The 55756-nt window shown below is 71.7% G+C and carries 53 protein-coding genes, 2 tRNA genes and 1 riboswitch (1 of these 56 cut by a window edge); of the genes, 20 read left to right on the forward strand and 35 right to left on the reverse strand.

Annotation, left to right across the window (positions count from 1 at the left end; genetic code table 11):
• Positions 1-72: 72 nt before the first annotated feature.
• The 4 genes from ACFWBF_RS19085 to ACFWBF_RS19100 form a co-directional block, all read right to left on the reverse strand.
• Entirely contained in the window at positions 73-1554 is a 1482-nt protein-coding gene (locus ACFWBF_RS19085; RefSeq protein WP_385602863.1) for a glycoside hydrolase family 3 protein, read from the reverse strand.
• Between the two features lie 6 nt (positions 1555-1560).
• On the reverse strand, positions 1561-2352 hold the full coding sequence (locus tag ACFWBF_RS19090; protein ID WP_385603016.1) for a carbohydrate ABC transporter permease: 792 nt from the start codon (positions 2350-2352) through the stop codon (positions 1561-1563).
• A gap of 104 nt (positions 2353-2456) precedes the next feature.
• Positions 2457-3476, reverse strand: a complete 1020-nt coding sequence (locus ACFWBF_RS19095; protein ID WP_385602866.1) for a carbohydrate ABC transporter permease — start codon at positions 3474-3476, stop codon at positions 2457-2459.
• A gap of 127 nt (positions 3477-3603) precedes the next feature.
• Positions 3604-4887 carry an extracellular solute-binding protein gene (locus tag ACFWBF_RS19100; protein ID WP_385602869.1) on the reverse strand — a complete coding sequence of 428 codons (1284 nt, stop codon included), beginning with the start codon at positions 4885-4887 and terminating at the stop codon, positions 3604-3606.
• A 293-nt stretch (positions 4888-5180) separates the two neighbouring features.
• Between ACFWBF_RS19100 and ACFWBF_RS19105 the strand changes: the two genes are divergently transcribed.
• From ACFWBF_RS19105 to ACFWBF_RS19130, 6 genes are all read left to right on the forward strand, one after another.
• Complete coding sequence (locus tag ACFWBF_RS19105; protein WP_365918853.1) at positions 5181-5945, forward strand: GntR family transcriptional regulator; 765 nt, start codon at positions 5181-5183, stop codon at positions 5943-5945.
• Positions 5946-6080: 135 nt separating this feature from the next.
• A complete protein-coding gene (locus tag ACFWBF_RS19110) occupies positions 6081-8330 on the forward strand; it encodes a carbon starvation CstA family protein (protein WP_385602872.1) in 2250 nt (749 codons plus the stop codon).
• The gene (locus tag ACFWBF_RS19115; protein WP_385602875.1) at positions 8327-8521 is read left to right on the forward strand and encodes a CstA-like transporter-associated (seleno)protein; all 195 of its coding nucleotides are present in this window, start codon (positions 8327-8329) and stop codon (positions 8519-8521) included. The genes ACFWBF_RS19110 and ACFWBF_RS19115 overlap by 4 nt, the downstream gene beginning before the upstream one ends.
• Before the next feature lie 92 nt (positions 8522-8613).
• Entirely contained in the window at positions 8614-9111 is a 498-nt protein-coding gene (locus ACFWBF_RS19120; protein WP_385602878.1) for a GNAT family N-acetyltransferase, read from the forward strand.
• A 90-nt stretch (positions 9112-9201) separates the two neighbouring features.
• Positions 9202-9279: riboswitch (cobalamin riboswitch) on the forward strand.
• Positions 9280-9441: 162 nt separating this feature from the next.
• A complete protein-coding gene (locus ACFWBF_RS19125) occupies positions 9442-11829 on the forward strand; it encodes a ribonucleoside-diphosphate reductase subunit alpha (protein WP_385602881.1) in 2388 nt (795 codons plus the stop codon).
• Complete coding sequence (locus ACFWBF_RS19130; RefSeq protein WP_385230900.1) at positions 11829-12845, forward strand: ribonucleotide-diphosphate reductase subunit beta; 1017 nt, start codon at positions 11829-11831, stop codon at positions 12843-12845. The genes ACFWBF_RS19125 and ACFWBF_RS19130 overlap by 1 nt, the downstream gene beginning before the upstream one ends.
• A gap of 113 nt (positions 12846-12958) precedes the next feature.
• On the opposite strand, the gene ACFWBF_RS19135 is transcribed toward ACFWBF_RS19130, so the two are convergent.
• Positions 12959-13183, reverse strand: a complete 225-nt coding sequence (locus tag ACFWBF_RS19135) for a hypothetical protein (protein ID WP_385602884.1) — start codon at positions 13181-13183, stop codon at positions 12959-12961.
• An 82-nt stretch (positions 13184-13265) separates the two neighbouring features.
• Here ACFWBF_RS19135 and ACFWBF_RS19140 point away from each other — a divergent pair, with 82 nt between their 5' ends.
• On the forward strand, positions 13266-14243 hold the full coding sequence (locus tag ACFWBF_RS19140) for a helix-turn-helix domain-containing protein (protein ID WP_385602887.1): 978 nt from the start codon (positions 13266-13268) through the stop codon (positions 14241-14243).
• Here ACFWBF_RS19140 and def read toward each other — a convergent pair.
• From def to ACFWBF_RS19180, 8 genes are all read right to left on the reverse strand, one after another.
• Entirely contained in the window at positions 14231-14875 is a 645-nt protein-coding gene (gene def / locus ACFWBF_RS19145) for a peptide deformylase (protein WP_385602890.1), read from the reverse strand. The two genes, ACFWBF_RS19140 and def, sit on opposite strands and share 13 nt — an antisense overlap.
• Before the next feature lie 66 nt (positions 14876-14941).
• Positions 14942-15952, reverse strand: coding sequence for a tetratricopeptide repeat protein (locus ACFWBF_RS19150; RefSeq protein WP_385602893.1), 1011 nt, complete (start codon positions 15950-15952; stop codon positions 14942-14944).
• A 131-nt stretch (positions 15953-16083) separates the two neighbouring features.
• Complete coding sequence (locus ACFWBF_RS19155; protein ID WP_385602897.1) at positions 16084-17373, reverse strand: HD-GYP domain-containing protein; 1290 nt, start codon at positions 17371-17373, stop codon at positions 16084-16086.
• Positions 17370-18881, reverse strand: coding sequence for an HD-GYP domain-containing protein (locus ACFWBF_RS19160; RefSeq protein WP_385602900.1), 1512 nt, complete (start codon positions 18879-18881; stop codon positions 17370-17372). The genes ACFWBF_RS19155 and ACFWBF_RS19160 overlap by 4 nt, the downstream gene beginning before the upstream one ends.
• Before the next feature lie 181 nt (positions 18882-19062).
• Positions 19063-19380 carry a mycothiol system anti-sigma-R factor gene (gene rsrA, locus ACFWBF_RS19165; protein ID WP_385602903.1) on the reverse strand — a complete coding sequence of 106 codons (318 nt, stop codon included), beginning with the start codon at positions 19378-19380 and terminating at the stop codon, positions 19063-19065.
• Positions 19377-20021, reverse strand: a complete 645-nt coding sequence (locus tag ACFWBF_RS19170) for a sigma-70 family RNA polymerase sigma factor (RefSeq protein ID WP_008741505.1) — start codon at positions 20019-20021, stop codon at positions 19377-19379. Before ACFWBF_RS19170 ends, rsrA begins: the two co-directional genes overlap by 4 nt.
• Before the next feature lie 263 nt (positions 20022-20284).
• Positions 20285-20920 (reverse strand): alpha/beta family hydrolase, encoded by a 636-nt coding sequence (locus tag ACFWBF_RS19175; RefSeq protein ID WP_385602906.1) that lies wholly within the window; start codon positions 20918-20920, stop codon positions 20285-20287.
• Between the two features lie 101 nt (positions 20921-21021).
• On the reverse strand, positions 21022-21840 hold the full coding sequence (locus ACFWBF_RS19180; RefSeq protein ID WP_385602909.1) for an SOS response-associated peptidase: 819 nt from the start codon (positions 21838-21840) through the stop codon (positions 21022-21024).
• A gap of 53 nt (positions 21841-21893) precedes the next feature.
• On the opposite strand from ACFWBF_RS19180, the gene ACFWBF_RS19185 reads away from it, so the two are divergent.
• The 4 genes from ACFWBF_RS19185 (at position 21894) to ACFWBF_RS19200 (ending at position 25493) form a co-directional block, all read left to right on the forward strand.
• Entirely contained in the window at positions 21894-22607 is a 714-nt protein-coding gene (locus ACFWBF_RS19185) for a M50 family metallopeptidase (RefSeq protein WP_385602912.1), read from the forward strand.
• A gap of 64 nt (positions 22608-22671) precedes the next feature.
• Positions 22672-24018, forward strand: a complete 1347-nt coding sequence (gene aroA, locus ACFWBF_RS19190) for a 3-phosphoshikimate 1-carboxyvinyltransferase (RefSeq protein ID WP_385602915.1) — start codon at positions 22672-22674, stop codon at positions 24016-24018.
• Between the two features lie 8 nt (positions 24019-24026).
• Positions 24027-25037, forward strand: a complete 1011-nt coding sequence (gene rsgA, locus ACFWBF_RS19195; RefSeq protein ID WP_385602918.1) for a ribosome small subunit-dependent GTPase A — start codon at positions 24027-24029, stop codon at positions 25035-25037.
• A gap of 132 nt (positions 25038-25169) precedes the next feature.
• Positions 25170-25493: a DMT family transporter gene (locus ACFWBF_RS19200; protein WP_385230941.1), complete on the forward strand. Its 324-nt coding sequence runs from the start codon at positions 25170-25172 to the stop codon at positions 25491-25493.
• On the opposite strand, the gene ACFWBF_RS19205 is transcribed toward ACFWBF_RS19200, so the two are convergent.
• Positions 25459-26022, reverse strand: a complete 564-nt coding sequence (locus ACFWBF_RS19205; RefSeq protein WP_385602921.1) for a TetR/AcrR family transcriptional regulator — start codon at positions 26020-26022, stop codon at positions 25459-25461. The two genes, ACFWBF_RS19200 and ACFWBF_RS19205, sit on opposite strands and share 35 nt — an antisense overlap.
• A 123-nt stretch (positions 26023-26145) precedes the next feature.
• Here ACFWBF_RS19205 and hisN point away from each other — a divergent pair, with 123 nt between their 5' ends.
• Positions 26146-26979 carry a histidinol-phosphatase gene (gene hisN, locus ACFWBF_RS19210; RefSeq protein WP_385602924.1) on the forward strand — a complete coding sequence of 278 codons (834 nt, stop codon included), beginning with the start codon at positions 26146-26148 and terminating at the stop codon, positions 26977-26979.
• A 165-nt stretch (positions 26980-27144) separates the two neighbouring features.
• Positions 27145-27540 carry a cyclic nucleotide-binding/CBS domain-containing protein gene (locus ACFWBF_RS19215; RefSeq protein WP_385230950.1) on the forward strand — a complete coding sequence of 132 codons (396 nt, stop codon included), beginning with the start codon at positions 27145-27147 and terminating at the stop codon, positions 27538-27540.
• 70 nt (positions 27541-27610) lie between these two features.
• On the opposite strand, the gene ACFWBF_RS19220 is transcribed toward ACFWBF_RS19215, so the two are convergent.
• Positions 27611-29080, reverse strand: coding sequence for a catalase (locus tag ACFWBF_RS19220; RefSeq protein WP_385602927.1), 1470 nt, complete (start codon positions 29078-29080; stop codon positions 27611-27613).
• A 131-nt stretch (positions 29081-29211) separates the two neighbouring features.
• Between ACFWBF_RS19220 and ACFWBF_RS19225 the strand changes: the two genes are divergently transcribed.
• Entirely contained in the window at positions 29212-29628 is a 417-nt protein-coding gene (locus tag ACFWBF_RS19225; RefSeq protein ID WP_365918611.1) for a Fur family transcriptional regulator, read from the forward strand.
• Between the two features lie 124 nt (positions 29629-29752).
• On the opposite strand, the gene ACFWBF_RS19230 is transcribed toward ACFWBF_RS19225, so the two are convergent.
• From ACFWBF_RS19230 to ACFWBF_RS19245, 4 genes are all read right to left on the reverse strand, one after another.
• A tRNA-Met gene (locus ACFWBF_RS19230) sits at positions 29753-29826 on the reverse strand.
• 53 nt (positions 29827-29879) lie between these two features.
• Complete coding sequence (locus tag ACFWBF_RS19235; protein ID WP_385602930.1) at positions 29880-31736, reverse strand: sel1 repeat family protein; 1857 nt, start codon at positions 31734-31736, stop codon at positions 29880-29882.
• A gap of 192 nt (positions 31737-31928) precedes the next feature.
• Positions 31929-32002 (reverse strand) — tRNA-Met (locus ACFWBF_RS19240).
• A 69-nt stretch (positions 32003-32071) separates the two neighbouring features.
• Positions 32072-34966 carry a UPF0182 family protein gene (locus ACFWBF_RS19245; RefSeq protein WP_385603018.1) on the reverse strand — a complete coding sequence of 965 codons (2895 nt, stop codon included), beginning with the start codon at positions 34964-34966 and terminating at the stop codon, positions 32072-32074.
• 135 nt (positions 34967-35101) lie between these two features.
• Here ACFWBF_RS19245 and ACFWBF_RS19250 point away from each other — a divergent pair, with 135 nt between their 5' ends.
• The gene (locus ACFWBF_RS19250) at positions 35102-35671 is read left to right on the forward strand and encodes a PPA1309 family protein (protein ID WP_385602933.1); all 570 of its coding nucleotides are present in this window, start codon (positions 35102-35104) and stop codon (positions 35669-35671) included.
• Positions 35672-35707: 36 nt separating this feature from the next.
• Here the strand turns inward: ACFWBF_RS19250 and ACFWBF_RS19255 are convergent, their stop codons facing one another.
• From ACFWBF_RS19255 to ACFWBF_RS19270, 4 genes are all read right to left on the reverse strand, one after another.
• On the reverse strand, positions 35708-36796 hold the full coding sequence (locus ACFWBF_RS19255; protein WP_385602936.1) for a PDZ domain-containing protein: 1089 nt from the start codon (positions 36794-36796) through the stop codon (positions 35708-35710).
• Between the two features lie 69 nt (positions 36797-36865).
• Positions 36866-37063, reverse strand: a complete 198-nt coding sequence (locus tag ACFWBF_RS19260) for a hypothetical protein (protein ID WP_385602939.1) — start codon at positions 37061-37063, stop codon at positions 36866-36868.
• Positions 37064-37213: 150 nt separating this feature from the next.
• A complete protein-coding gene (locus tag ACFWBF_RS19265; protein ID WP_385230663.1) occupies positions 37214-37675 on the reverse strand; it encodes a molybdenum cofactor biosynthesis protein MoaE in 462 nt (153 codons plus the stop codon).
• Positions 37676-37802: 127 nt separating this feature from the next.
• A complete protein-coding gene (locus tag ACFWBF_RS19270; protein WP_385602942.1) occupies positions 37803-38957 on the reverse strand; it encodes an SDR family oxidoreductase in 1155 nt (384 codons plus the stop codon).
• A gap of 193 nt (positions 38958-39150) precedes the next feature.
• Between ACFWBF_RS19270 and ACFWBF_RS19275 the strand changes: the two genes are divergently transcribed.
• Both ACFWBF_RS19275 and ACFWBF_RS19280 read left to right on the forward strand, forming a co-directional pair.
• On the forward strand, positions 39151-40593 hold the full coding sequence (locus ACFWBF_RS19275) for a zinc-dependent metalloprotease (RefSeq protein WP_385602945.1): 1443 nt from the start codon (positions 39151-39153) through the stop codon (positions 40591-40593).
• The gene (locus ACFWBF_RS19280) at positions 40590-41120 is read left to right on the forward strand and encodes an NUDIX hydrolase (protein ID WP_385602948.1); all 531 of its coding nucleotides are present in this window, start codon (positions 40590-40592) and stop codon (positions 41118-41120) included. Before ACFWBF_RS19275 ends, ACFWBF_RS19280 begins: the two co-directional genes overlap by 4 nt.
• Positions 41121-41190: 70 nt before the next feature.
• On the opposite strand, the gene ACFWBF_RS19285 is transcribed toward ACFWBF_RS19280, so the two are convergent.
• The 4 genes from ACFWBF_RS19285 to ACFWBF_RS19300 form a co-directional block, all read right to left on the reverse strand.
• Positions 41191-41946, reverse strand: a complete 756-nt coding sequence (locus ACFWBF_RS19285; protein ID WP_385602951.1) for an AIM24 family protein — start codon at positions 41944-41946, stop codon at positions 41191-41193.
• Positions 41947-41963: 17 nt separating this feature from the next.
• Positions 41964-42644: an AIM24 family protein gene (locus tag ACFWBF_RS19290; RefSeq protein WP_385603021.1), complete on the reverse strand. Its 681-nt coding sequence runs from the start codon at positions 42642-42644 to the stop codon at positions 41964-41966.
• A gap of 20 nt (positions 42645-42664) precedes the next feature.
• Entirely contained in the window at positions 42665-44266 is a 1602-nt protein-coding gene (locus ACFWBF_RS19295) for a TerD family protein (RefSeq protein ID WP_385602954.1), read from the reverse strand.
• A gap of 140 nt (positions 44267-44406) precedes the next feature.
• Positions 44407-44946: a M48 family metallopeptidase gene (locus tag ACFWBF_RS19300; protein ID WP_385602957.1), complete on the reverse strand. Its 540-nt coding sequence runs from the start codon at positions 44944-44946 to the stop codon at positions 44407-44409.
• A 219-nt stretch (positions 44947-45165) separates the two neighbouring features.
• Between ACFWBF_RS19300 and ACFWBF_RS19305 the strand changes: the two genes are divergently transcribed.
• Together ACFWBF_RS19305 and ACFWBF_RS19310 are read left to right on the forward strand one after the other, a co-directional pair.
• Entirely contained in the window at positions 45166-46302 is a 1137-nt protein-coding gene (locus tag ACFWBF_RS19305) for a TOMM precursor leader peptide-binding protein (RefSeq protein WP_385602960.1), read from the forward strand.
• Between the two features lie 85 nt (positions 46303-46387).
• Positions 46388-47716 (forward strand): ABC1 kinase family protein, encoded by a 1329-nt coding sequence (locus tag ACFWBF_RS19310; RefSeq protein WP_385602963.1) that lies wholly within the window; start codon positions 46388-46390, stop codon positions 47714-47716.
• Between the two features lies 1 nt (position 47717).
• On the opposite strand, the gene ACFWBF_RS19315 is transcribed toward ACFWBF_RS19310, so the two are convergent.
• The 5 genes from ACFWBF_RS19315 to ACFWBF_RS19335 form a co-directional block, all read right to left on the reverse strand.
• Positions 47718-47924 (reverse strand): hypothetical protein, encoded by a 207-nt coding sequence (locus tag ACFWBF_RS19315; protein WP_385602966.1) that lies wholly within the window; start codon positions 47922-47924, stop codon positions 47718-47720.
• A gap of 109 nt (positions 47925-48033) precedes the next feature.
• Positions 48034-48366, reverse strand: a complete 333-nt coding sequence (locus tag ACFWBF_RS19320; RefSeq protein ID WP_385602969.1) for a hypothetical protein — start codon at positions 48364-48366, stop codon at positions 48034-48036.
• Entirely contained in the window at positions 48363-48731 is a 369-nt protein-coding gene (locus ACFWBF_RS19325; protein ID WP_385602972.1) for a WhiB family transcriptional regulator, read from the reverse strand. Before ACFWBF_RS19325 ends, ACFWBF_RS19320 begins: the two co-directional genes overlap by 4 nt.
• A 181-nt stretch (positions 48732-48912) precedes the next feature.
• On the reverse strand, positions 48913-49257 hold the full coding sequence (locus ACFWBF_RS19330) for a hypothetical protein (RefSeq protein ID WP_385602974.1): 345 nt from the start codon (positions 49255-49257) through the stop codon (positions 48913-48915).
• Positions 49258-49424: 167 nt separating this feature from the next.
• Positions 49425-51650 carry an ATP-dependent DNA helicase UvrD2 gene (locus ACFWBF_RS19335; RefSeq protein WP_385602977.1) on the reverse strand — a complete coding sequence of 742 codons (2226 nt, stop codon included), beginning with the start codon at positions 51648-51650 and terminating at the stop codon, positions 49425-49427.
• 87 nt (positions 51651-51737) lie between these two features.
• Between ACFWBF_RS19335 and ACFWBF_RS19340 the strand changes: the two genes are divergently transcribed.
• On the forward strand, positions 51738-51998 hold the full coding sequence (locus ACFWBF_RS19340; RefSeq protein ID WP_329379483.1) for a mycoredoxin: 261 nt from the start codon (positions 51738-51740) through the stop codon (positions 51996-51998).
• Between the two features lie 94 nt (positions 51999-52092).
• Here the strand turns inward: ACFWBF_RS19340 and nudC are convergent, their stop codons facing one another.
• The 3 genes from nudC to ACFWBF_RS19355 form a co-directional block, all read right to left on the reverse strand.
• On the reverse strand, positions 52093-53037 hold the full coding sequence (gene nudC / locus ACFWBF_RS19345) for an NAD(+) diphosphatase (RefSeq protein ID WP_385602980.1): 945 nt from the start codon (positions 53035-53037) through the stop codon (positions 52093-52095).
• 65 nt (positions 53038-53102) lie between these two features.
• A complete protein-coding gene (locus ACFWBF_RS19350) occupies positions 53103-54506 on the reverse strand; it encodes a dipeptidase (RefSeq protein ID WP_385602983.1) in 1404 nt (467 codons plus the stop codon).
• A 10-nt stretch (positions 54507-54516) separates the two neighbouring features.
• On the reverse strand, positions 54517-55756 hold the final stretch of the coding sequence (locus ACFWBF_RS19355) for a UvrD-helicase domain-containing protein (protein WP_385602985.1). The gene runs 2249 nt beyond the window's last position; the window shows 1240 of its 3489 coding nt (coding positions 2250-3489); its start codon lies off the right edge, out of view; its stop codon occupies positions 54517-54519.

The following is a 55756-nucleotide window of genomic DNA, read 5'->3' on the forward strand; positions in this document are numbered from 1 at the left end:
TGGGGGGGGCCCCCGGGGGGGGCGCCGGCCCCTCCCCGCGAAACCGGGCTCCGCCCCGGCGGGCCGGGCGGGCTACCGGCCTGCGATGACCTCCGCGGCCGCGCGGCCGCACACGCGGGACGCGCCGTGCGTCGCGACGTGGAACGCACCGCGGGGCTCCGCCCGGGGGAGGCCCATCTCCACGACCACCGTGTCCGGCCGCGCAGCGACGAGCGCGTTCACGGCCGCCACCATCCACGGGTGCCGGTGCGCGTCGCGCACCACCGCGACCACGGTCCGCTCCCCCGCGGCGGCGAGGATCTCCCCCGCCGAGGCACCCTGCGCGTACACGGCCGCCTCGGTGCCCGGCACCAGCGCCGCCAGTTCCCCGGCGACCCCCCACGGGGTCTCGTCCCCCACCGCGATGTTCGCCACGGGCGCGAGCGTGGCGACGTACGGCTCGGTCACCGGCGCGGCGGTGCCCGTCACCACCACCGCGCGGCGGGCCGCCTCCAGCCCGATGCCGGACGCGCCGCTCCCCTCCGGCTGCGCGTCAGGTCGGGACCCCCGGGTCCATTCGGCCAGCGCCCGCACCCGCGCAGCCGCCTCGGCGAGCCGCTCCTCGGGGAGCGCGCCCTCGCGTACGGCCGCGACCAGCGCATCGCGCAGCCGCAGCACGGTCGCCTCGTCGGCGAGTCCGCCGCCGACACAGATCGCGTCGGCCCCCGCGGCGATGGCCAGCACCGAGCCGCGCTCGATGCCGTACGTCCCGGCGATGGCGTTCATCTCCATGCCGTCGGTGACGATGAGGCCCTCGTAGCCGAGCTCCTTGCGCAGCAGACCCGTCAGGATCTGCGGGCTGAGCGTCGCCGGGCGGGTCGGGTCGAGGGCGGGCACCAGGATGTGCGCGCTCATGACGGCCTTGGTGCCCGCCTCGATCGCCGCCTTGAACGGGACGAGTTCGCGCGCCTGGAGCACGTCCAGGTCGACGTCGATGCGCGGCAGCGCGTGGTGCGAGTCGACGTTGGTGTCCCCGTGGCCCGGGAAGTGCTTGGTGCACGCGGCGACGCCGGCGGCCTGCAGGCCCTCGACGTAAGCGGCGGTGTGCCGGGCGGCGAGGTGGGTGTCGGCGCCGAAGGACCGTACGCCGATGACCGGGTTGTCCGGGTTGGAGTTGACGTCCGCGGACGGGGCCCAGTTGAGGTTGACCCCGCACTCGGCGAGCCGGCGGCCCAGCTCACGGGCGACGGCCCGGGTCAGGTCGGTGTCGTCGACGGCGCCGAGCGCCAGGTTGCCGGGGAAGGACGAGCCGCCCCGTACCTCCAGGCGCGTGACGTCGCCGCCCTCCTCGTCGATGGCGACGAGTACGTCCTCCCGCTCGGCCCGCAGCTGCGCGGTCAGCGCGGCGAGCTGCTCGGGCGAGGCGATGTTGCGGCCGAACAGGCCGACGGCGGTGAGGCCTTCGCGGACCTGGCGCAGCAGCCAGGCGGGGGCGGTGGTGCCCTCGAAGCCGGGCTGGAGGACCGCGAGGGCGTCCCTCGTCAAGGTGTCTGTGCGGTGCGCAAGGACAGTCATGGGCCGTTATCCCTTCACGGCGCCGGCGGTCATGCCGCCGACGGCCTTGCGCTGGAGGAAGACGAAGATGAGCAGGACCGGGAGCGCGAAGAGCGAGGACGCGGCCATGGTGGCGCCCCAGTCGTTGCCGAACGCGGTCTGGAACTGGGTCAGCCACAGCGGCAGGGTCTGTGCGGTCTTGTCCTTGTTCAGGATCAGGACCATCGCGAACTCGTTCCAGGCGGTGATGAAGCCGAAGAGCGAGGTGGACATCAGGCCGGGGGCCAGCAGCGGGAAGATCACCTTGCGGAAGGCCTGCCCGCGGGTGCAGCCGTCGATCTGGGCGGCCTCCTCCAGCGTCACCGGGACGGCGGCGATGAAGCCGCGCAGGGTCCAGATGGTGAAGGGGAGGACCATCACGAAGTAGATCGCGGTGAGCAGCGGGAGGCTGTTCAGGGTCTCGGCGTCGCGGGCGATCATGTACATCGCGATGACCATGACCTCCCAGGGGGCCATCTGCGCCATCATCACGGCGAGGACGAGGCCCTTGCGGCCCTTGAACTTCATCCGGGCGATGGCGAAGCTCGCGGCGAGGGCGACGATCAGGGCCAGCAGGACGGCGCCGACGGTGACCAGGACGCTGTTCGTGACGTACGTCCAGAACAGGTCGACCCCGGTGGCCTTGGTGAAGTTCTCCAGCGTCGGGGTGAAGACGAAGACGGGGTCCTTGGTGAGGATCTCGCTGGACGGCTTCAGGGCCGAGGAGAACATCCAGTAGACGGGGAAGACGAAGACGAGGGCCAGGAGGAGCGCGCCGATGTTCTTGGCGACGGCTGCGGGGCGGACCGGGCGGCGCTTGCGGAGCCGCTGCGGGGGCTTCGCGGACGGCGCGGACGGCGCGGGCTTCGGGGCGGTGGTCGTGCTCACTGCTCCTCCTCCTGCTTCAGGATCAGGCGGAAGTAGAAGGACATGACGATCACGAGGATCAGGATGGTCAGGACGGAGATCGCGGCGGCGAGGCCGTAGTGGGCCTGGCTCTGGCCCTCGACGTAGGCGAAGACCGGGAGGATCTCGGAGGCGCGGTCGGGGCCGCCCTTGTTCATCGCGTAGACCTGGGTAAAGGCCTTGAAGACCCAGATCACCTCGAGGAACGTGGTGATGAGGAAGAAGGGCTTGAGGCTCGGGAAGACGACCTTCCAGAAGGTCTGCCAGCCGTTGGCCCCGTCCATGCGGGCCGCCTCGTACAGCTCGGCGCTGACCGTGGTCAGGCCCGCGTACATGTTGAGCGCGACGAAGGGGATGGAGCCCCAGACCACCAGGACCGTGACGATCACCAGGGTGGACAGGCCGGTCTCGAACCAGTTGTGCTGGTCGTAGCCTTCGATGCCGGCGGTGCGCATCACCCAGTTCATGACGCCGAACTGCTCGTCGAACAGCCACTGGAAGACCTGCACGGAGGCGACGATCGGCATGGCCCAGGCCATGACGAGTGCCATCGACAGGACCAGGCGCATCCACTTGCCGAGCTTGTTCAGCAGGATGCCGACGAGGCTGCCGAGCACCATGATCAGCACGACGTTGCCCGCGGTGAAGGCGAAGCTTCGGACGACGACGGTCCAGAACCGGGAGTCGCCCAGCAGCTCGGTGTAGTTGTCGAATCCCGCGAACGGGTACTTCCGCTGGATGAACTCGATCTTGTTGATGTCCTGGAAGGACAGGATCACGTTCTTGATCAGCGGGTAGAGCAGCAGGGTGGCCAGGCTGAGCACGGCCGGCCCGACCAGCAGGTAGGGCAGCCACCCCGAGGGGAGCGACCTCCTGCCCCCGCGAGGAGACGCAGGACCGGGGCCGCTCTTGGTGGTGGGCACCTCGGGCCGTCCGGCGGACTTCGGTGGTGCGTCCTGTGGAGCGCTGGGCGCCGCTCCCTGGGAGTGCACGGTCATGGCTTGGCTTCCTCGCGGTTGACTGTGGAGTCAAATGCGCGACCGGGGGCGCGGCAGGCGTCTGGGCGCCTGCCGCACCCCCCGGTGCGTTCACACTGCTGGGTCGTGCGGGTACTGCGGGGTGGGACTACTTGTTGATGCGGCTCGCGATTTCCTTGTCCGCGTCCGCGCCCGCCTTGGCGGCGTCGTCACCCTTCAGGACCTTGGTCATGAACTCCTTGATCGGGTTGGGCTCGGTCTCGACGTTCGCCCAGCCCGGGGTGACCGGGGTGATCTTGCCGGAGGCGGCGCCCTTGGCCATCGACTCGGCGAAGGAGCCGGGGGCGGCGGCGAAGTTCGAGGCGGCCTGGTTCGGGAGCAGCGCGCCCTCGGTGGCGGCGGCGTACTTGGTCATCTGGTCCTTGCCTGCGGCGAGGGCCAGCCACTCCTTGGCGAGCGCCTTGTTCTTGGAGCGCTCGGCCACGGCGAGGTTCGAGCCGCCGAGGAAGACCGACCCGGGCTTGTCAGCGGTCTTGCCCGGGATCGGGAAGTAGCCGAAGTCGCCTTCCTTGCCCACTTCCTTCATGGCCTTCAGCGCGCCCTGGGCCTCCCAGCCGAGACCGATCCAGGAAGCGACGCCACCCTTGGGGATGATGTCGGTGGACTGCTGCGGGGTGGCCTCGTCCTTGTCCTTCGGGGCGGTGGAGTAGGACTGGAGCTTCTTGTAGAACTCCATGGCGGAGGCGGCCTGCGGGGTGCCGAGCTGGCCCTTCCACTTGCCGCCGTCCTTGACGGCGAGGTCGCCGCCCTCGTCCCAGACGAAGCCTGCGAGGACGTACCAGCTCTGGCCGGGGAGGTAGATCGGCTGCGAGGCGGGGTCCGAGGCCTTCAGCTTCTCCAGGCCCGCCACCCACTCGTCGCGGGTCTTCGGGGGCGTGACGCCGGCCTTCTCGTAGGCCTTCTTGTCGTAGACGACGACGCGGTTGGCGGCGTACCAGGGGGCGGAGTAGAGCTTGCCGTCGACCTCGGCCGAGGCGAGCATGCCCTTCTGCCAGGCGTCGGCACCGAACTTGGCCTTATCGCCGGTCAGGTCGGCGAGGCCGCCGGTGACGGCGTAGCCGGCGGTCTGGGTGTTGCCGAGCTCGATGACGTCGGGCGGGGTGTTCTCGGAGAGGGCCGTGGTGACCTTCTCCTGGATGCCCTTCCACTTCTGCTCTTCGACCTTGACCGTGACACCGGGGTGCTTGGCCGAGAACTCCTTGTTGACCTCGTCGAGCCAGGCCTTCGGCGCGGAACCGTCCATCACCCAGACGGTGATCTCCTTGGCGCCGCCCGCGTCGGTCTTGCCCTTGTCGTCGCCGCCGTTGCCGCACGCCGCGACTCCGACCATCATGCCCGCGACACTGACCGCCGCGATGAGCTTGCGCTTCACGCCACCCTCCTCAGGGAGCTGCCTGCAACTTCCCTCGCCCGCCGCGGTGACACAAGTACTCAAGTACTGCCCGTGGGGCCGGGATCCGATCCATATTGGTGTAGACCAGTAACGGGAGCTTGGCCTAGACCTTTAGGGGTGTCAAGGGTCTAATGAGCGGGTGATCGGTCCGTTATCGGACCGACACCTGGGGGAGGGAGGAGGCCTGTCCTCCCACCCGTGTCACGATGTGACCGCACGTATCGGAGGAGCCGGTGACGGCAGCGAAACTGGAGTCGGGAAGGCGGGCGGCGATGGCCACCGAAGGGGCGACCACGGAGCCGGAAGGCGGGGCAGCCACTCGCACGGCGCGTGTGCCCAAGTACTACCGACTCAAGCGGCACTTGCTCGACATGACCGAAACGCTCCCTCCCGGCACCCCGGTGCCGCCGGAGCGCACGCTCGCGGCCGAATTCGACACCTCCCGGACCACCGTCCGGCAGGCACTGCAGGAGCTCGTCGTCGAGGGCCGGCTGGAACGGATTCAGGGCAAGGGCACCTTCGTCGCCAAGCCCAAGGTCTCCCAGCCGCTCCAACTGTCCTCGTACACCGAGGACATGAGGGCCCAGGGACTGGAACCCACATCCCAGCTCCTGGACATCGGCTACGTGACGGCCGACGACACCCTCGCGGGACTCCTCAAGATCGCCACCGGCGGACGGGTCCTGCGCATCGAGCGGCTCCGGCTGGCCAGCGGCGAGCCGATGGCCATCGAGACCACGCACCTTTCGGCCAAGCGCTTCCCCGCGCTGCGCCGCTCGCTGGTCAAGTACACCTCCCTCTACACCGCACTCGCCGAGGTGTACGACGTCCGTCTCGCCGAGGCGGAGGAGACCATCGAGACCTCCCTGGCCACCCCGCGCGAGGCCGGACTGCTCGGCACCGACGTCGGCCTGCCGATGCTGATGCTCTCCCGCCACTCGCTGGACGCCGACGGGGAGCCAGTGGAGTGGGTCCGCTCGGTCTACCGCGGCGACCGCTACAAGTTCGTCGCCCGACTCCAGCGCCCCGCCGTCTGATTCACCGCGGCGCGACCAGCCGCGCCATCCGCCGCAGGTCCTCGTACCGATATACGGACGGGGTCTTACGTTCAGCGGGTGGGTCCCCCTAGATTCCCTCTGCTCACGCAGGTGATGGACGAGGGGACGAGGAACATGCCGGAACCGGGATCAACAGGTACAGAGCAGAACACGGCGAGTCCGGGCACCCTGCCGGGCTCGCCTTCTGCGTCTTCGACGCCGGGAGGCCCTTCGCCGAAGTCGGTGGCGGTCTGGGTGCTGGTCGCACTCATCGGGGCCGTCGGATGGGGCGTGCTGGCACTCTCGCGGGGCGAGGAGATCTCGGCCGCCTGGCTGCTCGCCGCCGCACTGGGCTCGTACGCGATCGGCTACCGCTTCTACGCGCGCTTCATCGCGAACCGCGTGCTCAAGGTGGACAAGACCAGGGCCACCCCCGCCGAACGCCTCGACAACGGTGTCGACTTCCACCCCACCGACCGGCGGGTGCTTTTCGGCCACCACTTCGCCGCCGTCGCCGGCGCGGGCCCGCTGGTCGGCCCGGTGCTGGCCTCCCAGATGGGCTACCTGCCGGGCACCATCTGGATCGTCACGGGCGTGATCTTCGCGGGCGCGGTCCAGGACATGGTCACCCTGTTCTTCTCCACCCGGCGCAACGGCCGTTCGCTCGGCCAGATGGCCCGTGACGAGATCGGCCCGGTCGGCGGCGCCGCCGCGCTGGTCGCCGTGTTCGTCATCATGATCATCCTGCTGGCGGTACTGGCGCTCGTCATCGTGGGCGCGCTGGCCGACTCCCCCTGGGGCGTCTTCTCCATCGGCATGACCATCCCGATCGCCCTCTTCATGGGCTTCTACCTGCGCGTCCTGCGGCCGGGCCGGATCACCGAGGTGTCGGTGATCGGCGTGGCGCTGCTGCTGCTCGCCATCATCGCGGGCGGCTGGGTCGCGGAGTCCTCCCTGGCCGACGTCTTCACGCTGGAGAAGGAGACCCTGGTCCTCTGGATGATCGGGTACGGCTTCCTGGCCTCGGTGCTGCCGGTGTGGATGCTGCTCGCGCCGCGCGACTACCTCTCCACCTTCATGAAGATCGGCACCATCGGCCTGCTCGCGGTGGGCGTGGTCATCGCCATGCCGACGCTGAAGATGCCAGCGGTCACCGACTTCGCCTCCGTCGGCAACGGCCCGGTCTTCGCCGGCTCGATGTTCCCGTTCGTCTTCATCACCATCGCCTGCGGCGCACTGTCCGGCTTCCACGCGCTGGTCTCCTCGGGCACCACCCCGAAGATGATCCAGAAGGAGAGTCAGGTCCAGGTCATCGGCTACGGCGCGATGCTGACCGAATCCTTCGTGGCCGTCATGGCGGTCATCGCGGCCTGCATCATCGAGCCGGGGCTCTTCTTCGCCGTCAACTCCCCCGCCGGGGTCGTCGGCACCACCGTCGAGGCCGCCTCGCAGGCGGTGGGCCACTTCGGCTTCGCCATCTCCCCGGAGACCCTCGCCCAGGCGGCCAAGGACGTGGAGGAGACCAGTCTGCTCTCCCGCACGGGTGGCGCCCCGACCTTCGCACTGGGGATGTCGCAGATCTTCTCGTCCGTGCTCGGCGGCGCCTCGCTGAAGGCGTTCTGGTACCACTTCGCGATCATGTTCGAGGCGCTCTTCATCCTGACCACCGTGGACGCGGGCACCCGCGTCGGCCGTTTCATGCTCCAGGACACCCTCGGCAACGTCCACAAGTCCTTCAAGGACGTCAGCTGGAAGCCAGGCGTCTGGTTCGCGAGCGCGATCGTCGTCGGCGGCTGGGGCTACTTCCTGTGGGTCGGCGTCAAGGACCCGCTGGGCGGCATCAACCAGCTCTTCCCGCTGTTCGGCATCGCCAACCAGCTCCTCGCGGCGGTCGCGCTGACCGTCTGCACCACGCTGCTGGTCAAGTCCGGACGGCTCAAGTGGGCCTGGGTGACGGCCGTCCCGCTGGCCTGGGACGTGGCCGTGACGCTCACCGCGAGCTGGCAGAAGATCTTCTCCTCGGACGTGGCCGTCGGCTTCTTCGCCCGGCGCGACCTCTACCAGGACGCCATCGACGCCGGCAAGGTCCTCAAGCCCGCCAAGAACATGGACGAGATGCACACCGTGGTCACCAACGCCACGGTGGACGGTGTCCTGTCGGTGCTCTTCGCGCTGCTGATCATCATCGTGCTGCTGGACGCCGCGCGCACCTGCCTGGCCGCCGCCCGCAACCCCGGGTCGGTCACGCTCTCCGAGGTCCCGTGGACGGAGTCGAAGATCATCGCCCCCGCCGGGCTGATCGCCACCGCCGAGGAGCGGGCGGAGCTCGCCGCCGCCGGACTCGACTCGGGCGGCGGCCGGGTCAAGGAGCCCGCGGCGTCATGAGCCTGCGCAGCGTGCTCGCGAGGGCCCGTTACTACGTACGGGAGTTCACGGGCGAGGCGGCGTACGACCGCCACGTCGCCCACGCCCGCTCCCACGACCCGCAGGCCCGGGTCCCGACCCGACGGGCCTTCGAACGCGCCCGTACGGACGCCCGCGAGGCCGACCCCCGCGAAGGGTTCCGCTGCTGCTGAGCCGCGCGCGAAGGGCCGCCGCACTTCCCCGGGGCGTGCGCCCGGCGGAAACACGGCGGCCCTTCGCGTACCCCCGGCGCACACTCGACCCCATGGACATCGAGATCAGGGCGGCGCTGCCCGCCGAGTACGAGGAGCTGGGCGCGATCATCGCGCAGGCGTACCTGGACGACGGACTGCTGGACTTCGAGTCGAACGAGGCGTACGCGCAGACGCTTCGCGACGTCGCGGGGCGCGCCGCCGAGGGCGAGGTGCTCGCCGCGACCGCCGGCGGCGAGCTCCTCGGCGGAGTGACCTTCGCCGCACCCGGCAGCCCGCTGGCCGACATCTCCGGCCCCGCGGAAGCCGAGTTCCGGATGCTGGCGGTGGCGCGCGGGGGCCGCGGGCGCGGCGCCGGCGAGGCGCTGGTGCGCGCCTGCGTCGCCCGCGCCCGGGCCCTGGAGGGGGTCACCCACGTGGTGCTGTCGACCCAGGCGTCCATGTACGGGGCGCAGCGGCTCTACGAGCGCCTCGGCTTCGTCCGCACCCCGGACCGGGACTGGGATCCGGTGCCGGGGCTGACTCTGCTCACCTACCGACTGGAGCTGTAACACCACGTAAAGCAAGGGGCCGACACAACATGTGGGGGCTACCGCAGCAAGGCGCCCCCACATGTATGCTCATGCTCGCTGTCGTCGCAGGGGAATCCGGTGAGAATCCGGAACTGTCCCGCAACGGTATGAAATGCACCCATTGGTGTATCCGCAAGTCCGAGGACCTGTCGACAGTGCGCCCGGCTCGACCGAACCGGGTGCCGATACGTCCGGGCCTCGCGGTTGGGCCGGTGGATGCCATGCGGTGTACGCGTTCTGCCACGCCCGCATGCGCCCGCTCGCACCCCGCCCCGCCGATGCCCGGGCCGAGCGAGGGAGAGCACCCCCGTGACCATCGCGCCTGCCGCGCCGCGCGCCGAGTCCGACCTGCCCGCAGTAGAGGGTCCCGGGACCGGGTTGCTGCGCACCCTCACCGAGCTGACGGCCGACCTCCCCGACACCGACCCGGGCCGCGTCGCCGCCGCCGCGCTGCGCGGACGCAGCTCCGCCGCGGACGAGGCCGAGCTGCGCGGGCTCGCCACCGAGGCCGCCGCCGGTCTGATCTCCGAGGACCCGGCGTACTCCCGGCTGGCCGCGCGCCTGCTGACGACGGCCGTCGCCGACGAGGCCGCGGGCCAGGGGGCCACCTCCTTCTCCGCCTCCGTCGAGGTCGGCCACCGCGAGGGGCTGATCGCCGACCGCACGGCCGAGTTCGTACGCCTCCACGCGAACCGCCTCGACGCGCTGGTCGAGCACGCGCTCGGCGAGGGCGCCGACGACCGCTTCGGGTTCTTCGGCCTGCGCACCCTGCACAGCCGCTACCTGCTGCGCCACCCGATCACCCGCCAGGTCATCGAGACCCCGCAGTTCTTCATGCTGCGCGTGGCCTGCGGCCTGGCCGAGGACGAGAGCCTGCGCGCCGTCGAGGAAGTGGCCTCGCTGTACCGGCTGATGAGCCGCCTGGACTACCTGCCGTCCTCCCCCACGCTCTTCAACTCCGGCACCCGGCACCCGCAGATGTCCTCCTGCTACCTGCTGGACTCCCCGCTGGACGAGCTCGACTCGATCTACGACCGCTACCACCAGGTCGCGCGCCTCTCGAAGCACGCCGGCGGCATCGGTCTGTCGTACTCCCGCATCCGCGCCCGCGGTTCGCTGATCCGCGGCACCAACGGCCACTCCAACGGCATCGTGCCGTTCCTGAAGACCCTCGACGCCTCCGTGGCCGCCGTGAACCAAGGCGGCCGCCGCAAGGGCGCCGCCGCCGTCTACCTGGAGACCTGGCACGCGGACATCGAGGAGTTCCTGGAGCTGCGCGACAACACCGGCGAGGACCAGCGCCGTACGCACAACCTGAACCTCGCCCACTGGGTGCCGGACGAGTTCATGCGCCGCGTGAACGCCGACGCCGACTGGTCACTGTTCTCCCCGGCCGACGTCCCCGAACTGGTGGACCTGTGGGGCGACGAGTTCGACGCCGCCTACCGCAAGGCCGAGGAGTCCGGCCTGGCCCGCAAGACCATGCCCGCCCGCGACCTGTACGGCCGGATGATGCGCACCCTCGCGCAGACCGGCCAGGGCTGGATGACCTTCAAGGACGCCTCCAACCGCACGGCGAACCAGACCGCCGAGCCGGGCTCGGTCGTGCACTCCTCCAACCTGTGCACCGAGATCATCGAGGTCACCAACGACGGCGAGACGGCCGTCTGCAACCTCGGCTCGGTCAACATGGGCGCCTTCGTCGTGGCCGGCGCCGACGGCCCCGAGATCGACTGGGAGCGGCTGGACGGGACCGTCCGCACCGCCGTGACCTTCCTCGACCGCGTGGTGGACATCAACTTCTACCCGACCGAGCAGGCCGGGCGCTCCAACGCCCGCTGGCGGCCGGTGGGCCTGGGCGCGATGGGCCTCCAGGACGTCTTCTTCAAGCTGAAGCTGCCCTTCGACTCCCCCGAGGCGAAGGCGCTGTCCACGAAGCTCTCCGAGCGCATCATGCTCGCCGCGTACGAGGCCTCCTGCGACCTCGCCGAGCGCAGCGGCCCGCTGCCGGCCTGGGAGCAGACCCGTACCGCCCGCGGTGTCCTGCACCCGGACCACTACGACGTCGAGCTGAACTGGCCGGAGCGCTGGGACGCGCTGCGCGCCCGCGTCGCGAAGAGCGGCATGCGCAACTCGCTGCTCCTCGCCATCGCCCCGACGGCGACGATCGCCTCGATCGCGGGCGTGTACGAGTGCATCGAGCCGCAGGTCTCCAACCTCTTCAAGCGCGAGACCCTCAGCGGTGAGTTCCTCCAGGTCAACGGCTACCTGGTGGAGGAGCTGAAGGAGCTCGGCGTCTGGGACGCGCAGACCCGCGAGGCGCTGCGCGAGTCCAGCGGCTCCGTCCAGGGCTTCGGCTGGATCCCGGCCGAGGTGCGCGAGCTGTACCGCACGGCGTGGGAGATCCCGCAGCGCGGCCTGATCGACATGGCCGCGGCGCGCACCCCGTTCCTCGACCAGTCGCAGTCGCTGAACCTGTTCCTGGAGACGCCGACCATCGGGAAGCTGTCCTCGATGTACGCGTACGCCTGGAAGCAGGGCCTGAAGACCACGTACTACCTGCGCTCGCGCCCGGCCACGAAGATCGCCCGCGCCGCGCAGGCCGCCACCCCCGCAGCGCTCCCCCAGGCCGTCGCCGACGCGGAAGCGCTCGCCTGCTCCCTTGAGAACCCCGAGTCCTGCGAGGCCTGCCAGTAATGAGCTCCAACGAGACCAAGAACCTCCTGGACCCGGGCTTCGAGCTCACCCTGCGCCCCATGCGCTACCCGGACTTCTACGAGCGCTACCGGGACGCGATCAAGAACACCTGGACGGTCGAGGAGGTCGACCTCCACTCGGACGTGGCCGACCTCGCCAAGCTGACGCCCGCCGAGCAGCACATGATCGGCCGGCTGGTCGCGTTCTTCGCGACGGGCGACTCGATCGTCTCGAACAACCTCGTGCTGACGCTGTACAAGCACATCAACTCCCCGGAGGCGCGCCTGTACCTGTCGCGCCAGCTGTTCGAGGAGGCCGTGCACGTCCAGTTCTACTTGACGCTGCTGGACACCTACCTCCCGAACCCGGACGACCGCGCGGCCGCCTTCGACGCGGTCGAGGAGATCCCGTCGATCCGCGAGAAGGCGCAGTTCTGCTTCAAGTGGATGGACTCGGTCGAGAAGATCGACCGGCTGGAGACGCAGGCCGACCGCCGCCGCTTCCTGCTGAACCTGATCTGCTTCGCCGCGTGCATCGAGGGCCTGTTCTTCTACGGCGCCTTCGCGTACGTGTACTGGTTCCGCTCGCGGGGTCTGCTGCACGGGCTGGCGACGGGCACCAACTGGGTGTTCCGCGACGAGACCATGCACATGAACTTCGCCTTCGAGGTCGTGGACACGGTCCGCAAGGAGGAGCCGGAGCTCTTCGACGAGGCCCTTCGCCAGCAGGTCACCGACATGCTGAAGGAGGCCGTGGAGGCGGAGCTGCAGTTCGGCCGCGACCTGTGCGGTGACGGCCTGCCGGGCATGAACACCGAGTCGATGCGCGAGTACCTGGAGTGCGTCGCGGACCAGCGCCTGGTCCGCCTCGGCTTCCCGCCGGTGTACGGCTCGCAGAACCCGTTCTCGTTCATGGAGCTCCAGGGCGTCCAGGAGCTGACGAACTTCTTCGAGCGCCGCCCGTCGGCCTACCAGGTCGCGGTCGAGGGCACGGTCGACCTGGACGAGGACTTCTAGCCCGTACGAGCAGGTGCGCCGGGAGCCGGAACGCGACGGATGTCCGCGTCCCGGCTCCTCGCGTTCGGGGCCGGGAGCGGCGCCGGCCCAGGGGGCGGGACCGGGGGCGGGGCTCAGTGAGCCATGTGACCCCGTCGCCAGGTGCCGAACCGGATGCCGCGCCTGCGCGGGGTGGGCGCGAGACCGCCCGCCCGCTGGCGCGGCAGCCACACCCGCCGGGTGGCGGCGGCCCGCAGCTGCCGGTCGATCCGTCGGTCGCGCCGGGCCCCGTACAGGCTGGGCCCGAGCAGCACGGCGGCGATGGCCAGGACGGCGAGGTAGCTCACGAAGGTGCTCATACCTCCACTGTCCGCCTGATCGGCCATGATCGAACAGTGGCAGGACTGTCACCAAAGAGCGAATTACTGCCACACTGGAGTCATGCTGACGAATGTGGCCGTCGCCCTGGTCGACGGAGTGGCGCCGTTCGAGTTCGGGATCTTCTGCGAGGTCTTCGGGATCGACCGCAGCGCCCAGGGCCTGCCGGTGTACGACTTCGCCGTGTGCGCGGCCGAGGAGGGCCCGCTGACCATGGCCGACGTCGGCTTCGCCATCGCCCCCGCGCACGGCTTGGAACGGCTGGAGGAGGCGGACCTGATCTGCCTGCCCGCCGACCGCCAGGCGCCCGTACGGGAGTACCCCGAGCCGTTCCTCGACGCGCTTCGCCGGGCCGTGGACCGGGGCGCGCGGGTGCTCAGCGTGTGCAGCGGCGCCTTCGTGCTCGGCGCGGCCGGGCTGCTGGACGGGCGGCGCTGCACCACCCACTGGATGCACGCCCCGGCGCTGGCCCGCCGCTTCCCGCGGGCCCAGGTCGACCCGGACGTGCTCTACGTGGACGAGGGCCGGGTGATCACCTCGGCCGGCACCGCCTCGGGCATCGACGCCTGCCTGCACCTGGTCCGCCAGGAGCACGGGGCCGAGGTGGCCAACACCATCGCCCGGCGGATGGTCGTACCGCCCCACCGGGACGGTGGCCAGGCCCAGTTCATCCGGCGGCCGCTCCCGCGCACCGCCTGCGACACGGTCGGGGAGGTCATCGGGTGGATGGCCCGCCACCTGGAGGAGGAGATCACCGTCGAGCAGCTCGCGGAGCGCGCGCACATGTCCCCGCGCACCTTCGCCCGCCGCTTCCTCCAGGAGACCGGCACCACCCCGTACCAGTGGGTGCTGCGCCAGCGGGTGCTGCTGGCCCAGGAGCTGCTGGAGTCCACGGACGACACCGTCGACGCCATCGCGGGCCGCTGCGGCTTCGGCAACGCGGCCGCCCTGCGCCACCACTTCCTGCGGACCCTGGGCACCACGCCGAATTCCTTCCGGCGTGCCTTCCGGGGCCCGCAGGCCGTCGCTCAGGCGTTCTGAACGGTCTCGTAGCGCGGGGTGCCCTCTTCCATCTGCCGCAGCGCGTCCTTGCGGTCGCGCTTCGAGAGCCGGTCGATGTACAGGTACCCGTACACGTGGTCGGTCTCGTGCTGGAGGCAGCGCGCGAAGTAGCCGGTGCCCCGCACCTTGATCGGGTTGCCCTGCGCGTCCTGGCCGGTCACCTCGGCGTAGTCCGTGCGGGCCAGCGCGGCGTACGCGGTCGGGACCGACAGGCAGCCCTCGTTCGAGTCGTCCAGCACGCGGGCGGCGGCCGGCAGCTCGACGAGCTTGGGGTTGACCACGACCCCCGTGTGGCGCTTGCCGTCGTCGTCCGGGCAGTCGTAGACGAAGACCTTGGCGTCCACGCCGATCTGGTTCGCGGCCAGGCCCACGCCCTCGGCGGCCTTCTGGCTGGCGAACATGTCGTCGATCAGCTGCGCCAGCTCGTCGCCGAACTCGGTGACGTCCTTGCACTCCCGGTGCAGCACGGGGTTGCCCACCACCGTGATCGGGCGGGCGGTGCCGCGCTCCCGGTGGGCGAGCTCGCGCGCCTCACAGTCCTCGGTGTCCACGACGTACCCGTCGTTCGCTCCACCAACGACACCGACAACGTCGTTCTCCTGCTGCGCCATGTCCGCCGTACGCCTTCCGTAAGTCCACCAAGTCACCGATGTGCCGGTACAGCCTACGGCCCCCGCTCAGCAGACTTCTTCGAGATCCCGCCACTCCCTGGACTCCGGGCTGTCCGCGACCCAGCCGTCGAGCAGCCCGCGCACCAGACCGGCCGGCGCCGCGATCCCGCACTCGCGCTCGGGCACCCACAGGGGCCCGGACCCGGCCGTACGGTGCCCCAGCGGGCCGGGATGCCCCGGTTCGCTGTGGTCGTGCGGATCCAGGTGCTCCCCGTCGCCCTCGCCGCTCGGCATCGCGCTCTCCGAGCAGGTCCGGCACAGCAGCCGCACCGAGGAGGACCAGTCCTCGGCGGCGAAGCCCGCGTCGGAGGCCAGCTGCTCCAGGGCGTTGCGGTCCGCCTCGGTGGCCGCCTCCAGCAGCACCACCCAGGTCGGCACCGGCGAGGGCGCCCACAGCTCGATCTCGTCGAAGACGGGGTAGGAGGGGCCGGCCGCGGTGACGCGCTCGCCGTGCGGGACCCCGTCGTGCAGCACGACCTCGCCCCAGCGCCGCCCCGAGGAGGGCAGCGGGATCGACAGGACCTCCATACGGGCCGGGTCCAGCCGGCGGCCCCAGACCACCTCGGCCTCGCCCTCGGGCGACAGCCGCACGGCGGCGCTGCCGAGCTCCATGCCGACCGGTTCGCCGTTGTGCTTTCCGTTGCCCGCTCCCGCGCCGTGCGGGTCCCCGGGCACCTTCAGCCCGTACGCCTGCCAGGCGCGGCGGGCCAGCGGCCAGTCCTGGAGCGCGGTCGCGGCGATCCCGACGTTCCACCAGTCCGGGGCGCCCGTCTCGCGGTCCAGCAGGGCCACGGCGCGCAGTCCGGCGGACCGCGCCTGCTCCCAGTCATGCCGGAACTTGTGCAGCAGGGCCAGGTTGAACCAGGACTCGGACAGCCAGGGCTCCAGGTCCGCGGCTCTGGTCAGGAGCGCGCCCGCGTCCTCGTACCGCCCGTCGCCGATCAGCGTGAACGCGCGGTCGGTGGCCTGCCGCCACGAGGCGGAGGGCCGATGCCGTACCTTCCCGAAGATCCTCACGATTCCCGCCTGCCTGGGGGCACCACCCGGCGGTAGCCGGGGGACAACGGTGCAGCCTTGCGGACACTGTCACGGACACTCTCACTGGCATCCAACCATGCCCACTCGGACGGCCGCTCATTACCCATGGGTTACCCAGCCTGGACAGGAACGACTCTGCCGGGTCCACCCCGGGCCAGAACCCTGGCCAGACACTCCACCACCTCTGGCTGATAGTCGTGCCCGGTGCCCAGCCGGAGCCGCTCCAGGGCCGCCAGTGAGCCGCCCGGGTGACCGCTCCCGCCGGCGTGCCCGCAGAGGTCCTCGTACGCGTTGACCGTGCGCACGATCCGGGCGGCGACGGGCTGCTCCCGGTACGGGTCCGCCTGCCGCTCCACCACCACCGCGACCTCGGCCGGCGCCCCCGTCTGGCGGGCGACCTCCCCGCCCAGCTCGGCGATCCGGCGGGCCTCGGCGGCGGGCAGCTCGGCGGTGGCCCCCGCCGGGACCGGGTCGACGAGGGAGAGCTGCCCGATGTCGTGCATCAGGGCGGCGTACTCCAGCACCGTGAGCTCCCGCTCCGACAGGCCCAGCTCCCGGCCCACGGCGCAGCTGAGGGCGGCGACCCTGCGGGAGTGGCCGGGCCGGGTGTAGCCGGCGATCTCGGTGGCGCGGGCCAGCGAGGTGATGGTCTGGCGGTAGGTGGTGCGGATCGCGGCGATCCGGTGGAAGGACAGCTGGGTCAGCAGCAGCGGCACGCTGAAGACGGGCACCGCCCACAGGCCCGCGCCGGCCACGCCGAGGGCCATCACGACCCCGGTGGCGCAGATCGCCGAGCCGATGCCGAGCTGGGCGCGCAGCTCGTCGCGCAGCAGCGGACCGTACGGCCAGCCGGTGCGGGTTCCGGCGAGCGCGGCGGCGAGCACGGCGTCGCACAGGGCGGTCAGGCCGAGCAGGAGGAGCAGGAAGAGGACGAGGTACGGGCCCTGCCCGACCCGGTCCTCCAGCCGGCCGGAGTTGTACAGCGGCTGGAAGCAGGCGGCGGCGAAGGTGACCGTGAGCACCCGGCGGGCCAGGTGGTCCAGGGCGGGCCCGCGGCCACGGGCGATGTGCGGGACGATCCCGACGAGGGCCGCGGCGACGACGACCGCGACGATCTGGAGGACTCCGTGGTGGGTGGGCCGCCCGGCGGCCGGGCCGAGCAGGGCGTACCCGAGGGCCCCGGCGGAGCCGAGCGGGGCGGTCCGGTGCAGGGCGGCGCCTGCGGTGCCCGCGGTGTCGCCGCCCGCGTCCCGGCGGGCCAGCTCTCCGATGACGATGAGGGCGCCGAAGGCGAGGGCGGTCCCGGGCTCGACGAGGCCGTTCCACAGGGTGTGCCCCAGGGCCACCGCGATCAGCCCCCCGGCGGCTCCCCGCACCGTCCACGCGGCCCAGGCCCTCACCCGGCACCGCCGCCCGGGCTGTCGGCGCCCGGGGTCCGGGCGGGGGCGGGCGGCCGGGCGGCGGGTGCGGTGCCGGGACCGGGGCGGGCCGCGGAGTTGTCCCGTATCTGCGCCGGGAGCGCGGACAGCGCAGGCCCGCCGGCAATCACCTGGAGGTCGTCGTCGGAGGTCACCACCGGGTGCCAGCCCTGTCGGCCGATGGCGCCGACCAGGGCGCGGACCATCGCCGGGTCGAAGTGCGCGCCGGCGCAGCGCTCCAGTTCCGCCAGCGCGGTCGGCACCGGGCGGGCCCGGCTGTAGGAGCGCGTGGAGGTCATCGCGTCGAAGGCGTCGGCCACCGCCACGACCCGGGCCAGCACCGGGATCTGCTCGCCGGTCAGGCCGTACGGATAGCCGGAGCCGTCGACCCGTTCGTGGTGGTGCAGGATCGCGGACCTGGCCTCCCCCAGGAAGCCGATGCCGCGCACCATCTCGTGCCCGTATTCGGGATGCAGTTCGATGACGCGGCGTTCCTCGGGGGTCAGCGGCCCGTCCTTGCGCAGCAGCCGGGTCGGGACGCCGAGTTTGCCCACGTCGTGGAGGATCCCGGCGATGCGGACGACTTCGAGCCGGTCCTCGGCCATGCCCAGCTCGCGGGCGATCATCGCGGAGGCCTGGCCGACGCGCTCGCTGTGGCCGCGGGTGTAGCGGTCCTTGATGTCCACGGCCTGGACGAGCGCCCGGATCGTGGCCTGGTGCGCGGCGCGCTCGCGGTGGTACTGGGCGAAGACCCAGCAGGAGATGTACATCGGCAGCAGGACGAGCAGCGCTGCCGGAAGTCCGTACGGGCTGCGCCACATGACGGCCATCATCAGCCCGGCGAGGCCGTGTACGCAGTGCGGGGCGAGGGACCGGGTGAGCAGTCCGCGCCAGGCGGTGGCGGCGGGCCGGCGTTCGGCGGCGGCCAGGACGCCCCCGTCGAGGGCGGTGAGCACCAGGCAGAAGGCGGCGGCCGCGGCGGCCGCGGGGAGCACCACGTACGGGAAGTCGGCGACCCAGGCGGCCGGATCGGGCGGAGCGGGCAGCGGGGCGGACAGGGCGGGCGGACCGGACCCCCCGAGGAGGCCCCCGCCCAGCGCGGCCGGGCCGCGCAGCAGCCCGTACGCCTGCCCGGCGGCCCAGGCGGCTATGGACTGCTGGGCCGCGTGCCACACCCGGCGTACCCCGGCGGGCCGCTGGACCACCGTCCCGGCCAGCCCGCCCGGCAGCGCGACGAGCGCGGCGGCGGCGGGCGGCAGCAGGAAGACGGCGGCGAGCACCACGGGGAAGAAGGAGCCGAGCCCCTCGGGCACCCGGCTGCCCAGCAGCGGGCAGACCTTGACGAGTTCGCAGCCGAGGTAGAGAAGGGTCAGCAGACCCACGGACGTCCACGGGGTGGCGGGATCCACGAACGCGGGGGCGACGCACAGGACGGCGCCGAGAACGGCGGCGAGGATGTAGGCGCGCGCCGCCGGCGGAAGTACCCGCATGCGCTCTCCTCCCCTGTGCCGTGCAGGCCGGGTACCGAATCACACCAGTACCGAAAGGGGAGAATAGGTGGGGCCCCGGGCGAGGCGGGCCACATTTCCGCGTTGCGCCATGCGGAGGCCCCCGGATTACCACCTTCGAGTGAAGGAAAGGCCCTTCCGGGGGCGGTCGTTCGCGTTCGATTCAGCCGGTCGCGGGCCCTGCCGCAGCAGGACCGGCCGTGACGTCGTGATCGGGAACGGCCTGTCCCGAACGGATCAGTTCGATCCGGCCCATCACCTTCGACCGCAGGTCGCTCGGCACGTCGTCCGACCCGCAGCACCGCTTGACCAGCTTCTTCACGGCCTGTTCGAGGCCGTACTTCTCCAGACACGGATTGCACTCGCCGAAGTGCGTCTCGAACTTCGTGCAGTCCGTGTCGGGCATCTCGTGGTCCAGGAACTCGTAAAGGTGGTCCAGGACCTCAGAGCAATCCGTCTCGTGCGGCTCTCCGCAGCTCATGAGCCCGAGCCTTTCAGGTCGTTCGACTCTCCCGCGCCGGCGGGGACGAGCCCGCGCTCACGGGCGTAGTCCTCCAGCATGCCGCGGAGTTGACGGCGGCCACGGTGCAGTCGCGACATGACCGTACCGATCGGTGTACCCATGATGTCCGCGATCTCCTTGTACGCAAAGCCCTCTACGTCGGCAAGATAGACCGCGATGCGGAACTCCTCCGGAATGGCTTGCAGGGCTTCCTTCACATCCGAATCGGGCAGGTGGTCGAGCGCCTGCGATTCGGCGGAACGCAGCCCGGTCGACATGTGCGACTCGGCGCGCGCCAACTGCCAGTCCTCGATCTCCTCCGCGGCGCTGCGCTGGGGTTCGCGCTGCTTCTTGCGGTAGGAGTTGATGAAGGTATTGGTGAGAATGCGGTAAAGCCAGGCCTTCAGGTTGGTGCCCTCGCGGAACTGGTGGAAGGACGCGTATGCCTTCGCATACGTCTCCTGGACCAGGTCCTCGGCGTCGGCCGGATTGCGCGTCATGCGCAGCGCGGCCGAGTACATCTGGTCGAGGTAGCCGAGGGCGTCCCTCTCGAAGCGCGCGTTGCGCTCCGGGGTCGTTTCCTCCGCGTGGCCTTCGTCGGTCCCAGCGACAGGACCCACCTCCTCCGACTGCGTGGCGACTCCGAAAGCGGACCCGCTCGAATCGGAGAATAGTCGACCATCCCGGTCCGCCGCCGCCCGAAGCGAGCCGCGCTTGGGCCCGGGCAGCACCGTCCAGTCCAGGTCAAGGGCCTGCGGACGGTTCTGGCTGATGACCTGGGTCATGCGCTCCCACTCCTCCGACGATTTACCGTACGTGCGACATCCGGGACAACAGAGGGGCCGGGCCCCGCATTCCCGGACGGGCGGGGGCTACGGCCCTTTCACGGCCGGAGCCGTGCGAGCCAGTCCCCGACCGCGCCGGTGAGCCGGGCGAGGGCCTCGTCCTGGGTGGGCCCGGCCTTCTTCGGCACCGCGAAGCCGTGGTCCCCGTACGGGATCTCCACCAGGGTGTGGCCGCCCTCGGGGAACTCCTCCGGACGCCCGAACGGGTCCCGGCCGCCCTGCACCACCAGGGTGGGGCGCCCGGCGCCGAGCAGCTCTTCGGCGCGGGACTTCTCGGGGCGGCCGGGCGGGTGCAGCGGGAAGGCCAGCGCCAGCACGCCGGCCGCGCCCAGATCGGCGGCGGTCCGGCAGGCCACCCGGGCCCCGGCGCTTCGTCCGCCCGCGACCACCGGCAGGCCCGGCTCCGCCAGCACCGGCCAGAGCGCCCGCCAGCCCTCGTCGAGCACCTTGGGCGCGGCGGCGACCTTCTTCCCGGCGACCCGCCAGGGCTGTTCGACCAGGGCCACGGTGATCCCCCGGGCGGGCAGGGCCTCGGCCAGGGCGCGCAGGTCCCGGGCCTCGATGCCGCCGCCGGCGCCGTGGCCGACGGCGAGCACGAGCCGCGGTTCGCGGGCGGGGTGCCAGGTGACGCGGGCCTCGCCCGCCGGGGTGTCGACGCTCTCGGTGGTGGTCATGGGCCGATCATGCCGGGCTGCGGGCGTGCGGGGCCTGCGGGCGTGCGGAGTGGGCGAGGCGTGCGGGGTGGGCGGGGCGTGCGGGGCGGGCGGGGCGTGCGTCAGAACAGCGTGCCCTCTTCCGGCGCGGCCAGCTCCTCCAGCAGTTCCGGGCCGTTGTTGCGGACGTTGCTGACGGCGGTGGACACCGGGTGGGCGCGCATCAGGCCGCCCGGCGGCGGCGCGAGCAGGTCCCGCAGCGCCCCGTCGGTGTCGGTGTTCGCCGGGTCCAGCCAGGCGTCCCAGCGGTCCGGGGTCAGCATCAGCGGCATCCGGGGGTGGATGTCGCCGAGCGAGCGCGGGCCCCCGGCCGGGGCGACGCCCAGCGGTCCGGTCTCGGCCTCCGTGGTGATCACCGAGCAGGTCGCCCACCAGGCGAGCGGGTGCTCGTCGGGCAGGGTCCGGTCGCGCCAGAACTCGTATATCCCGGCCATCGCGAAGACGGAGCCGTCGGCGGGCAGGACGAAGTACGGCTGCTTGCGGGCCCGCTTCTTCTTGCCCTCGACCTCCAGCCGCCGCTCGTCGTGGGCGGTGACCCACTCGTAGTACCCGTCGGCGGGGACGATGCAGCGGCGCTGGGAGAACGGGCGGCGGAAGGACGGCTTCTCGTGCACCGTCTCGGCCCGGGCGTTGATCATCCGGGCGGCGCCGTCGGGGTCCTTGGCCCAGGACGGGACGAGCCCCCACTTCAGCACGCGGAGCTGGCGAACCGGACGCGGGCTCGGCGCGTCTTTCAGTGGACGGTCCAGGACGACGTGGACCTCTTTGGTGGGGGCCACGTTCCAGTCGGGCGCCAGGGTCTCCCGCGGCTCCCACTTCTCGATCCCGAAAAGCTCCACCAGTTCCTCGGGTCCACGGCTCGCTGCATACCTTCCGCACATGGCTGCCACACTGCCATGGCACCCGACCACCCCCGCAAGGAGTCCGCCAGATCATGGACAGCAGCACCACCGCCGGTCTGTGGGACCGGCTCACGGGCATACAGGCAGCGCCCGATCGATGGCTGGTGATCGCGACGGGGCTGGCCGCGCTGGCCGCCGTGGGCCCGCGCCCGCTGTGGCGGCTCTCGCGCAATGCCGTGACCATCGCGCACGAGGGCGGCCACGGACTGCTGGCGCTGCTGACCGGGCGCGAGCTGCAGGGGATCCGGCTGCACTCGGACACCAGTGGGGTCACCCTCAGCCGGGGCAAGCCGTACGGGCTCGGCATGATCCTCACCGCGGCCGCCGGGTACACGGCGCCCTCACTGCTCGGGCTCGGCGGGGCGGCGCTGCTGTCGGCGCACCGGATCACGCTGCTGCTGTGGCTGGCGACGGCGCTGCTGGCGGCCATGCTGGTGCGGATCCGCAACGCGTACGGGGTGCTGACGGTGGTGCTGACGGGCACGGCGTTCGTGCTCGTGTCCTGGCGGGCCACGGCCGACGTACAGGCGGTCTTCGCGTACGCGGTGGTGTGGTTCCTGCTGCTGGGCGGGGTCCGGCCGGTCTTCGAGCTGGGGGCGAAGCGCAGGCACGGGGGCGCCCCGGATTCCGACGCGGACCAGCTGGGGCGGCTCACCCATCTGCACCCCGTGGTGTGGCTGCTCCTCTTCCACGTCGTCGCGCTCTGCTCGCTGGTCGGCGGCGGCCGCTGGCTGCTCGGCCTCTGACCGCCCCCTGAGACGGCTTCGCGATCAAGATCTGCCTTCGTGGGTAGCCACTAAAGTGGGGGCCATGACCGAGACCTCCGCGCTCCCCGCCCTCTGGCCCGCCCCGCTCGCTGACGGCCGCCTCCACGCCACCGTCGCCGTGCCCGGGTCGAAGTCGGTCACCAACCGCGCCCTCGTGCTCGCGGCGCTCGCCTCCGAGCCCGGCTGGGTGCGGCGCCCGCTGCGCTCGCGCGATTCGCAGCTGATGTCGGACGCGCTGCGCGCGATGGGCGTCGGCATCGAGGAGACCGTCTCCTCCGCCTCGGCCGGCGACGGCTCGGGCGGCGAGGCCTGGCGGATCATCCCGGCCGCCCTGCGCGGACCGGCCACCGTAGACGTCGGCAACGCGGGCACGGTCATGCGCTTCCTGCCGCCGGTCGCCACCCTCGCCGCCGGCGACATCCGCTTCGACGGCGACCCGCGCTCCTACGAGCGGCCGCTCGGCGAGGTCATCAACGCACTGCGCGCCCTCGGCGCCCGGATCGACGACGACGGCCGGGGCGCACTGCCCCTGACCGTCCAGGGCGGCGGGGCCCTGGAGGGCGGAACGGTCGAGATCGACGCCACCAACTCCTCGCAGTTCGTCTCCGCGCTGCTGCTCTCCGGCCCGCGCTTCAACCAGGGCGTCGAGGTCCGGCACGTGGGCACCAACCTGCCGTCGATGCCGCACATCCGGATGACCGTGGAGATGCTGCGCGCGGCCGGCGCCCAGGTCGACACCCCCGAGGCCGGCGGCGAGAAGAACGTGTGGCGGGTCGCGCCCGGCGCGCTGCTCGGCCGCGACATGGTCGTGGAGCCCGACCTCTCCAACGCGCAGCCCTTCATGGCGGCGGCCCTGATCACGGGCGGCACGGTCACCATCCCCGACTGGCCGCGCCGCACCACGCAGCCCGGTGACGCGCTGCGCCGGATCTTCACGGAGATGGGCGGCTCCTGCGAGCTGACCGACGCGGGCCTGGTCTTCACCGGCACCGGCAAGATCCACGGCATCGACGTGGACCTCGGCGAGGTCGGCGAGCTCACCCCGGGCATCGCGGCGGTCGCCGCCCTGGCCGACTCCCCGTCCACGCTGCGCGGTGTCCAGCACCTGCGGCTGCACGAGACGGACCGGCTGGCGGCGCTCACCAAGGAGATCAACGAGCTCGGCGGCGACGTCACCGAGACGGCCGACGGTCTGCACATCCGCCCGCGCCCGCTGCACGGCGGCGTGTTCCACACGTACGACGACCACCGGATGGCGACCGCGGGCGCGGTGATCGGCCTTGCCGTGGAGGGCGTGCAGATCGAGAACGTGGCCACGACCGCGAAGACGCTGCCCGACTTCCCGAAGATGTGGACAGACATGCTCGCGGGAGCGGGAGCGGGAGCGTAGGGACCGTCATGCGCAGGTACGGCAAGCACACCGACGAGGACGACATCCGCCAGCGCCCGAACCCCAAGGGCAACCGGCCCCGGACGAACATCCGGCCCAAGCACGAGGACGCCTCCGAGGGCTTCGTCCTGACCGTCGACCGCGGCAGGCTGACCTGCCTGGTCGGCGACCGGGCCGTCCACGCGATGAAGTCCAGGGAGCTGGGCCGCAAGGCCGCGGTGGTCGGCGACCTGGTCTGGATCGTCGGCGACCTGACCGGCAAGAAGGACACCCTCGCCCGGATCGTGCGGATCGAGGAGCGCAAGTCGGTCCTGCGGCGCACCGCCGACGACGACGACCCGTACGAGCGCGTGGTCGTCGCCAACGCCGACCAGCTGGCCATCGTCACGGCGCTGGCCGACCCGGAGCCGCGGCCCCGGATGATCGACCGCTGCCTGGTGGCCGCGTACGACGCCGGGCTGGAGCCGCTGCTGGTGCTGACCAAGTCCGACCTGACCTCCGCCGACAAGATCCTGGAGATCTACTCGACGCTCGGCGTGAACTACGTCGTCACCAACCGCGAGGAACTGGCGACGGGCGACGCGGCCGCCAAGGTGCGCGAGCGCCTGGAGGGCCGGATCACCGCTTTCGTGGGCCACTCGGGCGTCGGCAAGACCACCCTGGTCAACTCGCTGGTGGCACCGGACCGCAAGCGTGCGACCGGTGTGGTCAACGCGGTCACCGGGCGCGGCCGGCACACCACCACCTCGGCCCTGGCGCTGCCGCTGCCCGGGATGGAGGGCTGGGTCATCGACACCCCGGGCGTGCGCTCCTTCGGCCTGCACCACGTGGACCCGTCCCGCGTGATCCTGGCCTTCCCGGACCTGGTGGCGGGTACGGAGGAGTGTCCGCGCGCGTGCAGCCACGACGAGCCGGACTGCGCGCTGGACAAGTGGGTGCAGGACGGCCACGCGGACCCGGCGCGGCTGTACTCGCTGCGGCGGCTGCTGGAGACGCGGGAGCGCCGCGACGGCGACTGATGGGCGGTTGATCGGCGGTTGATCGTCCCGCGGGGTTTGCCCGGGTGGGCTGAAGGTCATGTCTGGATGAGCGCACCACCGCACCATCGCACCGAGTGACGCGAGGTCACGTGACGCGGGGAGGCATTCGACATGGCGTGGCTGCTCGTCGTGGTCGCGGGAATCCTGGAGACCGGCTTCGCGGTCTGCCTCAAGCTGTCCCACGGTTTCACCCGGCTGTGGCCGACGGTCGCTTTCGCGTGCTTCGCGCTCAGCAGTTTCGGGCTGCTGACGCTGGCGCTCAAGAAACTGGACGTCGGCCCCGCTTACGCGGTGTGGACGGGCATCGGGGCCGCGGGCACCGCGATCTACGGCATGGTCTTCCTCGGCGACCTCGTGTCGACCCTCAAACTCGTCTCGATCTCGCTGGTCATCCTCGGGGTCATCGGCCTCCAGCTGTCCGGTTCGGCTCATTGAGCAGCCGCAGCAGCTCCCCGGAGCCCGGCTGTGCGGCGGGGGCTATCAGGTAGGAGAGGGCGAGGCGCACGGCGAGCTCGCACCGTTGCGCCGCCTCCCCCGACCCGAGCGCGCCGTCCGCCCGTTCGCGCACGGAGCGGACCAGCTCCGCGGGCCCCAGCGCCGGCACTCCCGGCCGGACCCCCTGGCCGGCCGGCACCGGCAGGTTCCCGTTCCAGCAGCCGGTCAGCAGGGCCCGTACGAGGGGCCGCGCACGGGCCGCCCGTACGGTCCACTCCGCGACCGCGGCCAGCCGCTCGGCGGTCGCGGCCGGGGGGCCCAGGGCCCGGTCCACCCCGTCGAGGTACCAGGCGGCCTCGCGCCGGACCAGGGCGTGGCCCAGGCCCGCCTTGCCGGCGAACTCGTTGTAGAGCGTCTGGCGGGACACCCCCGCGGCGGCGGCCACCTCGACCATCCGCACGGCCGGCCAAGGGCGCGCCGAGAGGGCCGCTCCCGCGGCTTCGAGCAAGGACTCCCGGGCTGTCGGCATCGTCGCCTCCCCGCTTGACGTCCCCGCCAGAGTTGACGGACCGGCAGGTCCTGTCAAGGGCGCATCCCGGTCGCACCGTGGACGTCGTTCGCCGGTCCGCGGCGGTCTCGATACTGTTCTGGCATGCCCGAGTATGACGATGACCTGCGCCTTGCCCTTGAGCTCGCCGACGCGGCGGACGCCGCCACGATGCAGCGGTTCCGCGCCCTCGATCTGAGAGTCGAGACGAAGCCGGACATGACCCCGGTCAGCGAGGCGGACACGGCCACGGAGGAGATCATCCGGGCCGGGATCGCGGCCGCGCGCCCCGACGACGCGATCCTCGGCGAGGAGTACGGCCTCAAGGGCAGCGGCCCGCGCCGCTGGGTCGTGGACCCGATCGACGGTACGAAGAACTATGTGCGCGGCGTGCCGGTGTGGGCGACGCTGATCTCGCTGATGGCCAAGGACACCACCGAGACCACCGAGACCACCGAGGACACAGCCGGCGTCTTCCGCCCCGTGGTCGGCGTGGTGTCCGCGCCGGCGCTGGGGCGGCGCTGGTGGGCGGCGCGCGGCCGGGGCGCGTACGCGGGCGGTGCGCTGGGCGAGACGACGGCGATCGGCGTGTCGAAGGTGGGCGGGCTGGGCGACGCCTCGTTCGCGTACTCCTCGCTCGGCGGCTGGGAGGAGCAGGGCCGGCTTCCGGGGTTCCTGGACCTGACCCGCGCGTGCTGGCGTACGCGGGGCTACGGGGACTTCTGGCCGTACATGATGGTCGCCGAGGGCTCGCTGGACCTGTGCGCGGAGCCGGAGCTGAACCTGTGGGACATGGCGGCCCTCGCGGTCGTGGTCGAGGAGGCGGGCGGCCGTTTCACCAGCCTCGACGGGGTGGACGGCGTACACGGCGGGAACGCGGCGGCCTCCAACGGGCTGCTGCACGAGGAGATGCTGGGGCACCTGCGGCCGCGCCCCTGACGCGCCGGGGGCGCGGGTGCGCGCATCCGTGTGTGCCGAGCGCGCCCTCTTGATGACTCTGCGTGCTCATGGGAATCTGAGACTCCCCCTGCTTGTGCGCTTGTGAATGCCTTCTCAAGTGCACCCCCCGGGCGGGGGGACTCACCCCAGGAGGTGGCTCTCTTCATGCTCGTCCGCGACGCCATGAGCACCGTGATCCTCACCCTCGGCCCCACTCACACCCTGCGTCAGGCGGCCTGCCTGATGTCCGGCCGGCGCGTCGGCGCGGCCGTCGTCCTCGATCCCGAACACAGCGGCATCGGCATCCTCACCGAGCGCGACATCCTCAACTCGATCGGCGCCGGACACGATCCCGACCGGGAGTCCGTGGGCGCCCACACCACGAACAACGTGGTGTTCTGCACCCCTGACGCCACCGTGCAGGAAGCCGCCGAGGCCATGGCCCACGGCGGCTTCCGCCATCTGATCGTGCTGGAGAACGGCGGCCCGGTGGGCATCGTGTCCGTACGGGACGTCATCCGCTGCTGGGCACCGGCGCGGCGCCGCGCCGTACCGGCGTAGCCGACGGCGGCGGGCCGCAGCCCCCCGAAGGGGACCGCGGCCCGCCGTCTCACATCGACAAGCGATCCGGTCAGCCGCGAAGGGCCTGGACCGCGGCTTCGAGCCGCTTGCCGAAGTCGCCGTCCGCCTGGCGGAAGTTGTTGATCGCCCGCTCGACGATGTCGTCACGGGAGACCTTGGCTATGAAGCCGGACAGGTTCTCGATCAGACGGGACTTCTCGTCCTCGGAGTACAGGCGGTAGAGGTTGCCCGCCTGGACGAAGTCGTTGTCCTCACGGTGCACGGGGGCGGCGTGGTTGCCGGTGCCACCGTTCAGCGTGACGGGCTGCCACAGCGGGCGGTCCGTCTGGTGCGGGCCGCCGAAGCTGTTCGGCTCGTAGTTCTTCGCGCCCTTGTGGCGGCCGTCGTACAGGTGGCCGTCACGGGAGTGGGTGCGCGCCTCGGTGGCGTGCGGGCGGTTCACCGGCAGGTGGTCGGCGTTGATGCCGACGCGGTAGCGGTGGGCGTCGCCGTAGCCGAAGAGACGGCCCTGGAGCATCTTGTCCGGGGACGGACCGATGCCGGGGACGAAGTGCGCCGGCGAGAAGATCGACTGCTCGACCTCGGCGAAGACGTTCTCCGGGTTGCGGTTGAGCTCCAGCTTGCCGATCTCGATCGGCGGGTAGTCCGCGTGCGGCCACACCTTGGTGAGGTCGAACGGGTTGAAGCGGTACTCGGCCGCCTCGGCCGCCGGCATGATCTGGACCTGCACGGTCCAGGACGGGAAGTCGCCGCGCTCGATCGACTCGCGCAGGTCGCGCTGGTGGGAGTCGGGGTCCTCACCGGCGAGCTGGTTGGCCTCGGCCTGGGTGAGGTTCTTGATGCCCTGGTCGGTCTTGAAGTGGTACTTGACCCAGAAGACCTCGCCGGCCTCGTTGTTCCACTGGAACGTGTGCGAGCCGAAGCCGTTCATGTGGCGGTAGGACGCCGGGATGCCGCGGTCACCGAACAGCCAGGTCACCTGGTGGGTGGACTCGGGCGACAGACCCCAGAAGTCCCAGACGTTGTCCGCCTCCTGCGAGCCGGTGTACGGGTCGCGCTTCTGGGTGTGGATGAAGTCCGGGAACTTGATGGCGTCCTTGATGAAGAACACCGGGGTGTTGTTGCCGACGAGGTCGTAGTTGCCCTCTTCGGTGTAGAACTTCAGCGCCCAGCCGCGGGGGTCGCGCACGGCGTCGGCGCTGCCGAGGTTGCCGGCGACGGTGGAGAAGCGCAGGAAGGTCTCGGTCTGCTTGCCGACCTCGGAGAGGAAGTTCGCCCGGGTCCACTGCGAGACGTCACGGGTGAGCGTGAAGGTGCCGTACGCACCCGCGCCACGGGCGTGCACCACGCGCTCCGGGATGCGCTCGCGGTTGAAGTGCGCGAGCTTCTCCAGCAGCAGCTGGTCCTGGACCAGAACGGGGCCGCCGACGCCGGCGGTCTCGCTGTTCTGGTTGTCGGCAACCGGAGCCCCGGCCTCCGTGGTGAGCGGTCCCTGTGTCACGTGCGCCTCCTGCGTCATTCCTGCATGTCCTGTCGCTTGGCCTAAGCCGTTACCGATCCTACGATGGACAATGTCTAAGTCAAGTAAACATCCAAGTCCACACAGGTTCGGGAGTTACACCAAGTCCCCTCGCTGTTAGGCTGGCGTCTATGAGTGACCTGCTGGAACGACTTCGCGGACGCGGATGGCGCATGACCGCACAGCGGCGCGTCGTGGCCGAGGTGCTCGACGGTGACCACGTTCACCTGACGGCCGACGAGGTGCACGCCCGCGCGGTGGCCAAGCTCCCCGAGATCTCGCGCGCCACGGTGTACAACACGCTGGGCGAGCTCGTCACGCTCGGCGAGGTCCTGGAGGTCTCCACGGACCGCCGGGCCAAGCGGTACGACCCGAACGCCCACCGGCCCCACCAGCACCTGGTCTGCGCCCAGTGCGGCGCGATCCGCGACGTCCACCCGGCGGGGAACCCGCTGGCCGACCTGCCGGACGCGGAGCGCTTCGGCTTCGTGGTCTCGGCGGTCGAGGTGACGTACCGCGGAGTGTGCCCGAACTGCGCGGGCGCGTAGCGAACGAAAAAGTGGGGCCCGGGAGCGATGCTCCCGGGCCCCACTTCGTTGCCCTGATCCGTTTCCGTTGCATGAGAAACGACTGAAGGCCCGGATCCATGGGATCCGGGCCTTCGGCCTTCAGTAGCGGGGACAGGATTTGAACCTGCGACCTCTGGGTTATGAGCCCAGCGAGCTACCGAGCTGCTCCACCCCGCGTCGGTAAACCTGACTTTACGTGACGCCACCCGGCAGATGCAAATCGGTTAACTTCAGGCCGACAGTTCCTCGGCCAGGGCCTCGCGGAGACGGGCCGCCCGGGCCGAGACCTCCGCCGGGCCCAGTTCCATGGCGCGCACGCACCACTTCTGACCTTCCGCGAGGTCCCCGTGCCGGGCGGCCAGCAGCCCGAGCCGCAGCGCCGCGCGGCCGTGGCCGGCCACCGCCGCGCGGGTCCACCACAGCGCCGCCTCCGGCTCGCTCCCCTCGCGGGCCAGCAACAGCCCCAGGTTGAACGCCCCGTTGCGGGAGCCGGCCTCCGCCGCCTCCCGGTACCACCGCGCGGCCACGACGAGGTCGCCCCGGGCCGCGGCCAGCATGCCCACCCGTACCTGCGCCCGCCGGTGGCCCAGCTCGGCGGCGCGCTCGTACCACTCCTCGCTCTCGGTGCGCTCCACGCCGCCCAGGGGTTCGCCCAGTGCCACCGGCTCCGGCGGCGGGGCCAGCGACTCCAGCAGCGAGGCCAGCCGGAAGGCCGCCTCGGCGCTGCCGCCCCCGGCCGCGCAGCGCAGGTGCCGCTCGGCCGCGCGGTCCTCCCCGTCGCGGACCAGCGCGATGCCGACTTGGAGCGCCGCGTCCGTGTGCCCGGCCGAAGCCGCCCGCTCGTACCACTTCAGCGCGGTGCGGTCCTCGTCCCGGCTCGCGAACAGGATCCCGAGGTTGAAGGCGGCGTCCACGCTGCCCGCCTCGGCCGCCTTCGAGAACCACGGCTCGGCGCCCTCCGCGTCCCCGCCCTGGAGCAGCAGGATGGCCAGCGCGTTCGCCGCCTCGCGGTGCCCCGCGTAGGCCGCGCGCCGGTACCACTGCTCGGCCTGCGCCGTCCGCTCCTGCGCCGCACACAGCAGCGCCAGGTTGTACGCCCCGTTCTGGTCGCCCGCGTCCATCGCGGCCCGGTACCACTTCTCCGCCGTCTGGGTCTCGCCGCGCGCCGCGTGCATGGCGCCGAGCGCGTTGGCCGCGTTGCCGTCGCCGTCCTGTGCCGCCCGCAGCCACCACGTGGCCGCGTTGTCCTCGTCCCCGGCGTCGCGCAGCAGGAAGCCGAGCGCGCACGCCGCCCGCGCCTCGCCCTGCTTGGCGGAGGTCAGGTACCAGCGCCCGGCCTCCTTGAGCTCGCCGCGCGCCTCCAGCAGCGCGCCCAGGTGCAGCGCGGCGCGCCGGTGTCCACGCGCGGCGGCCTGCCGGTACCACTGCTCGGCCTCGGCGGGGTCGCCCTTGCGCAGGTGCCGCGCCAGCCGGTAGGCGGCCTCGCGGTGCCCCTGCTCGGCGGCGGCGCGGAACCACCGCTCCACGCCCTTGTCGCCGCGGTGTTCCAGCAGGTCCGCCAGCCCGTACGCCCCCAGCGCGTGACCGGACTCCGCCGCCTGGCGCAGCCAGTACTCGGCGGCCGGCTCGTCCCCCCGCTCGCGGAAGTGGCGGCCGAGCGCGTGCGCCGCCGGAGCGGATCCGGCCACGGCGGCGACCCGCCACCAGCCGGCGGCGTCTTCCGGGTAACCCCGCTGGTGGAGCAGTACGCCGAGGTTGTTCGCGGCCGCGCGGTCTCCCTCCGCGGTGGCACCGCGCAGGTAGCGCTCGGCCCCGGCCAGGTCGCCCCGGCGCAGCAGCAGCGCCCCGAGCACGCTCATCGCGCCGGGGTCGCCCTTGTCGGCGGCCACCCGGTGCCGGGCCTCGAGCTCCGCGTCACTGGCCGCGTCGGCCTCCACGAACGCTTCTTCCGTCAACCCCGCATCGATCGGTGCGGTCTGCGCGTTGACAGCCTGAGCCGCCTCTTCGACCTCCACGTCCGACTCGGCCCCCGCCCTCGCAAACCGCCCTGTCTCCAGCAGAGTTGACCTGCCCCCCATAAATCCCATCGTCGCATCACCTGCTACCCGCGTACACCTGGTATGTCGCAGCCAGTGAGGTCACTACAGCGTTTTGTCGACATGCCCACAGAGAGACAAGTCAAACACGCTCCTACCCCAACTCACCCGCCTCAGTGACCTCGTGTCCACGCCGGACATGACGAAGGCCCGGATCCCATGGATCCGGGCCTTCGTCTTCAGTAGCGGGGACAGGATTTGAACCTGCGACCTCTGGGTTATGAGCCCAGCGAGCTACCGAGCTGCTCCACCCCGCGTCGGTGAAACCACAGTATCACGGACGCGGGACGGAGCCGTACCGACGGTGTCGGCGCGACGAACGGCCCCTAGCCGCCTGGCTGGGGCGCCGTCGTCAGCTTCGCCTCCGCGTCGATCGCCCGCTTCAGCGCCGCCTGCAGATCGCTCTGGGCCTTGCCGTACGCCGCCCAGTCACCGCTCTTCAGTGCCTTCTCGGCATCCTCCACCGCCTTCTGCGCGTCACCGAGGGCCGCCTTCACCGTCGGGTCCTGACTGGTCGGCGGCGTGGTGGTGCCGTCGCCCGGTGGGATCGTCGGGTTGGTCGGCGTCGTGGGCACGGTCGGCGCCTCGGCCCCGAACACCACATTCAGCGCCTTCTCCAGCGTGTCCTCGAAGGCGGTCTGCCCGCCGTAGGTCACCAGCACCTTGCGCAGCAGCGGGTACTTCAGCCCGGAGCTGCGCACGTACACCGGCTCCACGTAGAGCATCCCGCCGTCGAGCGGCACCGCGAGCAGGTTTCCGTACTCGACCTCCGAGTCACCGCCGCGCAGCAGGCGGATGGATTCGGCGATCTTCGGTTCGGACTGGAACTTGCTCTGCACCTGCTTGGGACCGTCGACCGGCTTGCTGGTCGGCAGCTTCAGGATTCTGATCTTGCCGTAGTCCGGGGTGCCCGGATCGGCGTTGACCGCCATGAAGGCGCTCAGGTTGTCCCGCTCGTTCGGCGTGAACGTCGTGGTGAGCGAGAAGACCTGGTCCTTCTCCTTCTGGCCCGGCATCTTCAGGGACAGGTAGTACGGCGGAACCGCCGTACCGGCCTTGGTGGTCGGGTCGTCCGGGACGGCCCAGGCCTCACTGCCGCTGAGGAAGGTCTGCGGGTCCGTGACGTGGTAGCGGGTCAGCAGCTCGCGCTGGACCTTGAAGAGGTCCTGCGGGTAGCGGATGTGGTCCATGAGCGTCTTGGAGATCTCGCTCTTGGGCTTGACCGTCCCCGGGAACGCCTTCATCCAGGTCTTGAGGACCGGGTCCTGCGTGTCCCACTGGTACAGGCTGACCGTGCCGTCGTACGCGTCGACCGTGGCCTTCACCGAGTTGCGGATGTAGTTGACCTGGTTCTCCTGCGCCACGACCGCGCGCTGGCTGTTGGTCAGCGAGTCCGCGGTGCTCTGGCCCAGCGTGGTGCGCGAGGCGTACGGGTAGCCGTTGGTGGTCGTGTACGCGTCGACGATCCACTTGACCCGGCCGTCGATGACCGCCGGGTAGGGGGCTCCGTCGATGGTCAGCCACGGCGCGACGGCCTCGACGCGCTCCTTGGGCGTGCGGTTGTACAGGATCCGCGAGCCGTCGCCGATGGCGCCGGAGTACAGGATCTGCGGCTCGTTGAAGGTGAGCGCGTACGCGGCCCGGTTGATCGGGTTGTCCAGATTGACGCCGGAGTCGCCCTCGTAGCTCGTCTCCTTCTCGCCCTTGTCGTCCGAGTAGTCGAGCTCCTTCTGCGGTCCGCCGACGATCGAGTACTGCTTCGTCTGCTCGCCGTAGTAGATGCGCTGCTCGAAGTCCGTCCCGAACATGCCCTTGGAGGGGAGGTCGGACTGGGTGAAGTCCGGGGCGCCCTGCTCCCCGACGGTGGTTCCCTTGGCCGCGACCACGCCGTAGCCGTGCGTGTACTTGAAGTGGTCGTTGATCCAGTTGTTCTTGGGGATGCCGCCGATGTTCAGCTCGCGCAGGCCGATGACGGTGTCCTGGCCCTTGTACCGGTCCACGGCGAGCGTGGACGGGAAGGCGTAGTAGCCCTTGACCTGCTGGAGCTGCTGGAAGGCCGGGGAGACGATGTTCGGGTCGAGCAGGCGGATGCTGGCCGTGGTGTCGGCGGCCTTGCGCAGCTGGCCCTTGTCGGTGCCCGCGGCCGGTACGCCCGCGTAGTCCGTGACGTCGGCGCCGTCGATCCCGTACGCGTCACGCGTCGCCTTGATGTTCTTCTCGACGTACGGCGATTCCTTCGCCTGCTCGTTCGGCTGGACCTGGAACTTCTGGACGATCGCCGGGTACAGCCCGCCGATCAGGATCGCCGAGAGCACCATCAGGCCGAAGCCGATGACCGGCAGCTGCCAGGTGCGGCGCCACAGGGTCGCGAAGAACAGCACGGCGCAGATCGCGGCGATGGCGACCAGAATCGTTTTGGCCGGCAGATAGGCATTGGCATCGACGTACCGCAGACCGGTCCAGTTGTCCGCCGCCTTGAAGTCGCTGGACTTCACGGCGAGGCCGTACCGGTCGAGCCAGTACGCGACCGCCTTCAGCGAGACGAAGAGGCCGAGCAGCACCGACAGGTGCCCGGTCGCCGCGGCGGTGGCCCGGGCGCCCGGGCTGGTCACGCGCAGTCCGCCGTACAGGTAGTGCACGACGGCCGCGGCGATCACCGACAGCACGACCGCGGCGAAGCCGAAGCCGAGCAGGAAGCGGTACCAGGGCAGGTCGAAGGTGTAGAACGACACGTCCTTGTGGAACTGGGGGTCCTTCTGTCCGAAGGCCACCCCGTTCACATACATCAGCCAGGTCTTCCACTGGCCGGCCGCCGAGGCGCCCGCGATCAGGCCCACGAGCGCGGCGATGCCCAGCAGCAGCCACCTCCGGTACGGCGAGATGCTCATCCGGTAGCGGTCGAGGCTCTGCTGCTCCATCGACATCGCGCTCAGCGGCGGCCGCAGCCGGTGCGCCAGCCAGATGTTCAGCCCGACGGCACCGGCCATCAGCAGGCCGAAGACGGCGAAGAGGCCGATCTTGGTCCACAGGGTGGTGGTGAAGACGGTGGAGTATTTGACGGAGCGGAACCAGAGCCAGTCGGTCCAGAAGCCCGCGAACATGATGAACGCCATGGCCAGCACGGCCAGGACGCCCAAGGTCATCAGAAGGGTTCGGGCTCGCCGGGAGGGGCGGCCGACTCTCATCCGTGGCCCGGAGGGGCCTCCGCCGCGGTCCGGCATCTGGAAAGCCAAGGTGCGCACCTCGAAAGTCGCTGTGTTGTGTCAGGTGTTGAACGGGCCCCCGATCGTAGAGCCCACTCATGCAACTTACTGAGGCTTTAGTCAGTTCCCGGTATCCGATGGAAAGGAGGCAGGATGTTTCCCATGTCCAACCTTTCGCCTTCCCCCGGCACCCCCATGGCGGCCGGCCCGCTGACCCGCGCCTGCCTCGAGATCGACGAGTACGCGGCCGGCCTCGGCTGGGATCAGCCCGCGCGGCTGTTCGCCCTCGTCGACACCGCCAAGCTCAAGAGGCAGGAGCCGCGCCTGGCCGGCCAGCTCGGGCTCGACCAGGACGACGCCGGCAAGAGCTCCCTCACCCCCATCGAGCAGGACAAGCTGCCCGCGGGGACCGCCCTCGACAAGTTCCTCGGCACCATCGCCTGGCCCGATGCGGTCGTCGGCTGCGCACTGACCGTGGAGCGGCTGATGCTGCCGCCGTCCGCGGAGGCCTCCGTACCGGAGGGGCTCAATGACAAGCAGCTGGCGAAGTGGGTCGCCGGGCACCCCGAGCGCCAGGAGGTCCGCCTGACGGTGGCCGTGCTGCGCGACGGCTCGCGCGAGTCGGCCGTACGGCTGCGGGAGAAGGACTCCTCGACCGAGGTGCTCACCGGCGGTGGCCTGGTGCCCGGACTGGCGGAGGCGCTGGCGGCGACCTTCTCGTAAGGACGCGGCGGGTGGGGTACGGCAGGGCGGGCGCGGTCAGGACTTGGTGCACTGCGCCAGCCCGGCCGTGTCCCCCTTGCCGATCTTCTGCAGCGCCTTCACCGCGTCGTCGATGGTGGAGACCTTCACGAGCGTCAGCCCGCCGGGCACGTCGGCCGCGGCGGCTGCGCAGTTCTCGGCCGGGGTGAGGAAGTATCGGGCGCCGGCCTGGCGGGCGCCGATGGTCTTCATCTGGATGCCGCCGATCGGGCCGACCTTGCCCGCGTCGTCGATGGTGCCGGTGCCGGCGATGAACTTCCCGCCGGTCAGGTCCTCGGGCGTGAGCTTGTCGACGATGCCGAGGGCGAACATCAGGCCGGCGCTCGGGCCGCCGACGTCGGCGAGCTTGATGTCGATCGTGAACGGGAAGGTGTGGTCGGTGCCGGCCCGGATGCCGACGATGGCGTGGCCGTCGCCCTCCGCCTTGCCCGCGACGATCGTGACCTTGGTCGAGCCGGTGGGCTCGCGGTGCGCCTTCGCCGCCTCGGCCGCCTCCGCGGCGGGAATGATCGTGAACTCGACGGGCTCGCCGGGCTTGTGCTTGGTGACGAGCTTGGCCACGTCGTCGGGGGCGGTGACGGGAGCGCCGTCCACGGCCTTGATCACGTCCCCGGCGTGCAGCTTGCCCTCGGAGGGGCTGCCCTTGACCACGGTGGAAACGATCACGCGCGCGGAGACCGGGATGCCGAGCTGCTTGAGAGCGGCCACCTTGGCGCTCTGCTGCGACTGGCTGAACTCCTCGGCGTTCTCCTGGGTGGACTCCTGGTCGGTCTTGCCGTCCGGGTAGAGGTTCTCGTGCGGTACGACGATGTTGTCCCCGGCCAGCCAGCCGTACACCGCTTCCAGCAGGTTCATGTCGTAGTCCGCGCCCGTGACGCGGACCGTCGTCATGTTCAGGTGCCCGCTGGTGGGATACGTCTTGCGCCCCGACACGTTCAGTACGGGCTCGCCGTGCGAGTCCCCGAGCGTGTTCACGGTCGGGCCCGGGCTCATCTCGGAGTACGGGACCCTGAGGAACACCCCTGCGCAGAGCAGCGCGAACAGCATGAGGGTGGAGGCGAGCATCGTCGCAGTGCGGCGTGGCATGGACCGACAGTACGGGACGGCCCTGACGCGCGGCCGCTCGGGCCGGTCCGTACGGAACTCCGGGACACCTCAGACGGCGTCGGAACCGGAGTGCGCATCTGCCTTCACCCTGGCCTGTTCGGCCTTGCCCATGACTTCGCGGAACCTCGCGTAGCCCGCGAGCTCGGATATGTCACCGGATGTACGGTCGCGTGCCGCCCAGCTGCCCCATATCGCCGCTCCGATCGCGGCGAACAGCGGAATCAGCAACCACGCCAGAGACGCCATGGGCGTGCCTCCCTACCCCGAAAATACGTGTCGTCGTTGGTGGCTTCAACGCTCGTGCCCGGGAGGGGGTTACGCAAATCGAGGGCGTGTTGCGCGGCCGAACGGGGGTGACGCTACCCCCATCCGGGGGCAGCGCCGCGGCCGGGGGCTTCAGCAGGCGCCGACCCATTCCTCCGTGCCGTCGGAGAAGGTCTGGTGCTTCCAGATCGGCACCTCGTGCTTGAGGTCGTCGATCAGCATCCGGCAGGCCTCGAAGGCCTCGCCGCGGTGCGGGCAGGACACGGCGACGACGACCGCGAGGTCTCCCACGGAGAGGTCGCCCACGCGGTGCACGGCGGCCAGGGCGCGGACCGGGTACTTCGCCACGACCCGCTCGGCGACGCGGCGCATCTCCGCCTCGGCCGTGGGGTGGCAGGAGTAGCCGAGGGAGTCGACGTCGGCTCCGCCGTCGTGATTGCGCACCGTGCCGACGAAGAGCGTCGTACCGCCGGTCGCGTCGTCCCCGACGGCCTGGAAGACCTCGTCGAGCGAGAGCGGGGTTTCACGGATCTCGAGCAGCCGGATCGGATCCGGAGCGGGCTGCTCGCCGGGGTGGTCGAAGTGCGGTGCCATAGCTTCCATCGTGCCCTAGCCGCTGACGCGGCGGAATAGCCGATTCGCCCGGCCCGCACCCGCCACCTTGGGAGCCTCCTACAGAAACCCTGACCCTTGCCGGGAGCCGGGCCGGGGCTCCGGCCGGTCAGATGCCGCGGCGGCGGCGGGCCGCACGGACCACGGCGGCGGCGCCCAGCAGCGCGACCGTCGCACCGGCCGCACCCGCGGCGGTGGCGTCCTTGCGGCCCAGCCGCCGGCCCACGACGGTGTGCCGGCCCGCGACCTCCTGGAGGAGCTCGGCCAGCACCTCCTCGTTCGTCCACCGCGGCCGCCACCCCGCCGCGTGCAGCCCGCTGATGCTGACCACCCACGGGTGCATCGTGTACGCCAGGTCACCGGCCGGGGACGGCGTCAGGCCGATCCGGTGCAGCCGGGCCGCCGCGCCCAGCGCCACCGCGGACGGCAGCTCCATGCGGCGGATGCCGCTCAGCTCCTCGACCTCCTCCTGCTCCAGCCACCCCTCGCAGCCCACCGCGAGCTCGCCCTCGACCTTCTCCAGGGCCGCGTACTCCAGCGCACTGACCAGGTCCTCCACGTGGCAGAACTGCCAGGTGGGACGCGATCCCGCCACCACGAGCAGCCGCGGCGACTCGAAGTACCGGGTCAGCGCGGTGTCCGTGCCGCCGACCAGGACCGCCGGCCGGACCACGGTGACGTTCAGGCCCGGGTGCGCCCGCGGCGCCCGGCGGCCCAGCCGCTCGATCTCCAGCAGGTCGCCGACGCCGGTCGCCTCGGCGGTGGCCCGCAGCTCCGCGTCCTCCGAGAGCGGGATGTCGTTGTCCGGCAGCGCCCCGTAGACCATCGCGGAGGTGCACAGCACGACCCGGTGCACCCCGGCCGCCGCGGCGGCGGTGAGCACGGTCTGGGTGCCGCGCACGTTGTACGCGGTGCGTGCGGCCGGGTCCGTCTCCAGATCGAGGTCAAGCGCCAGGTGGACCACCACGTCCGCGCCGCGCAGCTTCTCCGCGATCGCGGGGTCCCGTACGTCCAGGACGTGCCACTGCGCGGCCGCGCAGTCCCCGCGCCGCTCGTCGATCGCGACGACCTGCTTGACCTCGTCGGAGGCGGCCAGCCGGCTCACCAGGGCCGCGCCGACGCCCGAGGCGGCGCCGGTCACGGCGATCACGGGGCCTCGCACGGCCGGGTTTCGCGGCTGGCGAACGCCGTGCGCGCTGTCATCGTGCTCAGGGCGGTTTTCGGCGTCGTCAGTCGCTCGAACCTGCGGATCTGGGGAACTCACCGGGCGTCTCCAGCGGTTGTCTTCAGTAGGGACGCGCCGTGGACGCGTACCTACCAGGTGATGTCCATCCTGCCGCAGCCCAGGAGCCGGCGGAGCACCGAGCCCGGAAGCGGGCGTGGTGTCTACGCTGGGTGGTGTTGTCGGACCATTGCCCGTCGGCTCCCGCCGGCGGCCCTACGAGCCGAGGAAACCCGTGAGCGACACCCCATTCGGATTCGGCCTTCCGCCGGAGGAGCCGGACAACGGCGACGAGGGCAAGGAGAAGGGCAATCAGGGCGGTCCGGGCGGCCCGGCGAATCCGTTCGGGTTCCCCGGCATGGGCCTGCCGGGCGGCGCCGGCGGCCAGGGCGGGGCGGACAATCCCTTCGCCGCGATGTTCGGCTCCATGAACCCGAACGACCTCGGCGCGGCCTTCCAGCAGCTCGGCCAGATGCTGAGCTACGAGGGCGGTCCCGTGAACTGGGACATGGCCAAGGACATCGCCCGCCAGACCGTGGCGCAGGGCACCGCGGACGGGGTCAAGGACGCCAGCGTCGGCCTCGCCGAGAAGTCCGCGGTCGAGGAGGCCGTACGGCTCGCCGACCACTGGCTGGACGGCGTGACCTCGCTGCCCTCGGGCGCGGCCACCGCCGTGGCGTGGAGCCGCGCCGAGTGGGTCGAGGCGACCCTCCCGGTGTGGAAGGAGCTCGTGGACCCCGTCGCCGAGCGGGTCGGCGCGGCCATGGGCAGCGTCCTGCCCGAGGAGATGCAGGCCATGGCGGGCCCGCTGCTCGGCATGATGCGCTCCATGGGCGGGGCCATGTTCGGCCAGCAGATCGGCCAGGCCGTCGGTGTCCTGGCGGGCGAGGTCGTCGGCTCGACCGACGTCGGGCTGCCGCTGGGCCCGGCCGGCAAGGCGGCTCTCCTCCCGCTGAATGTGGAGAGCTTCGGCAAGGACCTGGGCGTCCCCATGGACGAGGTGCGGCTGTACCTGGCCCTGCGCGAGGCCGCCCACGCGCGGCTCTTCGCGCACGTGCCGTGGCTGCGCTCGCACCTGTTCGGCGCGGTCGAGGGTTACGCCCGCGGCATCAAGGTCGACACCTCGAAGCTGGAGGACGTGGTCGGCCAGCTCGACCCGTCGAATCCGGAGCAGCTGCAGGAGGCGCTCCAGGGCGGCATGTTCCAGCCGCAGGACACCCCCGAGCAGAAGGCCGCGCTGGCCCGCCTGGAGACGGCGCTCGCGCTGGTCGAGGGCTGGGTGGACGCGGTCGTGCACGAGGCGGCCAAGCCCCGGCTGACCTCGGCCGCCGCCATGCGCGAGACCATGCGCCGGCGGCGCGCCTCGGGCGGCCCGGCGGAGCAGACCTTCGCGACGCTGATCGGGCTGGAGCTGCGCCCGCGCCGGCTGCGCGACGCCTCGCGGCTGTGGGCCTCGCTGACCGACGCGCGCGGTGTGGACGGCCGCGACGGGCTGTGGGAGCACCCGGACATGCTGCCGACCGCCTCCGACCTGGACGACCCGGACGGGTTCGTGCACCGCGAGCAGCTGGACTTCTCGGAGCTCGACAAGATGCTCGGCGAGGCCGCGCAGCAGCGGGACGAGAAGCGTGAGCAGGGCGACGGCAACGGCGACGGCGCGGGTGAAGGGAAGAAGTGAGCCTGTACGACGACACGGTCCTCGTGCTCAAGGGCTACGAGGACCAGTCCGAGCTGCGCGACCTGTACCTGGAGCACCTGGCCGCCCACCCCGACGGGATCTACAAGCCGTGCCGGGCCGGCCACATCACCGGCAGCGCGCTGGTGGTGGACCCTGCGGGCGGGCGCGTACTGCTGACCCTGCACAAGAAGCTCGGCATGTGGCTGCAGATGGGCGGGCACTGCGAGCCCGATGACGCCACGATCGCGGGGGCGGCGCTGCGCGAGGCCCGTGAGGAGTCGGGCATCGCCACCGGGCTGACCCTGTTGCCGGGCGGCCCGGTGCGGCTGGACCGGCATCCGATCCCGGCGCCCTGCAACTGGCACCTGGACGTGCAGTACGCGGCGCTGGCCCCGGCCGGAGCGGTCGCGGAGATCAGCGAGGAGTCGCTGGACCTGCGCTGGTTCCCGTACGAGGAGGTGGCGGCGGTGGCCGACGGCTCGGTCGTGCGGCTGCTGGAGGCGACCCGGGCGCGACTGGGAGCGTGACGTAGGGAAGGAAAGACGGCGGCCGAAGGAAAGGCGGCGGCCCCGGAGGTCCGGGGCCGCCCCTTGCGCATCAGTTCCAGGCGTTGTTCTGGTTCTGCGCGTGGGCGCCGTGCTGGCCCACGCCGAACTGCGCCGCGACGCCCTGCCCGAGCTGGGCGTTCTGCGGGGGCAGCACCTCGCTGGGCTGGACCAGCGCGAAGCCGGTGCCGAGGAAGCTGAGCTCCCAGCCCTCACCGGTGTTGCCGCGGCGCCGCCAGACACCCGTGGAGTGCGTCTGGGCCTGCATCTGCACGCGCAGCGAGGTGGACCAGGCGACGATGGCGTCCGCGTCGGCATTGACGTACTTGTCGGGGGTGACCTGCAGCATCAGCGGCTGCCCGGAGGTCATCAGGGCGACCTTGCCGCGGCCGGTGATGTTGAGCTGGTACTTGCCGGAGCCGGAGATCCCGTACTGGCTGTCCACCGCGATGACCTCGGTGTGCAGGGTGGAGTCCAGCGCCAGGACGTAGCTGCTGTCGACCGTGAGCCCGTCCTGGTCCACGTCCAGGACGTGGACGTACTGAGCCAGGTTGGCCAGGTAGACGGTGCCCTGCCCGGAGCAGCGCATCAGGTCGAGGCCCTCGCCGGTGCGGCTGCGGGCGCTGCGCTGCGTGGTGCTCTGGTACTCGCCGTCGAAGTCGATGATCCCCTGGTAGGCGACCATGGCGCCCTTGCGGGCGAGCACGTCGTCGGAGCCGCTCAGCGAGACCCGCAGCAACTGCGGGTTCTGGACGGTGTACCGGTCCTGGGACTGCGCCTCGGCGTGGGCGAAAAGTGCGCTCTGCATGATGTGTCCGCTCCCCCTCAGCCCCGGGTCCGGAGCCGGTCGGTGCTGTCCTCGCTGGGCTGTACGACGACGATGCCCTGGCCGGAGAAGGCCATCTGGTAGGCCTCCCCGCTGCCTCGGCCGATCATCGACGAGGCCTTGAAGCTGCGCTTGCCCTTGACCTTGAGGTTCGGCGACCAGGCGACGAGCGCGTCCGGGTCGACGTACGTCTCGTCCTCGCCGCGGCCGCAGTCGACCACGATGGGCGTTCCGCGCGAGGTGATCGCGACCCAGCCGGTGCCGGCGACCTGGACGTTGAACAGGCCCTGGCCGGCGAACTTGGCCATGCCCTTGACCCGCTCGACGCCCCACTGGAGGTGGGCGTCGAAGGCGAGCAGATTGGTGCCGTTGACGGAGAGGGCGTCGTTGTCGAGGTTGATGACGACGACGTCGGCGCCGTAGTCGGCGAGGTAGAGCAGGCCGTCGCCGGTGCACTTCATCAGCGGGGCGCCCTCCCCGGTGAGCCACTGCGAGGCCATCTGGCGCACGGCCGGCGGGTTCGGCTCGTACTGGACGAAGCCCTCGTACGCGACCATCGAGCCGGTGCGGGCGAAGAGGTCCTGGCCGCTCTGCATGGCGACCTTGAGCATGGCCCGGCCGTGGTTCTCCATGCGGGCCGTGACGGGCGTGGGGGCGTAGCCCGCGAGCTGCTGGTTCATTGCGTTCATGACGGGCTCCCTCAGACCTCGTACGGCTGGACGACGATGAAGTTGCCGGGGGCGCCGCGGAACTGGAGGTTCACGGTCTCCCCGCTGTGGCCGGGGTAGGCGTTGCGGCGCAGCCGGACCTGGCTGGAAATGATCACCTGGGATGCGGCGGACCAGGCGACGATGGCGTTGCTGTCCGCGAAGGTGGTCGGGGTGACGGGCAGGACGACGGGGACGCCGTGCGTCTTGACGATCACCGTGCCGGAGCCCTGGAACAGCATGGTGAAGAGGGCGCCGCCCGGGATGCCGTGGCCCTCGATGCGCCGGACCTCGTGCTGGAGGGACTCGTCGAAGGCGAGGACGCTCTCCGCGGAGACGCAGATCCCGTCGCCCTGGAGCTCGATGGCGTGCAGGTGGGCGCCGTTCTCGGCGAGGAAGACCTGGCCGCGGCCGGTGCAGCGCATCAGCTGCATCTCCTGGCCGGTGGCGTTGCCGACGATGCGGCCGGCGAAGCCCGCGCCCTTGTAGCTGAAGTCGACCTTGCCCTGGTAGAGGACCATGCTGCCCTGGCGGGCCAGGACGGGCTGGCCGCCCATCGACAGGTCGACCCGCATGAGCTGCTGGTTCTGCGGGGTCCAGCGGGCGCCCGTGGGGGCTTCCTTGTACGGCTGGAGGGCCGCGGCGAGGCCGGCGCCCGCCTGCGGGAACGGGGCGCCGGGCTGCTGGGCGTACGGGGGCGGCTGCTGGCCGGGGACCTGGCCCGGGACCTGGCCGTACGCGGGTGGCTGCTGCCCGTAGGGCGCGGGGGCCGGCGCGGGGGGCGGGACCTGGCCGTACGAGGGCTGCGGGACCTGGCCGTAGGGGGCCGGGGCCGGCGGGACCAGCGGTGCGGCCATGGTCGGGGCCGCGTGGACGGGCTGCTGGTACGGCGCGGGGGCCGGGGCGGGCGGCGGGGCGGGGGCCGGGACCGGGGCGCCGAACGACGGCGCGGGGGCCGGGTTCTGCGCGGGCGCGGGGGCCGCGGCGGGTGCGCCGAAGGTCGGCGGGGCGAACCCGGGCGTCGCGGCGGCGGCCTGCGGCGGGACCTGCGGATCGGGCTGCTGCTCCTCGGCGACCTCGCCGCCGAAGTTCTTCAGCAGCGCGGAGAGCCCGCCGTCGAAGCCCTGGCCGACGGCGGCGAAGCGCCACACGTCCTTGAGGTAGAAGTCACCGATCATCAGGGCGCGCTCGGTGGTGAACTCGGCGCCGGTGAAGGCGTACCGCACGACCTCCTCGCCGCCCGCGACGATCCGGATGTAGCCGGGTCCGATCTGCGACATCTGGCCGCCGCCGTCGATGGAGGCGGCGAAGGAGAGCTTGTGGATGCCCGCCGGAACGCGGTCCAGGGTCACCCGGAAGGATTCGGTGTCACCGGCCTGCGCGCCGAGCTGCTGAATGGACTCTTCCGGCGACTTCGGCTGGTTGTAGAAGACGAAGTAGCGGTCGTCCGACAGCTGCTCGTTCGCGTCGAGGCCGAAGCAGCTGATGTCGATGGCGAGTCCGGGGCCGGCGATCTGGATGCCCACGTACAGGTCCGTGCCCGCCGTCAGATCACTGATCTTGGCCTTGTGACCGCGTTGGAATTCCCTGCCCATACGTAACGACCGTCCCCCATCCCGACTGTGAATGCGTGGCGCTCAGGCTAGCCGCAACTGCCGACATCCGGCCAAGTCGGTACCGACCCGGGACATTTCACGGTGTGCGACATCCCGGCCATTCCCGGTGCATTCCCGGCCTATTCGTCGCGCGCGGCCGGCACCTTCGGCAGTCGCTCGGCGGCGACGACTCCCTCCAGGTAGCCGCGGGCGCGCTCGGTGCGCGGATACGCCTCCAGCAGCTGCCAGAAACGGGGGCCGTGGCCGGGCACGAGGAGGTGGGCCAGCTCGTGCAGCAGCACGTAGTCGACCACGTATTCGGGCATGCCCTGGAGGCGGTGCGAGAGCCGGATGCTGCCCTCGGCGGGGGTGCAGGAGCCCCAGCGGGTGTTCTGGTTGGTGACCCAGCGGACGGTTCGGGGGCGGGCGCGGCCGCTGAAGTACTGGTCGGACAAACGCTCGGCGCGCTCGGTGAGTTCCGCGTCCCCGAGGGTGCGCCTGCTCTCCTGGGCGGCCAGTTTGTCGAGCATCACGCCCACCCAGCGCTGTTCCTCCGCCTCGGACATCCGGGCAGGGATGAGGACGACCGTACGGTCACCCTCACGGTAGGCGGATACGGTCCTGCGGCGGCGCGCGCTCCGGCGGACTTCGACGGCGCGCTGCAATGGATCGGCGGACACGCCACGACGGTACCCGGTCGCCGTGGCCGAAGTCCCGCCCGTCCGGGGTTCGAACGAGATCGATTCGTGGTCGGCGCACCGAACGCACCCTTTCTCCATCTCATATGCCTAATACCTCTCACCTGTGGACAAATTCCTGCGGGCCATTCGGCGGGCGGGCAATGTTGCGGAAGAGCGGACAGGAATGCGGTGGCGGTAAGCGAATCGAGGAGGACGGCCATGTATCCGAAGGTGAAGCCCGCACTGGCGCGGGCCTGGCGGGATCTGGAGACGGTGCAGTTCGGGGTGACGCCCGCCCACGCGGTGGTGCTCGGTCCGGTGGACACCGCGACGGGCGCCCTCATCGACCGGATCGACGGGACGCGGGGCATGGAGCTGCTGCGGGCGGAGGGCGGCGCGATGGGGCTGCCCGAGGGCCGGGTGGACGGGCTGGTGCGGGGCCTGGCCGCGGCCGGGCTGCTCGATGACGCCACCGCGGGCGGGCCCCGGGCCCAGGCGGTCCGGTCACGGCCGGGGACCCTGGAGCGGCTGGAGCCGGACCTGGGCTCGCTGTCCCTGGTCCACCGCGAACCGGGCGGGGACTTACGGGGAGTCGCGGCCCGGCGTGGGATACGGGTCCAGGTGCGCGGGAGCGGCCGGGTGGGCGGGGTGATCGCCGCGGTCCTGGCGGGGGCGGGCGTGGGCCGGGTCGAGGTGCTCGACGGGGGCCGGGTGGAGCCGGCCGATGTCGCGCCGGGCGGGATGGCGCCCGGGAGCGTGGGCCGGCTGCGGGCGGAGGCCGCGCGGAGCGTGGTGCGCGAGGCGGCCCCGGGGCGCGGCCCCCGGGCCGGGGAGAGCGGCGGCCCTGAGCCCGGATTGGCCCTGGTGGTGGTCGCGCCCCGGGACGGGCTGCAGTCCTGGGCCCCCGATCCGCAGTCCGCGGCCGACTGGGTCACCACCGGCACCCCGCACCTGTACGCGGGGGTGCTGGAGGGGACCGGGCTGGTGGGACCCCTGGTGCTGCCCGGGGCCACGGCGTGCGCGGGGTGCATGGAGCGCGACCGGGTGGCGCGGGACCCGGCCTGGCCGCGGATGCTGGTCCAGTGGCGCTCGGCCCACCGCCGCCGGGCGGCCGCCGCCTGCGACCTGGGGCTGGCCACGGCGGTGGCCGGGCTGGCCGCGGCCCATGCGCTGTCCTTCCTCGACGGTGAACTGCCCGCCTCCACGGGCGCCCGGTGGGAGGCCGCACTGCCCACCCTGCACTGGCAGCCCACCCCGGTCCGTGCGCATCCCGACTGCCCCTGCGGCGCGGACGCCCGGGCCGAGCCGGTGGGGGTGGCCGCGGCAGCGGGCTCGGACCCGCCGGGAGGGCCATGACAGGATGCTTTTTGGCCGAGGGGTCACCTTGGGGCCGGCCCGAACCGCCGCTCGCGGCGCAGCTGTCTGGGAATTGGAGGGGCGTATGTCTGATCTTCCCCGGAAGGCGGTCACCCGTACCGTCAAGCTGGCCGCGCTGCCGCTCGGCATCGCAGGTCGGGCCACGTGGGGGCTGGGCAAGCGGATCGGGGGCAAGTCCGCGGAGATCGTGGCGCGCGAGCTCCAGCAGCGCACCGCGGAGCAGTTGTTCCGCACGCTCGGGGAGCTGAAGGGCGGTGCCATGAAATTCGGGCAGGCGCTCTCGGTCTTCGAGTCGGCCCTGCCCGAGGAGGTCGCCGGACCGTACCGGGCGGCGCTGACCAAGCTTCAGGAGGCGGCCCCGCCGCTGCCGGCGGCGACGGTGCACCGGGTGCTGGCCGAGCGGCTGGGCGCTGACTGGCGGGATCTGTTCGAGGAATTCGAGGACAAGCCGGCCGCGGCGGCCTCGATCGGGCAGGTGCACCGGGCGGTGTGGCACGACGGCCGCGAGGTGGCGGTCAAGGTCCAGTACCCGGGGGCCGGTGAGGCGCTGCTCTCGGACCTGAAGCAGTTGAGCCGGTTCGCGGGGCTGTTGGGGCCGCTGATACCCGGTATGGACATCAAGCCGCTCATCACGGAGTTGCGCGACCGGGTTTCCGAGGAGCTCGACTACGAGTTGGAAGCCGAGGCGCAGCGGACCCACGCGGACGCGTTCGAGGGCGACGAGGACGTGGTCGTGCCGGACGTCGTGCACCAGGGCGACCAGGTGCTGGTGACGGAGTGGATGGAGGGGACCCCGCTGTCGGAGGTCATAGCCGACGGCAGCCAGGAGGAGCGCGACCGCGCCGGACAGTTGCTGGCCCGGTTCCTCTTCTCCGGTCCCGCCCGCACCGGGCTGCTGCATGCCGATACGCACCCGGGCAACTTCCGGCTCATATCGGGGGCGGACGGCCGGATGCGGCTGGGGGTGCTGGACTTCGGCACGGTGGACCGGCTGCCCGGCGGCTGGCCCAAGCCCATCGGCAGGTCACTGCGGATGACGCTGGACGGTGACGCCGAGGGGGTCTACGGGCACCTGTGCGCCGAGGGGTTCGTGAAGAAGTCCATCGAACTCGACCCCGAGGCAGTACTGGACTACCTCAGGCCCATCATCGAGCCCGCCGAGGCGGAGGAGTTCACCTTCACGCGGCCGTGGCTGCGCGGCCAGGCGGCGCGGATCGCCGATCCGCGCTCCCCCGCCCACCAGTTGGGCCGGCAGATCAACCTGCCGCCCTCGTACCTGCTGATCCACCGGGTGACGCTGAGCACGATCGGTGTGCTGTGCCAGCTGGGCGCGACGGTTCGCCTCCGGGACGAACTGGAGTCCTGGCTCCCGGGGTTCCTGGCGCAGGACTAGATCACCACCAGCTGGAGTCGAGGCGGCCCTCGATGGCCCGGATGTTGGCCCGGGCGCAGTCGTGGCAGAAGTAGTGCCTGCTGCCGTTCTCCATGGAGCAGGTCCAGGTGGGCGGGGCGCCGTCCGGGGACTGGGCGCCGCAGCGGGCGCAGACGACGGGCCCGGCCTCGGGGCCCGGCGCGGCGGGGTGGGGATTCGGCTGGTCCACCTCCAGACGATATCCCCGCAGAGCCGGGCAAGGCTCCGCAACGCACCGGGGGGACCGGTCCGTTCGGACCGGTCCCCCCGGGAGTTGGTTCCTGAGCCTTCTTCCGCTCTCAGTGCATGACGGCCATGGCCAGCGCTCGCCGGGCGCGCATGGAGACGCGCTCGGCTCGCCGCTGCATGCGCCGGGCGGCGACCAGACGCAGGGCGTGACGCTCGGCGTCCGCCTCACGCATGCGGTCGTCCATATGGGCACGAGCCAGGGCTTCTGGGATGAGTTGCATTTCGCGGGTCCTGTTCTGACGCGAGGTGATCGCGCCGGCGGTGATGAAGTCTGCGGTGGCGGCGCCGTGCGGCTGCTCGCTCGTGGTGGCGTAGGGGGACATGAGGGCCTGCTTCAGGGGGTCGTGCGTCAGGGGGCGGTCGATGGTTCCGTGGGCGGTCATGCCGCTGCAACCGGGTTCTTGCGCGGACGGCCACGGGGCCGCTTGCGGGCTACGACGACGCCCTGGACGAAGAGCTCCCCACCCCAGACGCCCCAGGGCTCGCGGCGCTCGAGCGCACCGGCGAGGCAGGCCTCGACCAGCGGGCAGGTGCCGCAGAGGGACTTGGCGTACTCGACGTCCGCCGGGGACTCCGCGAAGAAGACCTCCGGGTCGTAGGTACGGCAGGCGACGGGGACGCCGAGGTTCTCGATGGCGTCGTCGAGCGCGGTGAGCGCGGTGAGCGGGGTCAAGGTGGAGTCCTCCGGGGCGGGGGGCGAGATCTTTTGGGTCTGGGTTACGGACGGGGCGTGCGCTTCGAGTTGCACGGTGGTTTCTTCCTCGTCTTGGTCGACTGGTCGTACCGGCCGGTTGGCCGGGGTCGGCTGGTACCTGTTCTGCCAGTCCCGAGGCCCCTTCGCTCCGTCGTCCCCGTTCGGGGACAAACAGAAGGGCCGCGGATCCCGGGTGGGGTTCCGCGGCCCTGAAGGCGCCGGCCTGATCGTCAGATCAGGCTGGATCACTCCAGGGTTCGAGCCCGCGGAAGGCCCACATCAGGTGGTGCTGCTGCTTCTTCGTCTGCTTCGTCTGGGATCCGGCACCGGCTGCGGCGGCGAAGCCATAGGCGCCATGCGCCTTTGCTTCCGCTGCCAGTACTGCCACCGGTGCCTGGGTCGGTCGCTCATTGCGCTCACTGACGAGCAGCGCGGCGGGCGCGGCCGTCAGGGCGGGGCTGTCGACGGAAATCGTGGACAGACCGGTACCCAGGAGCGGAAGGAGCGAGGAGGAGCCGAGCGTGCAGGAAGCGGCAACCGAGCGATCGGTCATTTTGGTGAAGGTCTTGAAGCTGGTCACTGGTTTCGCCTCCTCTCGGCGTCTCGGGGACTCGGCCCGAAGGCGAGTCCCATGCGTATTCGGATAAGTACAGCACGGATCCAGGGCTTCGGAGAAGCCACCGTTTCCGTTGCTAAGAACCTATGGGTCTTCGCTGGGCATGTGCAAACTATTTTTCCGACGAGTTTCTACGCGTCGTCAGAATCTGCGGCCTCGGGGCCCCGACCTGCGCAGATGGCCAGCACGTCGACTCCGTACCGCTCAAGCTTGCGGCCACCCACTCCGGAGATCATCGAGAGCTCGCCCTCCTCGGCGGGCGCGGCCTCCGCGATCGCCGTCAGGGTCTTGTCGGTGAAGACGCAGTACGCGGGCAGCCCCTGCTCCTTCGCCTGGGCCGCGCGCCAGTCCCGCAGCCGCTCGTAGAGGCCCTCGTCCATGTCGGACGGGCAGTCCTCGCAGCGCATCAGCTTGAGCTCGCCGGCCTCGGTCAGGGTCTTGCCGCAGACCCGGCACAGCACCGGGCCGCGGCGGCCGCGCTTGCGGGCGCCGCGCTCGATCATGCCGTCCGCCCGGGTGCCCGGGGCCGCGGAGCCCGGCCGCAGGCCGTTCAGGAAGCGGCTGGGGCGTCGGGAGGCCCGGCCGCCCGGAGCGCGGGAGAGGGCCCAGGAGAGCGTCAGGTGCAGCCGCGCCCGGGTGACGCCGACGTAGAGCAGCCGGCGCTCCTCCTCCACCTGCTCGTCGGTCTTGGCGTAGGTGATCGGCATCATGCCGTCGGTGAGGCCCACGAGGAACACGGAGTCCCACTCCAGGCCCTTCGCGGCGTGCAGGGAGGCGAGGGTGACGCCCTGGACGGTCGGCGCGTGCTGGGCGGCCTTGCGCTCGTCGAGCTCGACGGTGAGGTCCGCGAGGGTGGCGCCGGGCCGGCTGCGGGCGAAGTCCTCCGCGAGCCGGACCAGTGCGGCCAGGGATTCCCACTGGTCGCGGACCGCGCCGGAGCCGGCCGGCGGCTGGCTGGTCCAGCCGGTGGAGCTGAGCACGGCCCGGACCTGGGAGCCGAGCTCCACGATGTCGTCGAGCAGCGGGTCGTTCCCGCCGGAGCGGGCGGCCCCGCGCAGGGCGAGGATCGCCTTCTGCACTTCGCCCCGCTCGAAGAACCGCTCGGCTCCGCGCAGCTGGTACGGGACTCCGGCGTCGGCGAGGGCCTGCTCGTAGACCTCGGACTGGGCGTTGATGCGGTAGAGCACCGCGATCTCGCCCGCCGGGACGCCCGCGGCGATCAGGTCCCGGATCCGGCCGGCGACGCCCTCGGCCTCGGCGGGCTCGTCGGGGTACTCGGCGTAGACGGGGTCGGGTCCGGTCTCGCGCTGGGAGATCAGCTCCAGGCGGTGTTCGGCGGCGCGGCCCTTGGCCTGGTTCAGCAGCCCGTTGGCGAGGTGGACCACCTGGGGGGTGGAGCGGTAGTCGCGGATCAGCTTGACCAGGGTGGCCTGCGGGTAGCGGGTGCGGAAGTTCAGCAGGTGGTCGGGGGTGGCGCCGGTGAAGGAGTAGATCGTCTGGCTGGCGTCGCCGACGACGCAGAGGCTGTCGCGCTCGCCGAGCCAGAGGTCCAGCAGCCGCTGCTGGAGCGGGCTGACGTCCTGGTACTCGTCGACCACGAAGTGCTGGTACTGGGTGCGGATCTGCTCGGCGATGTCGTGGCGGTCCTGGAGGATGCCGACGGTGAGGAGCAGCACGTCCTCGAAGTCGATCATGCCGCGGTCGCGCTTGAGCTGCTCGTACGTCCCGTAGATCTGGGCGATCTCGGCCGTGTCCCGGGGAGCCTCGCGGCCGGCCTTGCGGGCGGCCGCCGGGTAGTCGGAGGGCACGGTCTGGGTGACCTTGGCCCATTCGATCTCGCCGGTGACGTCGCGCAGCTCGTTACGGTCGAGCCGGATGCGACAGCGCGAGCCGGCCTCGGCGACGAACTGGATCTTGCGTTCCAGCAGCCGGGGCACCTCCCCGCCGACCGCCTTGGGCCAGAAGTACTGGAGCTGGCGCAGCGCCGCCGAGTGGAAGGTGCGGGCCTGGACCCCGCCCGCGCCCAGCTGGCGCAGGCGTCCGCGCATCTCGCCAGCGGCGCGGTTGGTGAAGGTGACCGCCAGCACGCTGGCCGGCATGAGCTGGCCGGACCGGACTCCGTAGGCGATGCGGTGGGTGATCGCCCGGGTCTTGCCCGTCCCGGCGCCGGCGAGCACGCACACCGGCCCGCGCAGGGTCGTCGCGACCTCGCGCTGCTCCGGGTCGAGGCCCAGGAGCACCGCGTCGGCCGAGTCGGCGTCGGCAGTGAAGGATGGGGAGTGCGTTGCTGCTGTCACCCCGCCATGCTGCCAGGTCTCGTGAGCCGGGCGGGAACCTCGTCCACAGGCCGCCTGCATTCGTCGTACTTACGGGACGGGAATGGCGGCGCGCTCCCGTACGTTCGAGTACTCGGACCACCGACGCCCCACGAAGGAGAGCGCAGCATGCAGGACACGGGCACCGTCACGATGTACAGCACGACCTGGTGCGGCTACTGCCGCCGGCTGAAGACCCAGCTGGACCGGGAAGGCATCGCGTACAACGAGATCAACATCGAGCTCGACCCGGCGTCCGCGGCATTCGTGGAGAAGGCGAACGGCGGCAACCAGACCGTTCCCACCGTGCTCGTGAAGTCCGCCGCCGGCAGCGAGTCCGTGATGACGAACCCGAGCCTGGCCCAGGTCAAGCAGGCCCTCGCCGTCTGACCGCGGCCCACGAGAGCACCAGAAAGGCCCCCGCCGTGACGGCGGGGGCCTTCTGCTGTGACGGGTGTGACCGGCGCAACCTGTGTGACAAGCGTTACGCCGTCGGCCGCGGCAGCGGCTCGCCGTACCAGAGCTCGACCAGACGGGCCGCGATGGAGATGCCGCCCGCCGGGGGCAGCACCTCGCCCGCCTCGATCGCCGCGCGCAGGTCCTCGCGGGAGAACCAGCGGGCCTCCTCGATCTCCTCGCCGTCGACCGTGATCTCCGAGGTGACGGCCCGGGCGGTGAAGCCGAGCATCAGGCTGTACGGGAACGGCCAGGGCTGGCTGGCGACGTACTCGACCTCGCCGACCTTGACGCCCGCCTCCTCCCACACCTCGCGGATCACGGACTGCTCGATCGACTCGCCCGGCTCCACGAAGCCCGCGAGGGTCGAGAAGCGCCCCTCCGGCCAGTGCACCTGGCGGCCCAGCAGCGCGCGGTCGTGCTCGTCGGTGACCAGCATGATCACGGCCGGGTCGGTGCGCGGGTAGTGCTCCGCCCCGCAGCCCGGGCAGCGCCGGATGTGCCCGGCGGCCGCGACCACCGTGCGCTCGCCGCAGCGGGAGCAGAAACGGTGCATCCGCTGCCAGTTCTCCAGCGCGACCGCGTGCACCATCAGCCCTGCGTCGCGGTGGGAGAGCAGGAGCCCGGCCTCGCGCAGGCCGGCCGCACGTGCCGACTGGTCCATGCGGCCCGGCAGCGAGTCCTTCTGCAGCGCGAAGTACCGTACGCCGTCCTCGTCGGTGCCCAGGAAGTAGCGGTGCGTCTCGGTGACGGGCGCCTCGAAGGCCGGGGTCATCACGATGCCCGTGCCGCCGTCGGGGGTGTCGTCGATCAGGACCTGGCCGCCGGAGACGACGAACACGCGGGTCGTCGGGTGGCTCCAGGCGGCGGCGAGCCAGGCCTCGTCGAGACGGTGGTGCGCGGCGCGGTCGATGCCGCTGGCCGCGGCAAGCGAGATCGGGCGCTCGGTATGGGTGCTCACGTTACTTTCCAACTCCCCCGGTGGTGGGACAGGCAGGCTCGGTAAGACGGGTGCGGGTGCGGGCGTGGGTGTGCGCGTCAGGCGGGTGTCCAGTGGGCGGCCAGGTCGCCCCAGAGGTACGCGGTCGTCTCGACGCCCTTGAGCAGGAGGTCGAGCTCCACCTTCTCGTTCGGCGAGTGCCAGCCGTCCGAGGGCACGGAGATGCCCAGGAAGAGGACCGGCGCGGCCAGCACGTCCTGGAGGTCCGCGGCCGGCCCGGAGCCGCCCTCGCGGGTGAAGCGGACCTTCTGGCCGAAGGCGCGACCCATGGCCCGTACGACGGACTGCAGCGCCGGGTGGTCCAGCGGCGTCAGGCACGGGCGGGTCGGGGCGCCGAAGGTGACGGAGTGCCGGATTCCGGCCGGGATCCGCGCGTCGACCCAGTCCCTGACGGCGGCCTCGACCTCGTACGGGTCCTGCCCGGACACCAGGCGGAACGACAGCTTCAGGTGCGCGGAGGCGGGCACGATGGTCTTGCCGCCGGGGCCTTGGTAGCCGCCGCCGATGCCGTTGACCTCGGCCGTCGGGCGGGCCCAGACGCGCTCCAGGGTGGAGTAGCCGGCCTCGCCGGCCGCCGCGTGGGACTTGGCCGTACGGAGCCACTCGGACTCGTCGAACGGCAGCTCGGCGATCAGCGCCCGCTCCTCGTCGGTGAGCTCGGCGATGTTGTCGTAGAAGCCGGGGATCGTGACCCGCTCGTCGGCGTCGTGCAGGGCCGCGACGAGCCGGGCGGCGACGGTGGCCGGGTTGGGCACGGCGCCGCCGAAGGCACCCGAGTGGATGTCCTGGTCGGGTCCGTGCAGATCGATCTCGCAGTCGGCCACGCCGCGCATGCCGGTACAGACGGTCGGGGTGGTCTCGGACCACATGCCGGTGTCGGAGACGATCACGATGTCGGCGGCGAGCTCGTCCGCGCGGTCCTCGACGAGGGCGCGGAAGTGGGGGGAGCCGGACTCCTCCTCGCCCTCGATGAGGAGCTTGAGGTTCACGGCGGGGGCACCGGCGCCGGTGGCCGCCAGGTGCGCCCGTACGCCCAGGGTGTGGAAGAACACCTGGCCCTTGTCGTCGGCTGCGCCGCGCCCGTACATCCGGCCGTCCTTGACGACCGGCTCGAACGGGTCGGTGTGCCAGCCGTCGCCGAGGGCGGCGGGCTGCACGTCGTGGTGCCCGTAGACGAGGACCGTGGGGGCGGCGGGATCCTCGGCGGGCCAGTGCGCGAAGACGGCCGGGGCGCCGGCGGTCTGCCAGACCTCGGTCACCGGGAAGCCGGTCTCCTTGAGCTTCCCGGCGAGCCAGTCGGCGCTGCGGCGTACGTCGTCGGCGTGCTCGGGCTGGGCCGAGACGGACGGGATGCGCAGCCAGTCGGCGAGGTCCTCCAGGAACGCGGCGCGGTGGCTGTCGATGTACGTGCGGACCACGCTGTCCGCCGGGGAGTCGCTCATGCCCACGAGCCTAGCCGTCCGTCTGCCGGGCACTTTCCGTGCCCGATTCGCCTTGGAGGATCCGCTCAAGGCGGGCCCGGTCGGGGAGGTCGCGGGGGCGGATGACGCGGCCGCTGCGGACATGGAGGAAGGCGGCGGTGACCCGGTCGAGGGGCGTGCCGGTGGCTTCCGCCCAGGCCAGGCGGTAGACGGCGAGCTGGAGGGGATCGGCTTCGGTGGTGCGGCCGGTCTTCCAGTCGACGATCTCGTACGAGTCGCCGCCGGTGTCGCCGGTGTCATCGGTGTGCTTGTACACCGCGTCGATCCGGCCACGGATCACGCGGCCGGCGAGGGTCAGCTGGACCGGAGCCTCCATGCGGTACGGGGGCCGGTCGGCGTACGGGCTGCGCTCGAAGGCGGCCTTGAGGGAGTCGAGGTCGGCCTCGTCGGCGATCTCCTGGTCGGAGCCGGGGAGCTCGGTGGCGGGGTCGAGGACGTCGAGGAGGGGCAGGGGGAGCTCGTCGAAGCGGGACTCGACCCAGGCGTGGAAGCGCGTGCCCTGGCGCGCCGCGGGTTGCGGGGGTTTGGGCATGGGGCGGGCGAGGTCGCGTACGAAGCCCTGCTCGTCCGCGGCGAGCCGCAGCAACTGGCTGGCGGAGAGGGAGGCGGGCAGCTCGACGTCGCGCACCGCCCGGCGGGCGCGGCGGAGCTCGCCCTCGAGGGCGTCGAGGTCCCGGTCCCACGAGGCGACGGCCCGGGCCTCCTCGGGGCTGAGCCCGTCGCCCCCGGCGGGGGCCCAGCCGTCGGCCTCCGGCCACAGGTCCTCGCCGTCCGGGGCGGCGGGCGCGGCCCGGCTCTCCTCGGGCTCCGGCCACGGCTCCTCGCCGCCGTCGGCCTCCGGCTCCGGGCCGTCGGTGTCCGGTGCGGCGGTGTCGTCCGGCCAGGGGTCCTCGCAGTGCGGGGGCCAGAGGTAGGGATCGGCCGGGTCCGGGGCCGCGTCCGCGTCCCGGGGCGGGCTCGCCAGGTGGGACTCGACCAGCGCGGCCGCCGCGCGGCGCAGGGCCAGGGAGTTTTGGTCCAGGGGGAGCGGCCAGGAGTGGTCCCGGCCCGCGGCGGCGGCGAGGGCCGGGTTCTGCGCGTCGGGGGCCGGGGCCTCGGCCCAGGCTTCGATCTCGCCGTGGCCCGCGGCGCAGTGCGCGTACAGCGCGTCCAGGAAGGCGGACGGCCCGCGGCGCTTCTTCTGGGTCGGACCCCACCAGTGGCCCGAGGCC

Source organism: Streptomyces sp. NPDC060028 (assembly GCF_042736725.1).
Classification (GTDB): domain Bacteria; phylum Actinomycetota; class Actinomycetes; order Streptomycetales; family Streptomycetaceae; genus Streptomyces.

What these genes read in the sequence shown, in the direction of transcription:
- ACFWBF_RS19085 (WP_385602863.1), bottom strand. Translation starts at nt 1,554, where the DNA reads ATGACTGTCCTTGCGCACCGCACAGACACCTTGACGAGGGACGCCCTC.
- ACFWBF_RS19095 (WP_385602866.1), bottom strand. Translation starts at nt 3,476, where the DNA reads ATGACCGTGCACTCCCAGGGAGCGGCGCCCAGCGCTCCACAGGACGCA.
- ACFWBF_RS19105 (WP_365918853.1), top strand. Translation starts at nt 5,181, where the DNA reads ATGGCCACCGAAGGGGCGACCACGGAGCCGGAAGGCGGGGCAGCCACT.
- ACFWBF_RS19110 (WP_385602872.1), top strand. Translation starts at nt 6,081, where the DNA reads ATGCCGGAACCGGGATCAACAGGTACAGAGCAGAACACGGCGAGTCCG.
- ACFWBF_RS19115 (WP_385602875.1), top strand. Translation starts at nt 8,327, where the DNA reads ATGAGCCTGCGCAGCGTGCTCGCGAGGGCCCGTTACTACGTACGGGAG.
- ACFWBF_RS19120 (WP_385602878.1), top strand. Translation starts at nt 8,614, where the DNA reads ATGGACATCGAGATCAGGGCGGCGCTGCCCGCCGAGTACGAGGAGCTG.
- ACFWBF_RS19130 (WP_385230900.1), top strand. Translation starts at nt 11,829, where the DNA reads ATGAGCTCCAACGAGACCAAGAACCTCCTGGACCCGGGCTTCGAGCTC.
- ACFWBF_RS19135 (WP_385602884.1), bottom strand. Translation starts at nt 13,183, where the DNA reads ATGAGCACCTTCGTGAGCTACCTCGCCGTCCTGGCCATCGCCGCCGTG.
- ACFWBF_RS19140 (WP_385602887.1), top strand. Translation starts at nt 13,266, where the DNA reads ATGCTGACGAATGTGGCCGTCGCCCTGGTCGACGGAGTGGCGCCGTTC.
- def (WP_385602890.1), bottom strand. Translation starts at nt 14,875, where the DNA reads ATGGCGCAGCAGGAGAACGACGTTGTCGGTGTCGTTGGTGGAGCGAAC.
- ACFWBF_RS19160 (WP_385602900.1), bottom strand. Translation starts at nt 18,881, where the DNA reads ATGCGGGTACTTCCGCCGGCGGCGCGCGCCTACATCCTCGCCGCCGTT.
- rsrA (WP_385602903.1), bottom strand. Translation starts at nt 19,380, where the DNA reads ATGAGCTGCGGAGAGCCGCACGAGACGGATTGCTCTGAGGTCCTGGAC.
- ACFWBF_RS19175 (WP_385602906.1), bottom strand. Translation starts at nt 20,920, where the DNA reads ATGACCACCACCGAGAGCGTCGACACCCCGGCGGGCGAGGCCCGCGTC.
- ACFWBF_RS19180 (WP_385602909.1), bottom strand. Translation starts at nt 21,840, where the DNA reads ATGTGCGGAAGGTATGCAGCGAGCCGTGGACCCGAGGAACTGGTGGAG.
- ACFWBF_RS19185 (WP_385602912.1), top strand. Translation starts at nt 21,894, where the DNA reads ATGGACAGCAGCACCACCGCCGGTCTGTGGGACCGGCTCACGGGCATA.
- aroA (WP_385602915.1), top strand. Translation starts at nt 22,672, where the DNA reads ATGACCGAGACCTCCGCGCTCCCCGCCCTCTGGCCCGCCCCGCTCGCT.
- rsgA (WP_385602918.1), top strand. Translation starts at nt 24,027, where the DNA reads ATGCGCAGGTACGGCAAGCACACCGACGAGGACGACATCCGCCAGCGC.
- ACFWBF_RS19200 (WP_385230941.1), top strand. Translation starts at nt 25,170, where the DNA reads ATGGCGTGGCTGCTCGTCGTGGTCGCGGGAATCCTGGAGACCGGCTTC.
- ACFWBF_RS19205 (WP_385602921.1), bottom strand. Translation starts at nt 26,022, where the DNA reads ATGCCGACAGCCCGGGAGTCCTTGCTCGAAGCCGCGGGAGCGGCCCTC.
- hisN (WP_385602924.1), top strand. Translation starts at nt 26,146, where the DNA reads ATGCCCGAGTATGACGATGACCTGCGCCTTGCCCTTGAGCTCGCCGAC.
- ACFWBF_RS19215 (WP_385230950.1), top strand. Translation starts at nt 27,145, where the DNA reads ATGCTCGTCCGCGACGCCATGAGCACCGTGATCCTCACCCTCGGCCCC.
- ACFWBF_RS19220 (WP_385602927.1), bottom strand. Translation starts at nt 29,080, where the DNA reads ATGACGCAGGAGGCGCACGTGACACAGGGACCGCTCACCACGGAGGCC.
- ACFWBF_RS19225 (WP_365918611.1), top strand. Translation starts at nt 29,212, where the DNA reads ATGAGTGACCTGCTGGAACGACTTCGCGGACGCGGATGGCGCATGACC.
- ACFWBF_RS19235 (WP_385602930.1), bottom strand. Translation starts at nt 31,736, where the DNA reads ATGGGATTTATGGGGGGCAGGTCAACTCTGCTGGAGACAGGGCGGTTT.
- ACFWBF_RS19245 (WP_385603018.1), bottom strand. Translation starts at nt 34,966, where the DNA reads ATGCCGGACCGCGGCGGAGGCCCCTCCGGGCCACGGATGAGAGTCGGC.
- ACFWBF_RS19250 (WP_385602933.1), top strand. Translation starts at nt 35,102, where the DNA reads ATGTTTCCCATGTCCAACCTTTCGCCTTCCCCCGGCACCCCCATGGCG.
- ACFWBF_RS19255 (WP_385602936.1), bottom strand. Translation starts at nt 36,796, where the DNA reads ATGCCACGCCGCACTGCGACGATGCTCGCCTCCACCCTCATGCTGTTC.
- ACFWBF_RS19260 (WP_385602939.1), bottom strand. Translation starts at nt 37,063, where the DNA reads ATGGCGTCTCTGGCGTGGTTGCTGATTCCGCTGTTCGCCGCGATCGGA.
- ACFWBF_RS19265 (WP_385230663.1), bottom strand. Translation starts at nt 37,675, where the DNA reads ATGGCACCGCACTTCGACCACCCCGGCGAGCAGCCCGCTCCGGATCCG.
- ACFWBF_RS19285 (WP_385602951.1), bottom strand. Translation starts at nt 41,946, where the DNA reads ATGCAGAGCGCACTTTTCGCCCACGCCGAGGCGCAGTCCCAGGACCGG.
- ACFWBF_RS19290 (WP_385603021.1), bottom strand. Translation starts at nt 42,644, where the DNA reads ATGAACCAGCAGCTCGCGGGCTACGCCCCCACGCCCGTCACGGCCCGC.
- ACFWBF_RS19295 (WP_385602954.1), bottom strand. Translation starts at nt 44,266, where the DNA reads ATGGGCAGGGAATTCCAACGCGGTCACAAGGCCAAGATCAGTGATCTG.
- ACFWBF_RS19305 (WP_385602960.1), top strand. Translation starts at nt 45,166, where the DNA reads ATGTATCCGAAGGTGAAGCCCGCACTGGCGCGGGCCTGGCGGGATCTG.
- ACFWBF_RS19310 (WP_385602963.1), top strand. Translation starts at nt 46,388, where the DNA reads ATGTCTGATCTTCCCCGGAAGGCGGTCACCCGTACCGTCAAGCTGGCC.
- ACFWBF_RS19320 (WP_385602969.1), bottom strand. Translation starts at nt 48,366, where the DNA reads ATGACCGCCCACGGAACCATCGACCGCCCCCTGACGCACGACCCCCTG.
- ACFWBF_RS19335 (WP_385602977.1), bottom strand. Translation starts at nt 51,650, where the DNA reads ATGCAGGCGGCCTGTGGACGAGGTTCCCGCCCGGCTCACGAGACCTGG.
- ACFWBF_RS19340 (WP_329379483.1), top strand. Translation starts at nt 51,738, where the DNA reads ATGCAGGACACGGGCACCGTCACGATGTACAGCACGACCTGGTGCGGC.
- ACFWBF_RS19350 (WP_385602983.1), bottom strand. Translation starts at nt 54,506, where the DNA reads ATGAGCGACTCCCCGGCGGACAGCGTGGTCCGCACGTACATCGACAGC.